The 56,675-nt window shown below is 71.5% G+C and carries 46 protein-coding genes and 3 pseudogenes (2 of these 49 only partly in view); 15 read left to right on the top strand and 34 right to left on the bottom strand.

Going from position 1 to position 56,675, the window contains the following annotated elements; genetic code table 11:
- A protein-coding gene (locus AC0666_RS14625; RefSeq protein WP_468967398.1) for a YcxB family protein crosses the window boundary here: on the bottom strand, window positions 1–7 show its 5' portion. Its footprint begins 392 nt before the window's first position; only the first 7 of its 399 coding nucleotides appear in the window; the start codon lies at window positions 5–7; its stop codon lies beyond the left edge, outside the window.
- 142 nt (window positions 8–149) lie between these two features.
- Window positions 150–950, bottom strand: coding sequence for a site-2 protease family protein (locus AC0666_RS14620; protein WP_468967396.1), 801 nt, complete (start codon window positions 948–950; stop codon window positions 150–152).
- On the opposite strand from AC0666_RS14620, the gene AC0666_RS14615 reads away from it, so the two are divergent.
- Window positions 949–4,569, top strand: a complete 3,621-nt coding sequence (locus AC0666_RS14615; RefSeq protein ID WP_478707680.1) for an AfsR/SARP family transcriptional regulator — start codon at window positions 949–951, stop codon at window positions 4,567–4,569. The genes AC0666_RS14620 and AC0666_RS14615 overlap by 2 nt on opposite strands.
- A 57-nt stretch (window positions 4,570–4,626) precedes the next feature.
- Here AC0666_RS14615 and AC0666_RS14610 read toward each other — a convergent pair whose 3' ends face one another.
- The 3 genes from AC0666_RS14610 to panB form a co-directional block, all read right to left on the bottom strand.
- Window positions 4,627–5,484 (bottom strand): ABC transporter permease, encoded by an 858-nt coding sequence (locus tag AC0666_RS14610; RefSeq protein WP_468967390.1) that lies wholly within the window; start codon window positions 5,482–5,484, stop codon window positions 4,627–4,629.
- The gene (locus tag AC0666_RS14605) at window positions 5,481–6,515 is read right to left on the bottom strand and encodes an ATP-binding cassette domain-containing protein (RefSeq protein WP_468584292.1); all 1,035 of its coding nucleotides are present in this window, start codon (window positions 6,513–6,515) and stop codon (window positions 5,481–5,483) included. Before AC0666_RS14605 ends, AC0666_RS14610 begins: the two co-directional genes overlap by 4 nt.
- Before the next feature lie 223 nt (window positions 6,516–6,738).
- Window positions 6,739–7,599 (bottom strand): 3-methyl-2-oxobutanoate hydroxymethyltransferase, encoded by an 861-nt coding sequence (gene panB, locus AC0666_RS14600; protein ID WP_468967387.1) that lies wholly within the window; start codon window positions 7,597–7,599, stop codon window positions 6,739–6,741.
- 340 nt (window positions 7,600–7,939) lie between these two features.
- Here panB and AC0666_RS14595 point away from each other — a divergent pair, with 340 nt between their 5' ends.
- Window positions 7,940–8,962 carry an endonuclease/exonuclease/phosphatase family protein gene (locus AC0666_RS14595; protein WP_361718568.1) on the top strand — a complete coding sequence of 341 codons (1,023 nt, stop codon included), beginning with the start codon at window positions 7,940–7,942 and terminating at the stop codon, window positions 8,960–8,962.
- 101 nt (window positions 8,963–9,063) lie between these two features.
- On the opposite strand, the gene AC0666_RS14590 is transcribed toward AC0666_RS14595, so the two are convergent.
- Together AC0666_RS14590 and AC0666_RS14585 are read right to left on the bottom strand one after the other, a co-directional pair.
- Window positions 9,064–10,818: an NAD+ synthase gene (locus AC0666_RS14590; protein ID WP_468967384.1), complete on the bottom strand. Its 1,755-nt coding sequence runs from the start codon at window positions 10,816–10,818 to the stop codon at window positions 9,064–9,066.
- An 85-nt stretch (window positions 10,819–10,903) separates the two neighbouring features.
- Entirely contained in the window at window positions 10,904–12,181 is a 1,278-nt protein-coding gene (locus tag AC0666_RS14585) for a DUF4190 domain-containing protein (protein WP_478707679.1), read from the bottom strand.
- A 65-nt stretch (window positions 12,182–12,246) separates the two neighbouring features.
- Here AC0666_RS14585 and AC0666_RS14580 point away from each other — a divergent pair.
- Window positions 12,247–13,215 (top strand): annotated as a pseudogene (locus AC0666_RS14580) (DUF998 domain-containing protein).
- Between the two features lie 30 nt (window positions 13,216–13,245).
- Window positions 13,246–14,160 (top strand): alpha/beta fold hydrolase, encoded by a 915-nt coding sequence (locus tag AC0666_RS14575; protein WP_478707678.1) that lies wholly within the window; start codon window positions 13,246–13,248, stop codon window positions 14,158–14,160.
- On the opposite strand, the gene AC0666_RS14570 is transcribed toward AC0666_RS14575, so the two are convergent.
- The 4 genes from AC0666_RS14570 to AC0666_RS14555 form a co-directional block, all read right to left on the bottom strand.
- On the bottom strand, window positions 14,145–14,564 hold the full coding sequence (locus tag AC0666_RS14570) for a CBS domain-containing protein (RefSeq protein ID WP_468967370.1): 420 nt from the start codon (window positions 14,562–14,564) through the stop codon (window positions 14,145–14,147). The two genes, AC0666_RS14575 and AC0666_RS14570, sit on opposite strands and share 16 nt — an antisense overlap.
- Window positions 14,565–14,689: 125 nt before the next feature.
- Entirely contained in the window at window positions 14,690–15,430 is a 741-nt protein-coding gene (locus AC0666_RS14565) for a DUF305 domain-containing protein (RefSeq protein ID WP_468967367.1), read from the bottom strand.
- Window positions 15,427–16,092 carry a DUF3105 domain-containing protein gene (locus AC0666_RS14560; protein ID WP_468967364.1) on the bottom strand — a complete coding sequence of 222 codons (666 nt, stop codon included), beginning with the start codon at window positions 16,090–16,092 and terminating at the stop codon, window positions 15,427–15,429. The genes AC0666_RS14565 and AC0666_RS14560 overlap by 4 nt, the downstream gene beginning before the upstream one ends.
- A gap of 66 nt (window positions 16,093–16,158) precedes the next feature.
- Complete coding sequence (locus tag AC0666_RS14555; RefSeq protein ID WP_468967361.1) at window positions 16,159–16,557, bottom strand: hypothetical protein; 399 nt, start codon at window positions 16,555–16,557, stop codon at window positions 16,159–16,161.
- Window positions 16,558–16,729: 172 nt separating this feature from the next.
- Here AC0666_RS14555 and glnA point away from each other — a divergent pair, with 172 nt between their 5' ends.
- Window positions 16,730–18,091: a type I glutamate--ammonia ligase gene (glnA, locus tag AC0666_RS14550; RefSeq protein ID WP_478707677.1), complete on the top strand. Its 1,362-nt coding sequence runs from the start codon at window positions 16,730–16,732 to the stop codon at window positions 18,089–18,091.
- A gap of 75 nt (window positions 18,092–18,166) precedes the next feature.
- Here the strand turns inward: glnA and AC0666_RS14545 are convergent, their stop codons facing one another.
- The 15 genes from AC0666_RS14545 to AC0666_RS14475 all read right to left on the bottom strand — a co-directional run bounded on the left by AC0666_RS14545 (window position 18,167) and on the right by AC0666_RS14475 (window position 30,901).
- Window positions 18,167–19,432: a tyrosine-type recombinase/integrase gene (locus AC0666_RS14545; RefSeq protein WP_478707676.1), complete on the bottom strand. Its 1,266-nt coding sequence runs from the start codon at window positions 19,430–19,432 to the stop codon at window positions 18,167–18,169.
- 69 nt (window positions 19,433–19,501) lie between these two features.
- Window positions 19,502–19,738 carry a helix-turn-helix domain-containing protein gene (locus AC0666_RS14540; RefSeq protein WP_478707675.1) on the bottom strand — a complete coding sequence of 79 codons (237 nt, stop codon included), beginning with the start codon at window positions 19,736–19,738 and terminating at the stop codon, window positions 19,502–19,504.
- A gap of 484 nt (window positions 19,739–20,222) precedes the next feature.
- Window positions 20,223–21,764 carry a YfjI family protein gene (locus AC0666_RS14535; RefSeq protein WP_478707674.1) on the bottom strand — a complete coding sequence of 514 codons (1,542 nt, stop codon included), beginning with the start codon at window positions 21,762–21,764 and terminating at the stop codon, window positions 20,223–20,225.
- A gap of 346 nt (window positions 21,765–22,110) precedes the next feature.
- Window positions 22,111–22,998: a bifunctional DNA primase/polymerase gene (locus AC0666_RS14530; protein ID WP_478707673.1), complete on the bottom strand. Its 888-nt coding sequence runs from the start codon at window positions 22,996–22,998 to the stop codon at window positions 22,111–22,113.
- Window positions 22,995–23,726, bottom strand: coding sequence for a DNA methylase (locus AC0666_RS14525; protein WP_478707672.1), 732 nt, complete (start codon window positions 23,724–23,726; stop codon window positions 22,995–22,997). Before AC0666_RS14525 ends, AC0666_RS14530 begins: the two co-directional genes overlap by 4 nt.
- An 82-nt stretch (window positions 23,727–23,808) precedes the next feature.
- On the bottom strand, window positions 23,809–24,087 hold the full coding sequence (locus AC0666_RS14520; protein ID WP_478707671.1) for a hypothetical protein: 279 nt from the start codon (window positions 24,085–24,087) through the stop codon (window positions 23,809–23,811).
- A 21-nt stretch (window positions 24,088–24,108) separates the two neighbouring features.
- Window positions 24,109–24,288 (bottom strand): hypothetical protein, encoded by a 180-nt coding sequence (locus AC0666_RS14515; protein WP_478707670.1) that lies wholly within the window; start codon window positions 24,286–24,288, stop codon window positions 24,109–24,111.
- Between the two features lie 11 nt (window positions 24,289–24,299).
- Window positions 24,300–24,797, bottom strand: a complete 498-nt coding sequence (locus tag AC0666_RS14510) for a hypothetical protein (protein WP_478707669.1) — start codon at window positions 24,795–24,797, stop codon at window positions 24,300–24,302.
- 222 nt (window positions 24,798–25,019) lie between these two features.
- On the bottom strand, window positions 25,020–27,122 hold the full coding sequence (locus tag AC0666_RS14505; RefSeq protein ID WP_478707668.1) for a hypothetical protein: 2,103 nt from the start codon (window positions 27,120–27,122) through the stop codon (window positions 25,020–25,022).
- A gap of 1 nt (window position 27,123) precedes the next feature.
- The gene (locus AC0666_RS14500; protein WP_478707667.1) at window positions 27,124–28,746 is read right to left on the bottom strand and encodes a hypothetical protein; all 1,623 of its coding nucleotides are present in this window, start codon (window positions 28,744–28,746) and stop codon (window positions 27,124–27,126) included.
- 79 nt (window positions 28,747–28,825) lie between these two features.
- Window positions 28,826–29,164: an RRQRL motif-containing zinc-binding protein gene (locus tag AC0666_RS14495; RefSeq protein WP_478707666.1), complete on the bottom strand. Its 339-nt coding sequence runs from the start codon at window positions 29,162–29,164 to the stop codon at window positions 28,826–28,828.
- The gene (locus tag AC0666_RS14490; protein WP_478707705.1) at window positions 29,161–30,165 is read right to left on the bottom strand and encodes a hypothetical protein; all 1,005 of its coding nucleotides are present in this window, start codon (window positions 30,163–30,165) and stop codon (window positions 29,161–29,163) included. The genes AC0666_RS14495 and AC0666_RS14490 overlap by 4 nt, the downstream gene beginning before the upstream one ends.
- Window positions 30,166–30,221: 56 nt before the next feature.
- Window positions 30,222–30,380: a hypothetical protein gene (locus AC0666_RS14485; protein WP_478707665.1), complete on the bottom strand. Its 159-nt coding sequence runs from the start codon at window positions 30,378–30,380 to the stop codon at window positions 30,222–30,224.
- Window positions 30,377–30,646 (bottom strand): DUF6284 family protein, encoded by a 270-nt coding sequence (locus AC0666_RS14480; protein ID WP_478707664.1) that lies wholly within the window; start codon window positions 30,644–30,646, stop codon window positions 30,377–30,379. Before AC0666_RS14480 ends, AC0666_RS14485 begins: the two co-directional genes overlap by 4 nt.
- An 84-nt stretch (window positions 30,647–30,730) precedes the next feature.
- Complete coding sequence (locus AC0666_RS14475) at window positions 30,731–30,901, bottom strand: hypothetical protein (RefSeq protein ID WP_478707663.1); 171 nt, start codon at window positions 30,899–30,901, stop codon at window positions 30,731–30,733.
- A 489-nt stretch (window positions 30,902–31,390) separates the two neighbouring features.
- Between AC0666_RS14475 and AC0666_RS14470 the strand changes: the two genes are divergently transcribed.
- Window positions 31,391–32,521 (top strand): helix-turn-helix domain-containing protein, encoded by a 1,131-nt coding sequence (locus AC0666_RS14470; RefSeq protein WP_478707704.1) that lies wholly within the window; start codon window positions 31,391–31,393, stop codon window positions 32,519–32,521.
- Here the strand turns inward: AC0666_RS14470 and AC0666_RS14465 are convergent.
- Entirely contained in the window at window positions 32,505–33,281 is a 777-nt protein-coding gene (locus tag AC0666_RS14465; RefSeq protein WP_478707703.1) for an NUDIX domain-containing protein, read from the bottom strand. The genes AC0666_RS14470 and AC0666_RS14465 overlap by 17 nt on opposite strands.
- A 300-nt stretch (window positions 33,282–33,581) precedes the next feature.
- A complete protein-coding gene (locus tag AC0666_RS14460; RefSeq protein ID WP_478707662.1) occupies window positions 33,582–35,321 on the bottom strand; it encodes a hypothetical protein in 1,740 nt (579 codons plus the stop codon).
- 576 nt (window positions 35,322–35,897) lie between these two features.
- Between AC0666_RS14460 and AC0666_RS14455 the strand changes: the two genes are divergently transcribed.
- Both AC0666_RS14455 and AC0666_RS14450 read left to right on the top strand, forming a co-directional pair.
- Window positions 35,898–37,199 carry a GNAT family N-acetyltransferase gene (locus tag AC0666_RS14455; protein WP_478707661.1) on the top strand — a complete coding sequence of 434 codons (1,302 nt, stop codon included), beginning with the start codon at window positions 35,898–35,900 and terminating at the stop codon, window positions 37,197–37,199.
- A 208-nt stretch (window positions 37,200–37,407) separates the two neighbouring features.
- Window positions 37,408–37,494, top strand: a pseudogene (locus AC0666_RS14450) (glutamine synthetase); the annotation flags it as partial.
- A 3-nt stretch (window positions 37,495–37,497) separates the two neighbouring features.
- Here the strand turns inward: AC0666_RS14450 and AC0666_RS14445 are convergent.
- The 3 genes from AC0666_RS14445 to AC0666_RS14435 form a co-directional block, all read right to left on the bottom strand.
- Entirely contained in the window at window positions 37,498–38,139 is a 642-nt protein-coding gene (locus AC0666_RS14445; RefSeq protein ID WP_478707660.1) for a response regulator, read from the bottom strand.
- 103 nt (window positions 38,140–38,242) lie between these two features.
- Window positions 38,243–40,324 carry a PIG-L family deacetylase gene (locus AC0666_RS14440; RefSeq protein ID WP_478707659.1) on the bottom strand — a complete coding sequence of 694 codons (2,082 nt, stop codon included), beginning with the start codon at window positions 40,322–40,324 and terminating at the stop codon, window positions 38,243–38,245.
- Between the two features lie 235 nt (window positions 40,325–40,559).
- Complete coding sequence (locus tag AC0666_RS14435; RefSeq protein WP_478707658.1) at window positions 40,560–43,481, bottom strand: PIG-L family deacetylase; 2,922 nt, start codon at window positions 43,479–43,481, stop codon at window positions 40,560–40,562.
- 232 nt (window positions 43,482–43,713) lie between these two features.
- Here AC0666_RS14435 and AC0666_RS14430 point away from each other — a divergent pair, with 232 nt between their 5' ends.
- Together AC0666_RS14430 and AC0666_RS14425 are read left to right on the top strand one after the other, a co-directional pair.
- Entirely contained in the window at window positions 43,714–46,701 is a 2,988-nt protein-coding gene (locus tag AC0666_RS14430) for a bifunctional [glutamine synthetase] adenylyltransferase/[glutamine synthetase]-adenylyl-L-tyrosine phosphorylase (protein WP_468967349.1), read from the top strand.
- 51 nt (window positions 46,702–46,752) lie between these two features.
- Window positions 46,753–47,034: pseudogene (locus tag AC0666_RS14425) on the top strand (GNAT family N-acetyltransferase); the annotation flags it as partial.
- A 3-nt stretch (window positions 47,035–47,037) separates the two neighbouring features.
- Here the strand turns inward: AC0666_RS14425 and AC0666_RS14420 are convergent.
- The 3 genes from AC0666_RS14420 to AC0666_RS14410 all read right to left on the bottom strand — a co-directional run bounded on the left by AC0666_RS14420 (window position 47,038) and on the right by AC0666_RS14410 (window position 50,800).
- Window positions 47,038–47,934 carry a phosphatase PAP2 family protein gene (locus tag AC0666_RS14420; RefSeq protein WP_468967346.1) on the bottom strand — a complete coding sequence of 299 codons (897 nt, stop codon included), beginning with the start codon at window positions 47,932–47,934 and terminating at the stop codon, window positions 47,038–47,040.
- Window positions 47,935–48,123: 189 nt separating this feature from the next.
- Window positions 48,124–49,155: a LacI family DNA-binding transcriptional regulator gene (locus AC0666_RS14415; RefSeq protein WP_478707657.1), complete on the bottom strand. Its 1,032-nt coding sequence runs from the start codon at window positions 49,153–49,155 to the stop codon at window positions 48,124–48,126.
- 25 nt (window positions 49,156–49,180) lie between these two features.
- Entirely contained in the window at window positions 49,181–50,800 is a 1,620-nt protein-coding gene (locus AC0666_RS14410) for a glycoside hydrolase family 13 protein (protein WP_468584270.1), read from the bottom strand.
- A gap of 222 nt (window positions 50,801–51,022) precedes the next feature.
- On the opposite strand from AC0666_RS14410, the gene AC0666_RS14405 reads away from it, so the two are divergent.
- The 5 genes in view from AC0666_RS14405 to AC0666_RS14385 are tightly spaced (at most 60 nt apart) and all read left to right on the top strand, a layout consistent with a single transcriptional unit that may run on beyond the window.
- Window positions 51,023–52,297 (top strand): extracellular solute-binding protein, encoded by a 1,275-nt coding sequence (locus tag AC0666_RS14405; RefSeq protein WP_468967339.1) that lies wholly within the window; start codon window positions 51,023–51,025, stop codon window positions 52,295–52,297.
- Window positions 52,298–52,305: 8 nt separating this feature from the next.
- A complete protein-coding gene (locus AC0666_RS14400) occupies window positions 52,306–53,307 on the top strand; it encodes a carbohydrate ABC transporter permease (protein WP_468584266.1) in 1,002 nt (333 codons plus the stop codon).
- A 2-nt stretch (window positions 53,308–53,309) separates the two neighbouring features.
- Complete coding sequence (locus AC0666_RS14395; protein WP_468584264.1) at window positions 53,310–54,173, top strand: sugar ABC transporter permease; 864 nt, start codon at window positions 53,310–53,312, stop codon at window positions 54,171–54,173.
- A gap of 60 nt (window positions 54,174–54,233) precedes the next feature.
- Window positions 54,234–55,856, top strand: a complete 1,623-nt coding sequence (locus AC0666_RS14390; protein ID WP_478707656.1) for a glycoside hydrolase family 13 protein — start codon at window positions 54,234–54,236, stop codon at window positions 55,854–55,856.
- On the top strand, window positions 55,844–56,675 hold the 5' portion of the coding sequence (locus tag AC0666_RS14385) for a LacI family DNA-binding transcriptional regulator (RefSeq protein WP_468584260.1). Its footprint extends 182 nt past the window's final position; the window shows 832 of its 1,014 coding nt (coding positions 1–832); it begins with the start codon at window positions 55,844–55,846; the stop codon falls past the right edge of the window. Before AC0666_RS14390 ends, AC0666_RS14385 begins: the two co-directional genes overlap by 13 nt.

Genomic DNA, 56,675 nt, shown 5'->3' with positions numbered 1-56,675 from the left:
CCAGCATGAGGAGAAGCCCCCTGCGCCCGGGCCACGTCCCGACTGGAAGCGCCGGACCGCCGCCTCGTAGTCCTGCGGTGTCGGCTCGTAGACGAACGCGACGGCCGTGGCCGTGACCTGGCCGTCCTGCTGTATGTGGTCCCCACCCTTCAGTCCTGCGGGACGGCGCAGAAGCCGTTGGTGTCCTGCCAGAAGCGGTAGAAGTCGCGGCCGCAGAAGGTGTCCAGGTCGGACACGCCCAGCGCCGACAGCAGGTCGCGGACCACGTCGAAGAAGAAGCCGTTCACCTCCGGGATCCACAGCAGCGCGAAGACGGCGATCAGCCCGAACGGTGCCAGGGGCGCCACCTCGCGGCGGACGCGGTACGAGAGCCAGGGCTCGATGATGCCGTAGCCGTCGAGGCCGGGCACCGGCAGGAAGTTCAGGATCGCCGCCGAGACCTGGAGCAGTGCGAGGAAGGCCAGCGCGAAGCGGAACGGCTGGGGGACGCCGTCCAGGGCGTTCAGCCAGAACGGCGCGGTGCACACGACCGCGAAGGCCACATTGGTCAGCGGACCCGCCGCCGAGATGAGGCTGTGCTTCCAGCGGCCCCGGATCCGGTCGCGCTCGATGTAGACCGCGCCGCCCGGCAGGCCCAGCCCGCCCATGATCACGAAGATCACCGGCAGGATGATGCTCAGCAGCGCGTGCGTGTACTTGAGCGGGTTCAGCGTCAGGTAGCCCTTGGCGCCGACCGTGAGGTCGCCCGAGTGCAGGGCGGTGCGGGCGTGGGCGTACTCGTGCAGGCACAGCGAGACGATCCAGGCCGACGTCACGAAGAGGAAGACGGCCAGTCCGGCGCTCGCCGCGTACCCCGTCCACACCGCCCAGCCCGTGACCGCCATGACGGCGACGATGCCGAGGAAAACGGAACTGATCCGCCGTTCACTGCGATTGCCCTGATGACCCATGCGGCGAAACCTACCCCGGGCCGTGGGCCGTCCGGGGTGCGGGGCCGGGGACAATGGGCCGGTGCGCTACGCGATTCTCGGCACCGCCCAGGCCATCCGCGACGACGGGACCACCGTCGCCGTCGGCGGAGCGCGCCTGCGGGCGCTGCTGACCGCGCTCGCGCTGCGGCCCGGGCGGGCCGTTCCGGTGCACCTGCTCGTCGGCGAGGTGTGGGACGCGGACCCGCCGGCGGACGCCCCCGCCGCCCTCCAGGCGCTGGTGGCCCGGCTGCGGCGGGCCCTCGGGTACGCGGCGGTGCGCTCCGCCGAGGGCGGGTACCTGCTGGTCGCCGCCCGCGACGACGTCGACCTCTACCGGTTCGAGCGGCTGGTCCGGGCCGGCGCGCAGGCCGCGGACCCGGCCGAGGCGGCCGCCCTGTACGAGGAGGCCCTCGCGCTGTGGCGCGGCCCGGCGCTGGCGGACCTGCCGGATCCGGCCGCGGAGGCCGCGCGCTGGGAGTCGCTACGGCTGGACGCGCGCCGGGGCCGGCTCGCGGCGGCCCTCGACCTGGGCGAGGCGGAGCGCGCCCTGCCGGAGCTGACCGCCCTGTGCGCGCAGCAGCCGCTGGACGAGCCGCTCCAGGTGCTGCGCGTCCGGGCGCTGCGTGACGCGGGCCGGCCCGCGGAGGCGCTGGCCGCCTACGACGCGGTCCGCCGCGGGCTCGCCGACCGCCTGGGCACCGACCCGGGCCCGGCCCTCCGAGCCCTCCACCGCGAGCTGCTGACCCCGACAGCCGTGTCGGCCCCTGACCCGGCCCCGCTCCCGGACCCGGACCCGGTCCCGCTCCCGGCCCGGGTCCCGATATCCGCGCCCGCCGTCTCGACCGCCCTCGCGGCCCCGGGCGGGGCGGCTCCCGCTGCCCAGGCGGCTCCGGGCCAGGTGGCGTTGGGCTCGGCGGCTCCCGGCGCGGCGGCAACCCCCGGTCAGGCGGCAACCCCCGGTCAGGCGGCGCCCCGCGCGACGGCCGCAGCCGGCCAGGCCGGTCCCGGGCAAGGGGCGTCGGGGGAGGCGGGGTGGCTCGTTCCCCCCGGCCAGGGGAACCTGCGGGCCCGGCTGACCACCTTCGTCGGGCGGGAAGAGGACATCCGGGTCATCGGCGGCGACCTCGCCCGGGGGCGGCTCGTCACCCTGCTCGGCCCCGGCGGGGCCGGCAAGACCCGGCTGTCGCAGGAGGCCGCCGAAGCCCACGCCCGCGCCGGGGCGGCCTGGCCCGACGGGGTGTGGATGGTCGAGCTGGCTCCGGTCGACGACCCCGAGGACGTCGCCGAGGCCGCGCTCGCCGCGCTCGGCGCCCGCGAGACCAAGCTGCGCGGCGCCTCCGCCGAGGAACTGCGGGCGCTGACCGAACGCCCCGGAGACCGCCCGCTCGACCGGCTCACCGAGCACTGCGCCCGGCTGCGGCTGCTGCTGATCCTGGACAACTGCGAGCACGTGGTGGGCGCAGCCGCCGAACTGGCCGAGGAACTCCTCGCGAGCTGCCCCGGCGTACGGATCCTGGCCACCAGCCGGGAACCCCTCGGCGTGCCCGGAGAGTTGCTGCGGCCGGTGGAACCGCTGCCCGACCCCGTCGCGCTGCGGCTGCTCGGCGACCGCGGAGCCGCCGCCCTGCCGGGGTTCCGGGTCGCCGACGACCCCGACGCCGCCGCGGAGATCTGCCGCCGCCTGGACGGGCTGCCGCTCGCCATCGAGCTGGCCGCCGCCCGGCTGCGGCTGCTGACCCCGCGCCAGATCGCCGACCGGCTCGACGACCGGTTCCGGCTGCTGACCAGCGGTGCGCGTACCGTGCTGCCCCGCCAGCAGACCCTGCGCGCGGTCGTCGACTGGTCCTGGGAGCTGCTGGACGCACCCGAACGGGCCGTGCTGCGGCGGCTGTCCGTCTTCGCCGGCGGCTGCGACGCGGCGGCCGCCGAGGCCGTCTGCGCCGACGGCGACGCCCCGGACCCCGTCCACGCCCTCGACGTCCTGGACGTCCTCGGCTCCCTCGTCGACAAGTCCCTCGTCGTCGCCGCCCCCGGCCCCGACGGCGCGGGCATGCGCTACCGGCTCCTGGAGACCGTGGCGGAGTACGCGGGGGAGCGCCTCGGCGAGGTGCCCGGCGACCGCGAGGCCACCGAGCGCCGCCACCTCGTCCACTACCGGGAACTGGCCCGCACCACCGAGCCGTTGCTGCGCGGCCGCCACCAGCGGGCGGCGGGCGAGCGGTTCGCCACCGAGCACGAGAACCTCCGTACCGCCCTGCGCCGCGCGGTCGCCGCCCGCGACACCGACGAGGTGCTGTGCCTGATCCACTCCCTCGGCTGGTACTGGATGATGCACGACCTGCGGGCCGAGTCCCGCCACTGGGCCGATGCGGCCGCCGCGCTCGGCCCCGACCCCTTCCTGGCGCCCGTCGTCCCCGCCGAGCCGGTGTACGCGCGGCTCATCGACACGCCCCCGCCGTACGAGGGGGAGCTGCTGACCGAGGCCTGGCGCGGTATCCGCCTGGTCCAGCTGGCGGCCCGCGACCAGACCAAGGAGAGCTGGACCTCCCCGGACATCCGCCCCCGGGTCGAGGGGATCATCGCCGCCTACGCGCCCGGCCTGCCGCAGACCTGCTGGGCCCCGGGCTCGCTGTGGATTTTCGCCGTGATGATCGCCGGGGAGGTGGACCTGCTGCGACGGGCCATCAACGCCACCGTCGACGCGTGCCGCGAGCTGGAGCAGCGCTGGGAGCTGGCCGCCACCCTCCAGATGCGGGCCAACATCCTGGCGAACCGGGCCGACTGGGCGGGCGACGCCTCGCGCGACGCCGACGAGAGCCTGGCCCTGTTCACCGAGCTCGGCGACGACTGGGGCTGCGCCGAGGCCCTGTCCGCCCGCGCCGAGGCCCGGGAGAAGCGCGGCGAGTACGCGCTCGCCGCCGCGGACTTCCTGTCGGCGATCGAGTACGCCGAGCGGCTCGGCGCCCCCTCCCAGGTCACGGTGCTGCGGGTGCGCATGGCCGGGGTCCTCGCCGAGAGCGGCCGCGTCGCCGAGGCGGAGGCCCTGCTGACCGAGATCCTGCGCGTCCCGCGCTCGTACGGCAACGAGGCGCTGCCCGCGGCCCGCATGTTCCTGGCCGGCTGCTACGGCCGCACCGGGCGCATCCCCGAAGCCCGCGCCCAGCTCCAGCTGCTGCGCGAGGAGTTCGCCTTCGGCGCGTACGCCATCTTCGACGGCTTCCTGCTCGGCACCATGGCCTGGTTGGAGAACCAGGAGGGCAAGCACGCCGAGGCCCTGGAGCTGCTCCGGCAGGCCCTGGTCAGCGCCCAGGACCCGCTCGCCGTCATGGTCGCCCCGCAGCTGCCGGCCGTGTACCTGATGACGGCGGCGCTGTCGCACGTGAGTCTCGGCGGCCGGGAGCAGGCGTACGACGCCGCGCGGCTGCTCGGCGCGTACCGGACGCTGCTGCCGCCCCACCACTTCCCGGTCACCACGGAACGCGAGGACGCCGCCCGGGCCGAGGAGTTGGCCCGAGCGGCGCTCGGTGATGCCGCCTACGAGGCGGCGCATGCCGAAGGCGGCGGCCTCACCCTGGAGGAGGCCACCGCCCTCGTCTGATCCGGCCCCCGTGCGGGGACCGCCCGGGACGCGATCCGCGGCGGTCCGCCGCCCGGATCAGGTCTTCTGGCGGAACTTGCGCACCGCGAGCGGCATGGTGACCACCGTGATGGCGAGCGACCAGGCCAGGGTCACCCACACCGCGTGGGCGACGGGACCGCCGTTGATCAGGCCGCGCGCCGCGTCGGCCAGGTTGGACAGCGGGTTGTAGTCGGTGAAGGTCTGCAGCCAGCCGGGCATCGTCGACGGCGGGGCGAAGATCGAGCTGCCGAACTGCAGCGGCATCAGGACCAGCATCGCCATGCCCTGGACGGCCTGCGCCGTCTTCATCGTCAGGCCGAGCAGGATGAAGATCCACATCAGCGAGGCGCCGAAGACGGCGGACAGGCCGATGGAGAGGAACAGGTCGAGCACCGAGGTCTTGATCGACAGGCCGAGCATGAAGCCCACCGTGAGCAGGATCGCGATGGCGACCATCATCCGGCCGAGCTCGACGACGATCTTGGCGAGGAGCACCGACGACCGGGCGATCGGCATGGACCGGAAGCGGTCCATCACACCCTTCTTGAAGTCGTCGTTGACCCCGGTGCCGACCCCCATCGCGATGTTCATGCCCATCATCGCCATCAGGCCGGGGACCACGTAGTTGACGTACGCCTCCTGCTGGCCCTTGCCCGAGATCGCGCCGCCGAAGACGAACACGAACAGCAGCGTGAAGATGATCGGCATGAACAGGACGTCGAACATCGACTCGGGGTCCTGCTTGATCTGGAGGGTGTTGCGGCGCACCAGGGCGCCGATGTGACGCAGGTTGCCCCGCAGCCCGATCCGGCCGTCGTCGGGCAGGGCGGCCACCGCGGCGGCGGCCGGGGCGGCCGGGGCGGCGGTGGGGTCGGTGGTGGTGACGGTGCTCATGCCGCGACCTCCTCGGTCTTCTCGGTGGGAACGGACTCGGGGGCCTCGGTGGGCTTCTGGCCCGTGATGGCCAGGAACACCTCGTCCAGGCTGGGCAGGTACGTGCCGAGGTCGGCGATCGCATATCCGAGGGCCGCCAACAGGCCGATCACGGCGGTCAGCTGCTCGTCACTCAGGATCGGGACCAGCAGCACGCCCTCGTCCGGGACGGCCTGCGAGCCGGCCACGCCGTCGAGCCCGGCCTCCGCCAGCGCCCGGGCCATGCCCGGCAGGTCGGATGCGGCGACGGGGCGGATCCGCAGCGTCCGGCCGCCGACCCGGGCCTTCAGCTCGTCGACCTTGCCCTTGGCGATGACCTTGCCCTTGTCGATGACCGTGAGCTCGCTCGCGAGCTGCTCGGCCTCCTCCATGTACTGGGTGGTGAGCAGGACGGTGGCGCCCTCGGCGACCATCCGCTGCACCTCGTCCCACACCTCGTTGCGGGTGCGGGGGTCGAGGCCGGTGGTCGGTTCGTCCAGGTAGAGGACGGCCGGGCGGCCGATCATGGAGGCGGCCAGGTCGAGCCGGCGGCGCATCCCGCCGGAGTAGTGCATCGCGGCCTTCTTGGCGGCCTCGGTGAGCGAGAACCGCTCCAGCAACTCGTCGGCGCGGGACCGGGCGTCCTTGCGGGACAGGTCCAGCAGACGGCCGATCATGTAGAGGTTCTCCCAGCCGGAGAGCTTCTCGTCGACCGAGGCGTACTGGCCGGTGAGGCCTATCGTCCGGCGCAGCTGCCGCGGCTGGCGGACCACGTCGTACCCGGCGACCACGGCGGTCCCCGCGTCCGGGACGATCAGGGTGGACAGGCAGCGGACGAGGGTGGTCTTCCCGGCGCCGTTGGGGCCGAGGACTCCGAGGACCGTGCCCTCCCGGACGTCCAGGTCGACACCGTCCAGGGCCTTGGTCTCGCCGTAGTGCTTGACCAGCCCCCGCACCTCCACGGCGTGCGGGCCGCTCAGGGGATTCTTGTCGTTTCGCGTCATGTCCACCATGGGACCAGCCGTCACCGACAAAGCGCCGACAGCCGACCGACACCCGACCGACACCCGACCGACACCCGACCGACAGTCGACCGACGGTCGACCGACACGCGACCGGACCCCCGACCGACAGCCGACGAGCAGGCACACGAGAGCCCGCCGACGCGTCGTCGGCGGGCTCTCGGTCAGGCCCATGGGCCCGGGGGGCCGGGCCTGGTGGCAACCGGTGCCGTGCCTAGTGGAAGGCGTGTTCATCCTGCGGGAACGTTCCGCCGACCACGTCCTGCGCGAACGCCTTCGCGGCATCGCCCATGGTCGCGCGGAGGTTGGCGTACTGCTTGACGAACCGCGGCAGCTTGCCGCCGGTCAGGCCCATCATGTCGGTCCACACCAGCACCTGCGCGTCGCACTCGGCGCCCGCGCCGATGCCGACCGTCGGGATGTGCAGGGACCGGGTGACCTCGGCGGCCAGCTCGGCCGGGACGAGTTCGAGCACCACCGCGAACGCACCCGCGTCCTGCGCCGCCTTCGCGTCGCGCAGCAGCTGGTGCGCGGCCTCGTCGCCGCGGCCCTGCACCCGGTAGCCCATGGCGTTGACCGACTGCGGGGTCAGGCCCAGGTGGGACATGACGGGGATGCCGGCCTGCACGATCAGCTCGGTCTGGTGCAGCGAGCGCTCGCCGCCCTCCAGCTTCACCGCTCCGACCCCGGCCTCCTTGACGAGGCGCGTGGCACTGCGCAGCGCCTGCACGGCGCCCTCCTGGTACGACCCGAACGGCAGGTCGCCGATGACCAGCGCCCGGCGGGTGCCCCGTACGACGGCCGCCGACAGCAGGGTCATCTCGTCCATGGTCACGGGGACGGTGTTCTCGTAGCCGAGGTGGCAGTTGCCCATCGAGTCCCCGACGAGGATCACGGGGATGCCGGCCTCGTCGAAGACGGACGCGGTCATCGCGTCGTAGGCGGTGAGCATGGGCCACTTCTCGCCGCGCTCCTTGGCGAGCCCCAGGTCGCGGACGGTGATGCGACGGGTGCCCGTGCCTCCGTACAGGGTGGGGGAGGCGGCCTCGCGGGCAGGCGAAACGGCATGCGTCATTGCAAACGCTCCTTGATGTCATCTCGAGGCGCCCTCACGGCGTCCCCGGACTCACCCACCATGGTTGCACCTGTGCGGCCCCCCGCGAAAGTGGCGCGAAGACCGGTACGTCACACTCCCGGCCCACACCAGCGCCACTCCTGGCCCACTCAGGATCCCCGCCCGGCCGCCCCGGCGCGCGCCGGAGCCAATGTGCGCGTTTCGTGACAAGCGGAACCCCGGCCGCATGGCCGTTCGTCCTCCCGGACGTACGGCCGGAAGAACGGCACGGAACGCTGCGCCGATCGCCTAGGGTCAAGAGGCGGGGACGCAGCGCAAGCACGGCAGCGAGGGCAGTGGCATGGCACAGGCGTACATGACGGAGACGGGGAACGGCGGCTCGGAGCCCGAGGCCTCCGGATCCCGCTTCCGCCGCCGGCTCGCCGAGCTGCGCCGCGACCCGGGCATCTGGCGGCGCGGCATCGTCACTGCCGCCCTGGCCGCACTGCTCTCACTGATCATGATCTTCCACGCGGAGCTGCCCAACGACATCGGCAACCTGGGCAGCCTCACCGAGACCTTCCTGCCCTGGCTGGGCCTGGCCGTCCCGCTGCTCCTGGCGGCGGCGGTGGTCCGCAAGTCCGCGACGGCCCTGATCGCGATACTGCTGACGGCCGCCGTCTGGGTGAACCTGTTCGGCGGTCTGGTCACCGACAAGTCCGGCTCCGGCGGCAACCTGATGGTCGCCACGCACAACGTCGACGCCGACAACCCCGACCCGCGGGGCACCGCCCAGGCGGTCGCGCGGTCCGGGGCCGACGTGCTGGCCCTGACCGAGCTCAAGGGGAGCGCCGTCCCCGTCTACGAGAAGGCCCTGGAGGGGACGTACAAGTACCACTCGGTCGAGGGCACGGTCGGCGTGTGGAGCAAGTACCCGCTGGCCTCCAGCCGGCCCGTCGACATCAAGATGGGCTGGACCCGGGCGATGCGGGTCACCGTGCACACCCCCTTCGGCGACCTCGCCGCCTTCGTGGCCCACCTGCCGTCCGTCCGGGTCAAGTTGAACGCCGGCTTCACCGCCAACCAGCGGGACAACAGCGCCGACGCGCTGGGCGCCGCCCTCGCCGCCGAACCGCTGAAGAAGGTCATCCTGCTCGGCGACCTCAACGGCACCATGAACGACCGGTCCCTGTCCGAGATCACCTCGCAGGTCCGCTCCACCCAGGGCGCGGCGGGCGACGGCTTCGGCTTCAGCTGGCCCGCCCAGTTCCCGATGGCCCGGATCGACCAGATCCTCGTCCGCGGGGTCCGGCCGGAGGCCTCCTGGACCCTCCCGCGCACCGGCAGCGACCACCTGCCGCTCGCCGCGCGGCTGACGGTGTAGCGGCTGCCGCTGCCCCGTGCCCCGTGCTCCGTGCTCCGTGCTCCGTGCTCCGTGCCCTGTGCCCGGAGCCGGGAGTCCGGAGCCCGGTGCAGCGTTGTCGGCTAGGCGTGCTCGCGCCAGCCGTTCGTGATGGGCAGCCGTCGGTCCTTGCCGAAGCCCTTCGCGGAGATCTTCGTGCCCGGTGGGTACTGGCGCCGCTTGTACTCCGCCGTGTCCACCATCCGCAGCGTCCTGGCCACCAGTTCGCGGTCGAAACCGGCCGCGACGATCTCCTCGATGCCCCGGTCGCGGTCCACGTACATCGCGAGGATCGCGTCCAGCACCGGGTAGTCCGGCAGTGAATCCGTGTCCACCTGGCCGGGGCGCAGCTCGGCGCTCGGCGGCTTCACGATGGAGTTCTCCGGGATCGGCGGGGTCTCGCCCCGTTCGGCCGCGGCCCGGTTGCGGTACTGCGCCAGCCGGAAGACGTCCGACTTGTAGACGTCCTTGATGGGGCCGTACGCGCCCACCGAGTCGCCGTAGAGGGTGGAGTAGCCGACGGCCAGCTCCGACTTGTTGCCCGGGGCCAGCACGATGTGGCCCTCCTGGTTGGACACCGCCATCAGCATGGTGCCGCGCAGCCGCGACTGGAGGTTCTCCTCGGCCAGACCGGTCAGGCCCAGCGAGCCCATGTACGCCTCGAACATCGGCTCGATCGGCACGGTCCGGAAGTTCAGCCCGGTCCGCTCCGCCAGCTCGGCCGCGTCCCCCTTGGAGTGGTCCGAGGAGTACTTGGACGGCATCGAGATGCCGTAGACGTTCTGCGCGCCGATCGCGTCGCAGGCGATGGCGGCCACGAGCGCGGAGTCGATCCCGCCGGAGAGCCCGATCAGGACGGAGCGGAACCCGTTCTTCTTGACGTACGCGCGCAGGCCCACCACCAGCGCGTCGTAGACCTCCTCGTCGTCGTCCAGGCGCTCGGCGTACCCGCCGGGGACCACCGGCTCGTACGGCTCCACCGGCTCCTGCGAGAGGACCACGCGCTCGATCCGCAGACCGTCGTCGACGATCCCCTCGGGGGCGTCGGCGCGCGCGGCCGGCAGGTCGAGGTCGATCAGGACGCAGCCCTCGGAGAACTGCGGGGCACGAGCGATGACCTCGCCGGCGGGGTCGACGACGATGGAGTCGCCGTCGAAGACCAGCTCGTCCTGACCGCCGATCATGGCCACGTACGCCAGGGTGCAGCCGGCCTCCTGGGCCCGCTTGCGGACCAGTTCGAGGCGTACGTCGTCCTTGTTGCGCTCGTACGGGGAGGCGTTGACGGAGATCAGCAGCCCGGCCCCGGCGGAGCGGGTGGCCGGGACCCGGCCGCCCTCCTGCCAAAGGTCCTCGCAGATGGCCAGGGCCACGTCGATCCCGCGGACCCGGATCACCGGCTGCGTGTCGCCCTGCACGAAGTAGCGGAACTCGTCGAACACGCCGTAGTTGGGCAGGTGGTGCTTGGCGAAGCGGAGGACGACCTGCCCGCCGTACAGGACGGCGGCCGCGTTCTCGGGGGCGCCGGCGGGGCGGCCGAGCCGGGGCGCGGCCTTTTCGGAGCGGTCGAGGTAGCCGACGATGACCGGCAGTTCGCCGAACCCCTCGGCCGCCAGCCGCTCCGCGAGCTCGCGCAGCGCCCTGCGGGAGGCTTCGACGAAGGAGCTGCGCAGGGCGAGGTCCTCGACGGGGTACCCGGTCAGCATCATCTCCGGGAAGGCCACCAGGTGGGCGCCCTGCTCGGCGGAGTGCCGGGTCCAGTGCACGACCGAGTCGGCGTTGGCGGCGATGTTGCCGACGTGCGAGTCGATCTGATTCAGAGCGAGACGAAGTTGAGGCACGGCCCCAGTCTAATCGTCTTTCTGACGCGATGTCCTGGGACCGTGCCATTCCGCGCTGCCCGGCTTTCCCGGATGTCCGGCCGGATCAGCCGATCGGGCCGCTGAACTTGGCGTTCGGCAGCCGCGTTCCGGGGGAGATGTCGGCGGTGAGTCTGCCGGTGCCCTCGGGGACCTCGAAGGCCACGACCCCGCTGGCCGATTCGCCGGGCAGGATGTCGCCCTTGATCGTCTTCGGGAGCTCGCCGTCGAAGACGAGCTTGGCGGTCATGCCCTGCTCGTCGCGGACGTTGGGCACGGCGTAGATGACGTTGTGGGACTCCGTGGAGTTGTTGGTGATGGTGATCGTCATCTGCACCGCGTTGCCGACCTCCAGGTAGCGGTTCTTCGTCACGTACTTCTTCGGCACGGACAGCGTCACCTTGATGCCGTTGGGGTACGTGTACGTCTCGCCGAACGGCAGCGGGGCCGTCATCCCGGGGACCTGCGAGGGCGAGGGCTTCGGCGCGGGCGGCGCCGGGGTGGCGTCGCCGAAGTCCTCGTCGTCCTCGCCGGCGTCCCCCCACTCCTCCTCGTGGACGCGGTGCTGTGCGCGCTCGGAGGCCCGGTCGAGGACGACGCCGGTGAGGACGAACCCGCCGATCGAGGCGCCGACGCCGAGGACGCCGAGGGCGGTTCCGGTGATGGCCATCGCCTGGCGGCCGGCGCCGTTGGAGGCGCGGACGATGGCGCCGATGCCGAGGCCGGCGGCGGTCAGGGCGAGGAGACCGCCCATGAAGAAGAAGAACGGGAGCAGACCGCCGATCACGCCGGCGATGCCGGTGACGAGGGCGGCGACGGCGAGCCCGTTGGCGGCCGGGACCGGGACGCCCCACGGGCCCGCGCCGTAGCCGGCCCCCCACACGGGGGCGGGCGGTACGGGGCCGCCGGGCGCGCCCGGAGCGCCGTGCACCCCGTACGGGAAGCCGGCCTGCGGCGCGGTGGCCTGCGGCGCGGGGGCGAACGCGGGCCCGGGGGCGGGAGCCGGTGCGGGCTGCGCGGTGGAGGCTGCGGAGGGCTCCGGGGCCGGCTCCGGAGCGGGCGCGGGCTCGGGCTCCGGGGTGGTGGTGACGGGCGCGGGCTCCGGCTGCGGGGCGGGCGCGGGGGCGGCGGTTGCCGGTTCCGGTGCAGGCGTGGGCTCGGGGGAGGCGGCGGCGGGCGCCGGCCCCGGTGCGGGCTCCGGCTGGGGGGTGGTTTCGGGGTCGGGGGTGGGCAGGGTCGGGGTCTTCTCCAGTGAGAGCGGCCCGGCCGCCTCCGGTATGGGCGTTCCCGCCCCCTCGGTCGGCGGACCGGACGGGCTGCTGGGCGGGGTCGGAGGCGTGCTCATACCTGGCGGGAGTCCTTTTCCGAAGGGGGTGCGCAGTGCGCTGCGCGGTGATCGCCAAGCCTGCCATGACCCCCGACCGGCCCCCAAGGCGGTTTCCCCGCCCCGCGGTCCGCCCACCGCCCCGCCCCCGGTCGGCGCCCGGGTGGCGCGTCCCACCCCCCGTCGGCGTCCGGGTGGCGCGCCCCGCCCCCGGTCGGCGCCCGGGTGGCGCGTCCCACCCCCCGTCGGGACAACGGTCGCCGGCCCCACCACGTCCTTCCCGAGGGGGCCCGCACGCGGGCCGGCCGGGCGGGCGCCCTCGCTCGCCGGACCGCAGCCCGCCGTGTTGCGAGGGGTCGAGGAGGAGCATGCCCGTACACACCCGCAGCGCGCGGCTCGTCGCCGTCCTGGTCGGTCTCGGCGCCGCCGCCTACACCGCATGGGTGCTCGAAGCCGTCCTCTCCACCGGCCTGAACCCCGTCGAGACGTTCGTCAGCGAGCTCGCCGCCCAGGACCAGCCGCTCGGCGGGATCTTCCGGGCCACCGACTTCACCGCCGGACTGCTCGTCTTCACCGCGGACTATTCGCCCTGATCCGGACGGCGCGGTACGCCGACACCCGCCGCCCGTGGGCCGTCGCCGGCTGGACCGGCGTCACCCCTCTTCGGCGCGGCCACCGCCGCCGACGCCCGGCTGCCGTTGAGCTGTGCGCCCACCGCGGATCCGGTGTGCGCCTCCCGCGAGACCGCCGGACTCGTTCCGGCCCCCCATCAGGCCCATGCCGTCAGCAGCAGCCTCGCGATGGCCGGGGCCCTCCTCGGGATGCTCACCCTCGCCGCCCGCCGCTACCGCCGGCTCGCCCCGCTGGCCCGCCGCGGCCCCGGCCTCGTCGCGGCGGAACTGCTCGCCACCGTGTGGACCTTGGCCGCCGTCATGCTGTTCACCGCTGGGCGCGGGACCTGGGCGCTCGGCGCCGGGCAGCGGCTGCAGGTGCTGCTCGTGGCCCTGTGGCTCGGCCTGCTCGCGTACTCCGTCCACACGGAGCGCCGGACGTGACGGCGCGGGGGGCCGGGCGGGTTCGTCCGGGTGGACGGGGTCCCGCTGCACGTGGTCGTCGAGGGGAGCGTGCCGCCCGTGGTGCTCTGCGCCGGGCTGGCCCTGGCCTGGTTCGACTGGGACCCGGTCGCCGCGCTGCTCGCCGCCCGGGGCCGTACCGTGGTCCGCTTCGACCGTCCCGGGCACGGTCTCAGCGCCCCCGCCCGGGTGGCGCCGACCGCCGCCGGGGAGGCCCGCCGGATCGCCGCGCTGCTGGACGCACTCGGGCTGGGCGTGGCCCCCGTCACCGTGGCCGGGCACTCCGTCGCCGGGTTCCACGCCGAGGCCTTCGCCCGTCTGTACGCGGAGCGGAAGGCCGCCCTGGTCCTGGTCGACGCCAGCGTCGAGGAGCGCCCCCGCACCGCCCTTCCCGCGGGGCTGCGTACCGGCGCCGCCCGCCTGCTCGGTGGGGCGGTGACCGCCGCCGGGCTGCCGGCCGCGCTGGGGCCGGCGGTGCGCCGCGCGGCCGTACGGGCCTCCCGCACCGGCGGCGCCGACCCGGCCGCGCGGGACCTCGTACGCCGCTGCTACCGCACCGGCCGGGTCTGGCGCGGGGCCCTGCTGGAGAACGCCCGTTACCCCGACCAGGCCGCCGAGGTGCTCGCCCTGCGGGCCCGGCACCCGCTGGCCGCCCCCGCCACCGTCCTCGCGGCCGACGACGGCTCCGGCGGGCGCGCGGCCCGGCGCTGGCTGGAGCGCCAGGCGGACCTGGCCGGCCGGCTCGGGGCGCGCTTCGAGACCGCCGCGCCGGCCGGGCACCTGGTCATGCTCGACCGCCCGGACCAGGTGGCCCGGGCGGTCGGCGACGCGGGGGAAGGCGGGCGGGAGCCGCGGGGGCCCTCCCCGCGGCCGCGGGGACCGGCGCCGGCAGCTCAGCCAGCGCCCGCGCCTCAGCGCTTCGCGTAGACCTTCTCCACGAACTCCGCTATCTGCCCGTCCGACAGGTGCTGGGCCAGGTCCGCCTCGCTGATCATGCCGACCAGCCTCTTGTTCTCGATCACGGGAAGCCGCTTGATCCGGTGGCTCTCCATCTCCTCCAAAACCTCGGAGACGTCGGCGCTCGCGTCGATCCAGCGTGGGGTGCCCTGTGCCAGGTCACCGCAGGTGATCTTCGACGGGTCCTGCCCCTTGGCGATGCACCCGACCACGATGTCACGGTCCGTGATGATCCCGCAGAGTCGCTCGTCGGCATCGCTGACGGGCAGTGCGCCCACATTGAGCCGGCTCATCAGCTGAGCGGCCCGGTCCAGGGTCTCGGACTCGGCTATCCACTGGGCACCGGGGTGCATGATGTCTGCCGCGGTGGTCATTGCCTCACCTCCTGAGCACGCATGCCGTGACGGCCGGGCGCGGGTGCGCCCGCCCGGGCGCCCCCGGTGGCCGGTGGGGGGAGGGCCGACAAGGGCGCCTTCCCCCACCGTACGGGCGTGTCCCGTCACCCGCGCGGCGCAGCCCCGCGCTGCCGGAGCATGTCCGCCATCAGGGTGAGTTCGGCCTGCTGCGCCTCGACCATCCCCTGGGCCAGCGCCCGCTCGGCGGGAGTGCCGCACTGGGCGGCGCAGCCGCGGGCCATCGCGACCCCGCCCTTGTGGTGCTCGGTCATCAGCTGGAGGAAGAGCACCTCCGCGTCCCGACCCTGGGCGGCGCCGAGCTGCGCTATCTCCTCCTTGGTGGCCATGCCGGGCATCAGGGCCCCGGGCTTGGCGGCGGCGCCGCCCATGTCGTGGCCGCCCATGTCGTGGCCGTCGTAGCTGCCTGTGTCGTGACTGCCGGTGTCGTGCCCGCCCGCGCCGTGGCTGCCGTGCGCGCCCTGGCCTTCCGTGGTTCCCATCCAGGACATCGGCGGCTCGTCGGCCACCACCTTCGGCAGACCCCACAGGTCCAGCCAGCCCAGCAGCATGCCCCGCTGGTTGGCCTGGGTGTTGGCGATGTCGTAGGCGAGGCCGCGTACCGCCTCGTCCTGGGTGCGGTCCCGTACGACGAAGGACATCTCCACCGCCTGCTGGTGGTGGACGGCCATGTCCCGGGCGAAGCCGGCGTCCGCCGAGTAGAGCCCCGGCGTGCGGGCGGCCGTACCGGGCCCGTCGCCGCCGCTCGCCGCGGCGACGGTGGCCGCGACCGCGGTCAGCAGCGCGAGCAGGACGGCGGTGCCCGCGGCCCAGTACGTACGGCTCACTTCTCGGCCAGTCCGTTGGTGCAGGCGGCGCCCGGCTCGGGGGTCTGCGTGCCCTGCACGTACTTGGTGAAGAACTGCGCGACGCGGGCATCGGACGCGCTGTCCACGGTCAGCTGCTTGCCCCAGGCGCTGAGCACGATCGTGCCGCTCTGCTCCTTGACGGGGCTCATCAGCGTGTACGGGGTCTTGGACACCGTCGCGGCGAGCTTGTCGAGGTCGGCCTTGGCCGCCTTGTCGTTGTACGTCACCCAGACCGCGCCGTGCTCCAGCGAGTGGACGGCGTTGACCTCGGGGATCGCGTTCTTGTAGACGTCCCCGTTGCAGTTCATCCAGCGGGGGTGGTGGTCGCCGCCGACCGGCGGGTTCATCGGGTACTTCACCGGGGTCTCGACGTGGTTGCGGCCCAGCGTCTTGGCGTCCCAGCTCTGCTCGCCGGTCACGGGCGCCGTGCGGGCCGCGGCCTCGGCGTCCCTCTTCTCCTGCTTCTTCTCCTGCTGGTCGATCATCACCCAGGCGCCGAAGCCGACGAGTGCGGCGACGACGGCGGCCGAGACGGTGATCGCGATGGCCTTGTTGCGGCGGTCGCGGGACTGCTCGGCCCGCCGCATCTCGGCTATGCGCGCCTGGCGCACGTTGTACTGGGGCGGGATGTTTCCGGCCATGTGTCCGGTTCCTTCTGCTGAGGGGGTCGGGGGTGGATCCGGGGTGCGCGTCGCAGCGCCGGGCCCTCAGGTCCGCAGCACTTGAAGGGCATGCAGGTCGGGGGGCCGCGCGAGCGCCGCGTGCGGCCGGACGGGACGCGGGTCGGCCGCACGCCGTACGGGGGCCGCGGCGGCCCCCGGCACGGTCACGGCAGGCGGCGGCACGGGCAGGACGCCCGGGGTGACGTGCGAGAAGGGGGAACAGCCCGGCAGCCCGTCGGGGGACACGCACACGACACGGGTCGGGTCGGTGGGGTCGGTCCGGGCAATCCGGGCGTCGGTCTGCGCGACGGTCTGGTGCGGTTCACCCGGCCGCAGGCACAGGAACAGCGCACCGAGCAGCACCGACAGGACGACCGCGGTGACGGCGCGCCGAGCGGCCGGACGCCTGTTGCGTCCGCGTCGCGTGTGCTCCCCGCCCCCCATGGGCGCAGATGGTAATGCTCATGACGGGCCCGGGGTCAGTGCGGGGGTGCCACGACCTTTCGAGGGTGCGTAATGTGGCGGAAACCACGGCTGGCGATACTGGGCCTGCCCGACTGTGCCCGCGGCCCCGAGGCGGTGGTGCACAGGCCGTCTGAACTGCGAGGATGAAGGCATGGACAAGCAGCAGGAATTCGTCCTCCGGACGCTTGAGGAGCGCGACATCCGCTTCGTGCGCCTGTGGTTCACCGACGTACTGGGCTTCCTGAAGTCCGTCGCGGTCGCCCCCGCCGAGCTGGAGCAGGCCTTCGACGAGGGCATCGGCTTCGACGGCTCCGCCATCGAGGGCTTCGCCCGCGTCTACGAGTCCGACATGATCGCCAAGCCGGACCCGAGCACCTTCCAGATACTGCCGTGGCGCGCCGAGGCCCCCGGGACCGCCCGGATGTTCTGCGACATCCTGATGCCGGACGGCTCCCCCTCCTTCGCGGACCCGCGGTACGTCCTCAAGCGGATCCTGAACAAGACCTCCGACCTGGGCTTCACCTTCTACACCCACCCGGAGATCGAGTTCTTCCTGCTGAAGGACAAGCCGCTGGACGGCACCCGCCCGGTACCGGCGGACAACTCCGGCTACTTCGACCACACCCCGCAGAACGTGGGCATGGACTTTCGCCGCCAGGCGATCACCATGCTCGAATCGATGGGCATCTCGGTCGAGTTCAGCCACCACGAGGGCGCCCCCGGCCAGCAGGAGATCGACCTCCGCTACGCCGACGCCCTCTCCACGGCGGACAACATCATGACCTTCCGCCTGGTCATGAAGCAGGTCGCCCTCGAACAGGGCGTCCAGGCCACCTTCATGCCGAAGCCCTTCTCCGAGTACCCGGGCTCGGGCATGCACACCCACCTGTCCCTCTTCGAGGGCGACCGCAACGCCTTCTACGAGTCGGGCGCCGAGTACCAGCTCTCGAAGGTCGGCCGCTCCTTCATCGCGGGCCTCCTCAAGCACGCGGCGGAGATCTCGGCGGTCACCAACCAGTGGGTCAACTCGTACAAGCGCATCTGGGGCGGCTCGGCCCGCACGGCGGGCTCCGGCGGCGAGGCCCCCTCGTACATCTGCTGGGGCCACAACAACCGCTCGGCCCTCATCCGCGTCCCGATGTACAAGCCGGGCAAGACGGGCTCCTCGCGGGTCGAGGTCCGCTCGATCGACTCGGGCGCGAACCCCTACCTGACGTACGCCGTGCTCCTCGCGGCCGGCCTCAAGGGCATCGAGGAGGGCTACGAACTCCCGGCGGGCGCCGACGACGACGTCTGGGCCCTCTCCGACGCAGAACGCCGCGCCATGGGCATCGAACCCCTCCCGCAGAACCTCGGCGAGGCGATCTCCCTGATGGAACGCAGCGAACTCGTCGCCGAAACCCTCGGCGAACACGTCTTCGACTTCTTCCTGCGCAACAAGAAGCAGGAGTGGGAGGAGTACCGCTCCGAGGTCACCGCCTTCGAGCTCCGCAAGATGATGCCGGTGCTGTAACCGCAGGTCAGCGTCGGTATCCCAGTCAGACGGCACCCCGGGCCGGCGGCACTCAGCCGCCGGCCCGGAGTCGTCTCACCCCTCCTGGGCCGTCTGTGGGCCGTCCGCCGTCGAATCGGTGGCCTTATAGACCTCGTCCAAGGCCCTCAGCGCGCGCTCATGACTGCTCGGCATCAGGTGCGTGTAGACCCGGAGCGTGAACCCGGGGTCCCCGTGTCCGAGGTAGGTGCTCAGCGCCTTGATGTTCTCCCCGGAGTCCAGGAGCACCGACGCGTAGAAGTGCCGCAGCGCGTGCATCCCGTGCTCGCGCGCGGCCTGATGCCGCTGGCCCGGCCGTGGCTCCGGGATGACTCCGGCCTGCACGAGGGCGAACTTCCACACCCGGGTGTTGAAGTCGGTGCGCCGTACCGCGCCTCCGCCCGGGAGGGAGAACAGCAGCCGCTTGGTGACGAGCGGGCCGTCCGGCTTGAGCCAGGGGAGCGTCACGTCGACCGGCGGGAACTCCTCGCGGTGCTCTCGCAGCACCTGCCCGATGCAGCGGGGGAGCGGCACATCCCGTTCCTTCTCCCGCTTGGGCGGACCGAAGACGAGGTGCCCGTTCGCCACCTTCACCTGATTGGCCACCCGGAGCCATTCACCGCGGAAGTCATCGGGGTCGTCGGGCAGGCCGAAGATCTCCCCCTGTCGGAGCCCCAGCCCTCCGCCGGCGTCGGCCATCGCCCGGTACCGCTTCGGCAGCGCCGCCCGGACGGCGAAGAGCCGTTCGGGCGTCCACGGCCTGACCCGCGGAGCGACCGGAGCCGGTGCCCGGACCGTACGGGCCTTGCACGGGTTCTTTGCCAACAACTCGTCGTCAACCGCTGCGGCGAGTACGGCAGACACGCTGGCGAAGATCACGCGCCGGTATGAGGAGACCGGGAGGACCTGTTCCAGTTCGCTGAGCCAGTCACGGATGTGCTCCGGCCGGAACGAGTCGAGAGGCCGCGGGCCAAGGTAGGGGAATGCGTGCTTGCGGATCTGCACCTCGACAGACGATCGCGTGGTGACGTCCGTCGTCAGCGACTTGAGCCATTTCTCTGCGTACTCCCGGAACGTGATTCGGCCGGCGGCGGGATCGATGTACTGCCCCCGAGACATGTCCGCCTCGATGTGCGCCAGCCACTTCTCGGCGAGCCGCTTCTGCCTGTCGGGGAAGCTCTTCGACTTCTCGGTGCCGTCCGGTCCGATGAACCGTGCGCGGTAGCGCATGCCGCTGCCGTAGCGATCGGTCTTGATCCGACGGGGCTTGCCGTCGGGTCCCTGCTCGGTCTTGAACCACCGGTCTTGGATGTGGCCTGCCACGCGTGGGCCTTTCTGGGCAAGCGCCGAGGGCGGGCCCGGGTGGGCCCGCCCTCGGCGGTTGGTAGTGGGTTAGGCGGCTTGGCTGATGTCCTTGCGCTTCTGTTCGGCGATCCAGTCGTAGAGGTCGGCGGGGTCGTAGCGGGTGTGCTTGCCGACGCGGAATCCGGGCGGGCCGGTCCGCTTCTTGCGCCACTGGTAGAGGGTCTCGACGGGGACGTCGAGGATCTCGGCGACGTCGTCGGGGGTGAGGTAACGGTCGGGGAGTCCGCCGCGCAGGATGGCGCGGGGGTCAGCTTGAGCGGGCATTGCTCCTCCGGCGGGTTGGAAGGGTACGTGTCTGTCCGACGTGCGGAGTTCTACGTCGTCGCGTCAGTTATGCCGCTCAAGGTCCGACCTGAGGTCTCGCTAACGGCAGGCCGCGGTGGCGCCAGCTAGGACGCTGCCTCCTGCTTGCCGGGCGGTGTCGCATCGGGCGGCCCATCGGGTTCCCTTCGGCTCGGTCCGGGGCGCGAAAACCCCGGAAAGTACTGACAGAACTGACAGAACCTCGCCATGTGGCCCCTGACCTGCGACTTTGGTCGGTTTGGGCTGCGTGACAAAACCTCAAAAAACTCTGACAGAACCTCGAAAACCTCGGTTCTGTCAGACCGGGCGGCTCGCCCGCGGCGAGGTTTTTTGAGTTCTGTCAGAGTTTTCGGAGGTTTTGTCAGAGCTCCGAAAGTGCTCGTTTGTGCAGGTCAGAGGCCGGGTCGGGAGGTTCTGTCAGTTCTGTCAGAGGTTTCGGGGGTTTTCAGGCGGCGGGGGTGATGCGGGGATGGGTCTCGTAGCGGGGGGAGGGCGGCCGGCCGCCGCGTGTGGTGCGGGGCGGCGGTGGCTGCTGGCGGACCCAGCCGTGTTCCTCCAGGAGGTCCAGGGCGGGGTCGAGGTCGCCCATCGCGGGGAACTCGCTGCGCGGCATCGCGCGGAACAGGTCGCGTTTGGTGAAGGTGGCGGTGCGGGTCTCGCTCAGGTGGGTCAGTACGGTGTGGGCGGCTTCCTGGGCGGGGTCGGCTTTCATGGCGTTGAAGACGTCGAGGGCGTGGGCGGTGAAGTAGTCCCCGAGTCGGGTGGCGGCCGCCATGGTGGCGGCGGTGATCGGCCGGGTCCAGGCGTCCGCGGGGTGGGTGGCGAGGTGGAGGAGACCTGCGATGCGGGCGACGGCGCCGTCGCGCTTGCTGGCCCAGTTCACGATCGGAGCAAGAGGTCCGTCCTTGCGGAGTCGGGCTTCTGTGACGCGCTGGTAGGCGAGAAGGACGGCATCGGCCTCCGGGGTGAGGGTGAGCGTGGCGGTCTCGGTCCAGGCCGCGAGGGTCAGTGCCAGACCTCCGAGCGTTTTGGCGTAGGTGCCGGCGGTGTCGGGGCTGAGGAGTGCGGGGGTGAGGTTGCGGTAGCCGACGAGGGATTCGGGCTTGGAGTAGAGGAAGCGGGCGAGCAGGCCGCGGCCGTCGGCACCCTTGATCTGGCCGATGGAGTCCAGGACGTCCGGCTGGACGGCCAGGCCCATGGTGATGGCGGGGTTCTCGATGTACTGGGGATCCCGGGCCTGGCGGTTGACGCGGGCCATGTCGCCGGCGTGGCCCTTGAGGAAGATCCCCATGTTCGGGACCCCGGAGTACCGTCCGGCGATGATCTCGAAGATCTCGCCTTCGGGGGACAGGATCGAGATCCGTCCGTCCTGCTGGGCAAGGAGGCTGGTCAGACTCTCGGCCGTGACATCGTCGGCGACCAGCTGAGGCTCGACCGGGACGACGGCCCGCTCAGCGGCCTCGGCCAGCGAGATGGCCTGGGCGGTCAGCCCGGCCAGCTTCTCGGGATCGGCGTTGGCGGCCAGCTTCTCGGCCCTCTCCGCCGCGGCCTTCGCGATCCGGGCGGAGGCCGCGGCCTCCGCCCGCTGGGGCGCCGTGAGGTCGATGAGAGCCTGCTCGGCGGCGAGGAGGGGTTTGGTCATGAGCCCGAACACGGCACTCTTGCGGTTGCCGGGCGGGAGGGCGACGGCGGTGTAGAGGTTGACGGGTTCGCTCCACTGCCCCCGCACGTTCACGGTGACGCGTCCGCCGGCAGCGGTGCCAATGACGGCGAGGGCGAGACACCCGGCGAGATCGACGGGGGTCTGAGTCTCCTCCGCGACTCCGGCCGTCATGGCGGCGAGCCAGTCGGGCAGGGCGTCCACGGGGAAGGCGGGCAGCGGCCCGCGCGGGTTGAGCGGTACAGGCTCGTCCCACAGGGGCCCGGCGACGTCCTGGGCGGTCATCTCGTCGAACTCGGGCCACAGCTCGGGGTCATGCGTGGTCATGCGGCTTCCCTTCGCTGCATGAGACGGGGGCAAGTAGTGCGGTGCTGTTCGTGATCGGTGATGAGCGCGAGGGCGCGGGCGCGGCCTGCGGTGAAGATGTCGCGGCCGCAGGAGCACCAAGAGCGGACGCTGGGGCTGGCGCCGTGCGAGGGCGGGGCGACGATGTGGAGCCAGGCCACCGGCCGGCGTCCGTCGCCGACGTGCAGGTCAGGGCGAACCGATGAAGGGACGCCTTCGGCGACGACCCTCGGCGCGCTACGGCCGTCGCGAGCCGGGGCCGTCTTGGCGGGGCTGGTCCCCGCAGGGGCGGGGGGTAGGCCTTCCAAGGGGAGCGGGAGCTGAGCGCTCATGCCGTCTCCCGGGCGCGGACCGTGCGGGCGGAGCTGTCGAGGGCGCTGCGGATCGTGGCGCGGCACTCGGCCACGGTGAGTCCCCGATCCTCCCCCGCCGCTTGGAAGGCCTCCTCGACCTCTTCGCGGGGGAGGTCGCCCCACGCTACGAAGCGCCCCACCTTGAACGCGCTGCGGTTGAGCGTGTTGTTCGCCTGCTTCGCGGGCGCCTGCCGGACGGCGTCGCACTCGGCGTCCAGTGCTGCGCGTGCCGCACTGCCGGGGCGGACTGATCCCGGCATCCGAAGGCAAAGCGGGCGGGGGGCCGGGGGCTGCAGGAGGACCAGGAGCCAGGCGGGGAGTTCGACGACCGGGGACGGGTCGCTGATCTCGTAGATGCCTGCCCCCGTGGTGCTGCCGGGGGCGACGACGTAGCCGCCGTGTGCGCGGGTGTCGATGAGCGGGGCCAGCTTGCCCGCGGTGTTCCCGAGGCGGATCCCGGCCGGGGCGGTGAAGTACAGGTGTGTCCCTCCGGAGGGAGTCCGGACGGTGAGGGTGGCCGGGACGGGCTGCCCGGCGCGCTCGCAGAGCGCCGACAGGTTCTCCGCGCCGCCAGGCGCGTCCTGACTGCTGTCCTGCTTGGGCACGTCCAGGTCGATCACGATCAGCCCGGCGGGACCGGTGGCCAGGCCGACGTTGTAGGGCCTGTGGCTCCAGCACCGGACGATGACCGCCCGGTCGGTGGTGGCACGTTGCTCCCACTTCACGTGCCCGTCGCTGCAGGCACCGGTGAGGGGGCAGCGCTCCTGGCGATGCAGGGCAGGGGTCTTGGTCCCGGGGCGGAGCGGGAACACCGGCCAGCCTCGGCCGGCGGCGGCCAGGGCCGCTTCCAGGAGCGGGTTCATGCGGCCACCGCCCCCGCCGTCGGTGTGCGGGAGAGGAACGCGCGACCTAGCCATCGGGTGTAGGGGGGCGGGATGGCCTCGGTGAGTTCCTCGCGGATGTCGGTCCAGTCGATGCCCATGGCGGCCTGCATCTCGGGAACAGTGGCCTTGCCTCCGCCGGATCCGTATGCGGCGACGTAGGGGCCGTCGAAGTAGTCGCCGTGGCGCCAGCCGCGGACCCGGCCCCGGTGCGCCTTGTGCACAGGCTGTGGAGCGGCCCAGCCGCCGAGTTCGAAGTTGCGGTGGCGGATCACGCCGAGTCCGAACATCTCCCCGCACAGGGTGATGTCCTTGCGGACGTCGGCCTTGCCGTTGGGCTGCTCGATCACGTACGGCAGGCCGGACGCGTCGAGGAGTTCCCGGGTGGGGGCCACGAGGTCGACGTGTGTTCCGCCCCAGCCGCGGGAGGTGTTCGTGCCCACGGTGAGGGCGCATCCCTTCTGGCAGGGCGGGGAGGCGTGGACGGCCACGTATCGGCGGATCTCGCCGGAGGCGATCAGTTCGGCGAGGACGGTGAGGGCGTCGCCCTGGTGGAAGGCGAAGGGGTAGTTCGGGCGGGGGCGGTTGTCGACGCCGGTCACGTCGAATCCGGCGCGGTGGTAGCCCATGGCGGCGCCGCCGGCGCAGGAGAACAGATCCAGTAAGGCGGGCCGGTGGCTCTCTGGCCGGATGTCGGTCGTGTGGGTCATGCTGGATTCCTCCAGTTCAGTGGAACGTGCTGGATGAGGGCGGCCCCGGACTTTGCCGAGACGGGGGCCGCCCTCGGCGTTGCTAGAACGGGGGTTCGTCGCTGTAGGCGCCGGCCCACGGGTCCGGGCTGGTGGTGTGCCGGTCCCGGCGGTGCGGGAGCGGGAGGAGGACCCAGCGGCGGGTTTCGTTCCAGCAGGGGCAGGGCTCCCATTCGGTGCCCGCGTACTCGCCGGTGGAGTAGTCGCCGTAGTCGTGGTTGTGGCCGCCGATTCCCCGGCAGTCGGGGCAGTCGGGCCGGGGCGTGTCGGTCAGGACCAGGGCCGGCCGCGGCCAGTCGGTGCGGTGGATGCGTAACTGCATGGCTTCTTCTCCTTGTGTGGGTCAGTGACGGGTGTGGTCGGTGGCGAGGCCGGTCAGGCGCTTGGCCTCGTCGGGGGTGACGTGGCGGTAGCGGACGCTGACGCGGCATCCCGGGTGGGGGCAGCGGACGGTGTGCTTGCCGACGAGCAGGGCGACGGCGTCGGAGACGCGGTCGGCCAGAGACTCGGGCTGCTGGTCCATGGCCAGTCCTTTCAGCGCTGGTTGAGGGTGCCGGTGGCGCGGCCGAACATCCCGGAGGCGGTGATGTTCTGGGTGACGTGCTGGACCGGCGCGGTTCCCCGTCCGGCTCCGCGTCCGGTGCGGAGGAGGAGGGGGGCGAGGGTGCCGGCGGCGATGAGGGCGATGGCGGCCCAGAGGGCGTCGGTCATGGCGATCAGTCCCGGGGCGGCGTAGGAGATCCCGAACCCGGCGGCGGCGATCCCGCCGCCGACGGTCGGGGCGAGGAGCGCGGTCGTCTTCGCCCACGCGGGGATCGACTCGGTCCGGACGGGTTCCGGTTCGGCGGCCAGCACGGGGCGGGGGTGGGTGTAGGCGAGGGTGCGGACCCCGTTGGGCAGGGTGACCCAGTCGACGCCGGGCGGTACTTCGGTCGGCAGGAGTACGGTGTGCGGCTGCACTGGCCGGGGGCGGTGGATGGGGTCGCCGTAGCGGGTCGCGGGGGTGAGCGGCTGGTGGGGTTCGGTGTGCACAACGCGGTCCCTTCAACGGGACGGACCACGTACCAAAATCGGTATGTGGTCCGCCGGCCGGCTTGTCGCGTGCTTGTCGTGTGGCTTGTCGTCCCGCTTGTCGCGTGCCTTGTCTTGTCGCTTGTCTTGTCGCTTGTCGCCTGCGAGGTCAAAGCCCCTTTCCGACCCTCCAGAGGGCCGATGAGAGGTCATCTCCGGGCTGAGGTGACAAGCGACAAGGGGTCACGCGTCGGGGGCGTGGGTGCGGTGGACGTAGCGGGTTTTGGTGCCCGTCCCGATGCGGACGGCGAGTCCCTCGTCGGCCCATTCCTGGAGCCATCCGCTGATGGTCTGCCGGTTGGTGCCATGGGCGTTGGCGAGGGCGCGGGCGATCGCGGATGCCCCGGTGCCCTCGGGGCCGGCGGCTTCCAGCGCGGCGAGGGCGGCGTCCCGGGCGGCGTTGTCCTGTTCCCCGCGCAGCGCGGACAGGTTCAGTCCGCCGGGTGCTGCCTTGGGTGCCGGGGTGGGTTCCGGTTCGGGTTCGGGGGTGGTGGCGAACTGGGCGTCGATCTGTGCGCGGAAGGCTTCGGCGAGCCGGTCCTCGTCCGACGCGGTCGCGGTGGTCTGGCGGTGTGCGCTGAGGTTCAGCCCTCCCGCCGGCGCGGATGGTGCCGCAGACTCGTCCATCGATTCCGTGTCCTCGGGTGTGTGGTCGTTGATCCAGGCGGTGCGGCTGGAGTCCCAGCGGCGGGCGTAGTCGGGGCCGGCGGCCTTGGCGGAGATGTCGTCGAGACGGGGGTGGCGGTCTGAGGTGGCCAGGACGATGTCGCGGATCTGTGAGGGCTTGATTCGCCAGGACTTGAAGAGGGAGGCCGGGGATTCGGGGGTGCCGAGGAATCCGGATCCGACGTAGGGGGCCTGTTCGATGTTCAGGCCCCGGCGGCCGGGGAAGAGCTTGGCCAGGTCCATGCCCTCCTTCTCACCGCCGGTCAGTGCGATACGGACCTTCGCTTCCCGGCGGATCATCAGGTTGCCGAGGACGGCCCCGGTGGCGCCGAGGGCGGTGAGGAAGGTGCGCAGGCCCATGGCGCGGGAGATCCGGATGACTTCCAGGATCTTTGCCGCAAGCGCCCGCATGGCCTTGTCGCTGCTGGCGAGGATCTCGGCACCCTCGTCAATGATCAGCAAGATCTGCGGGATCTTCGGGCTGATGGGCAGCAGGTCGGTGTCGGCGTCGGCCATGAGCTGCTGGTAGGCGACCTTGCGACGCTTGGCGATCACGATTGCCGCGTCCAGCATCCGGTGGGCTTCCTCCGGTGTGGACGCAAGCCAGTCGATGCCCGGCCGTACCGCCTTCCCCTCGTTGCTCTGCATAGCGGGGCGGACCCAGGGCAGGCCTGCGGACCCGGCGTTGAGGTCGATGACCCACGGAAGCATGTCCGTCGCCCGTGCCACGGCCGCGATGAAGCTGTGGACGAAGTTGGTCTTGCCCGATCCGGTGGGGCCAACGGCGATGGCGCACTGCTCGCGCAGGAACAGGTTCACCGGCCGGCCGTCGGTCCGCACCCCGGAAGGCAGGCCGGTGTGGATGGACAGCGGGCCGTAGTCGGTGGGGTAGGTGATGTCCTCGGCGAGGACGTTGACGGTCGTGACGTCGATCAGCACGCGGCCCTGGTTGATGCCGGCGGACGCGGCGGCGGTGCAGCCGTTGGGCAGGCGGGCGTCGGCGGAGAGGGCCGCGTTGTACTGGGCGACCTTGTGCCAGGTCGCCCCGCCGGAGGGGAGTTCGGCGTCGATGGTGAAGCCGGTGTTGGTCGGCCATACCTCCACCGCGAGGATCCGCAGGGTGAGCCCGCAGACCCGTTGGACGCGGTCCACCCACTCCGCGGCGATCGCGCGGCGTTCGGCGGACAGTTCGCGGGCGACCTGCCGTTCGGCGGCGGCGATGGCTTCCAGTTCGCGGGCTTCCTCGTAGAAGCCGACGGAGCGGGCGGCGGCGCCCATGCCGACGCCGAGGACGGCCAGGGCGCCGAGCTTGGTCCATTCCAGGGGGCCGGTGGCCAGGGCCCATGTGGTCCAGCCGGAGCCGAGGAGCCAGGACGCGGCGCGGGAGGTGATGGTGCGGCCGGCCAGCTTCTGCCGCAGCCCGGACGCTGTGTGCCCGATGGCGCCGACGGTGCCGATGGCGAGGGCCCAGCCGGGCGGCATGTGGGCGAGGGTGCCGACCGTGGCGACCGCGTAGGCGCCGGTGGTCGCTGAGAGGGCGCCGGTGATGGGGCCGTGGCCGGCGGCCCAGTCCAGGGCGAGGCCCTGATGCTCGACGGTCTTGGTTTTGGTGTTGGCCATGTCAGACGTTCCATCCCTTCTCGGCGTCGGGCCCGTTGCGGGGGTCCTCGTGGCGGGCGATGTCGGCCTCGTGTGCCTGGCGGAACACCGGCCCCAGGTCCTCGGCGACGGCGGCCGCGCTGTTGAGGGCGCCGTAGATGTCGGCGAACCCGTCCGCGACTTCCTTCTCCAGCGGGAACTCGGAGTCGGACCGCTCGGCGAGAATCCGCATGATGTTCGCGATCGAGGCGAGGGCCTCGGGGAGGCCTTCGACCATGGCGAGGATCTCCATGGCGTTCTCGGGCTCGTAGGCCTGCGCGGCCTGCTCCATCTCGGCGGCAAGCTCCTCGAACCTGAACCCGGACGTCGTGCTGTCCATCAGCTGTGCTCCTTCACCAGTGGATGCTGCGGCGGTCGGGGCGTCCGGCCGCTCGGCACGGTCGCCGAGCCGGTCGCCCTGGATGTCCTGCTCGTGCTCGGCGGTCGCCTGCTCCTCGGCGGCCCGCTCGTCGTCCTCAAGCCGGTTCTTGATGTCCGCGTCCCGGTCCTCGCGTTCCGCCTGGGCTTGGCCGAGGAGGTAGCGGTAGAGGCGCCGGCCGGGGTGCTGCAGCCACGCCCAACGCAGCTTCCGGCCCAGCGGCGTGGTCACCATGCCCAGCAGGCCGAGCGCCCCGCCGAGGACGGCGGCGAGGGCCCGGCGGCCGTGGAAGCGGGCCGCGGACCGCAGCAGCGCCTTCCGCGCCGCCTTCTGGGCGGGGGCTTTGAGCTGCGCGACCCGGGCACGGTGTGTGGCCTTGCGGACGCCGGCCCGGCCGTTCGTGACGGCTCGACCAGCAGCCTGGTCCCGCGTACGGCGACCGGTACCGGTGGCCTTGTCCCGGACTGCTGCGGCCTTGGTCATGCCCTTGGCCAGCGTGCGGGCCGCAGGACCGCGGGCGTTGGACCCGGCGGTGGCCGTGCGTTCGGCAGCCTTCGCGGCGCGGCGGGTGTCGGCGACCTGCCGGCGCGCCTGCACCGCCGCCGTACGAGCAGCGGCCCGGGAAGGGGATTGCGCGCGGGCCTGCTGGCGCAGCGCCTGCACCTGACCGGCGCGGCCACCGGCCAGACCACCCGCCGCGTGCGCGGCGCGCTGCCGAACCGACGGCCTACCGGCCTTGCCGTGCTTGTTGGCCGAACCACCGGACCGGCCAGAGCCACCCGGGCCGCTCGCCCGCCCGTTGGTGCTGGCGCCTGCCGTCTTGCGGGAGCCACCGCCGCCAGGCGTCCGGGGTGTGCTGCGGGCCTGTGTGGGGACCCGACCCAAGAGGCCACGCCCTCCGCGACCGGCCGTGCTGCGGGTGGCGGCCGGGGAGGTCTTGGCCGGGGCCTTCTTGCTGTTTTGGTTGCGGTGGTGGGCGGCGGCGGTGCCCAGGAGCGCGGCGCCGGTCATCGCGATGGCTGCGGCGACCGGACCGCCGGCGAGCGCGGCCGTCGCGAACAGACTGGCCGCCGTGTTCGTCCCCGACAGGGACAACGGCACCACCGGGAATCCGCCCGGGGTGTGGTCAACGTCCTTGGCCGGCGCGGGCTTGTCGGCCTCCGGCGGGGTCGGGGTGGGGATGGTTTCTTCGGGGTGAGCCTGCGGTTCGGTGACTGTCTCGGTCATGCTGAACGTGCTCCTTCACGGGAGAAGAGGGCCCGGCCGTCGCTGTAGGAGGCCTGCGGCCGGGCCCTTGCTGAGTGGTTCAGGCGACGCGCTGTTCTTCGGGGTAGGCGCAGGGGACGCACATGCCGAGCGAGGCCGGGATGACGTATCCGGCGTCGTTCTTGCAGGTGGGGCAGGTGCGGCGGGCCGTGTTGGCCTTCGCCAGGGCGGCCTGCTTGGCGGGGGTCATGGGTCGGACGGGCTTGGCCTGGTCGAGCCGGTACAGGAAGGCGACCAGCGGGCCGCGCCGGTAGCGGGGCCGCTCGACCTGAGCGGCGACGTCCTGCCCCCCGGGCCGGAGGCCTTGGGCGCGGAGCTGGCGGCGGGTGGCCAAGCCGTCCGGCGCGAGGCGCCACCGGTAGACGGGCAGGGTGGTCACCGTGGGCTCTCTTCCTGAGCCATGAGGGTGGCCCAGGCGCCGCGGATGCGGGCTTCGCCGCCGGTGAATCCGGACTCGCGGAACGCGGCGGCGCTCTGCCGGTAGGACAGGGGCGGATCATCGGAGTAGCGCAGATAGCGGAGGACGACCACGATCTGCTCGTCGGTCAGCGGCTCCCCGATCAACGGCGTGGGCACCCCGGCGATGACGGCGACCTCGTCAAGCGTCACGGGCGTGACGGAGGGCGTGACGCCCTCCTCTTCCAGCCCGGACAGCGGGTCGCTGACCTGCGTGTCTTCCCCGTCACGCCCACCCGTGACGGGCCCCTGTCCCACACCCGGTTCGGGTACCGGAGAGAGGGCGGGAGTCACGGCCGCCGTGACGGCGTCACGGCCACCCGTGACGGGCTCGGTGCGGGGTGTGACGGTGACGGCGAACATGTCGCCGAGGGCGACGTCCGCGCCGGTGGTGATCCGCTCCCGCTGCACGTCCAGCAGCCGTGCCCCGAGCGTGGTGTCCGCGGTGCCGACCTTGCGCGCGAGGCGCCAGGACGCTCGGTCCGAACGCTTCCGGATCTTCTTGTCGGGGTGGTTGGCGGCGCGGGCGCGGTGGTAGGCCAGGGCCTGGACCACGGCCGCCGCCCGCGCTTCGGACTCGGCGTCCCGGCCGTCGACGTGGACCACGATCCGCCGGGCCAGGAAGGCCATGCCCTCGGCCGAGACGGACATGCCCAGCGGGGTGATTGCGTAGATGACAGTGCGCGGCCCGTCCGGTGCGGCGACGGCGGACATGGCCGACGCTGCGGCCGGCAGGGCCCACAGCCCGGCGCGGACCACGGCCGGGGAAGATTGGCCCAGCATGGTCAGCCCCAGCAGCACAAGTGCCAGCACTGCAGTGGCGCCTTCGCCCGCGGCGACCGCGCCGAGGGCGGTACCGGAGTTGTAGACGCCCTTGATGTTGGAGTACGTGCCGTACCCTCCAGCCGCGCCCGTGGTGAGCATCGGGGCGAAGGCGAGGCCGAGGACGAACTTCTGGGCTCCCGTCAGGGGGCGGCCGGTCACCGCTCTTCCCCGTCCTTCTCGGCGAGGGCCCGGCGTTCCAGCAGCTGGTAGTAGAGCCGCTCGTCCGCCTCAGCGATCGACGGCAGCGGCAGATCCAGCGCCCCTACGATCGCGTTCAGCAGGTCGAAGTGAGCAGCTTCGGTGTGCTCGTTCATGCTGCGTCCCCCGAGACCTGGGGACCGGCGGCGCGGTTGGCCGCGTCCCGGCGGGCCATCAGTACCCGGTTGTGAGCCCGACGGATGCGGCGGGCGTCGAACTCGGAGGCGGGCCGGTCCAGGAGGGCGATCAGCGCGTCGAGCAACTCGACCTCGGCCAGGACCACGGGCATCTCGGTCTCGATCGCGTCCAGCTCCGCGTCCGACGGCTCCAGGTCCGCCGGCAGGACCGTAACGGGCTTCTGACGTGCAACGATGTGTTTCATGAGTCGTGTTCTCCCTAGCAGGTGGACGGCTCGAAGCGGCCCCGGTGTTCGAGCACCGGGGCCGCACTTTGTTGGGGTGGAAGGTCAGGCCGGGCGGGGGTAGTGGCTGACGCTCGGCTGGGTGTGGAACGGCTGGTCCGCGCAGTCCTCGGCCCAGCTCTGGTGGGTCCAGCAGGTCTTGCGGTCGTCGCTGTGCATGCCGGCGTCTTCCAGCTCGTTGTCACGCTGGATCGCCGCGGCGAGCTTCTTGTTCATCTCGAACCCCTTCCGGGGCCGGAACGTCCGGCTCCCCTCGGCCCCGTCCGTACAGCGCAAAGGCGCCGGACGGACGGAGGAGGCAACCGGCCGCAGCACTGAACATCTGCGGAGGGTTGATTACGTGCAAATTCACGTCTCGTTTCGGGAGCGCGCTCCCGTTGGTAGGCAGAGACTCGCCATCCGGCTGACAAGGGTTGCCGGTGCCCTCCCCCCGTCCAACGCGGGGCTCCTGGTCGTGCGTGCACACCGAACCGAGCCCTTGAGGGCGATCTGGTGCGCACCAGAAGCATGGCATCTGGTGCGCACCAGATGCAAGCCCTTGGTTGTTCAGGGCTTGCCGGTGTTGTGCGGTGCGATTTCAGGAAACGGTCGAGAAGGGGGGTCCCGGTAGCCAACAAGGGTTAACCTCAGGGGTGTTAACCCGGTCCCACCTGCGGCGATTCGGTTGAACCTCCGTAGGTGGCACGGCCATCGGAGGCGATGCACGTGGGTAAGGGATTACGCGCTGTTCGTACCGCGCGGGGATGGTCGCAGGAGCGGCTGATCTTCGAAATTGAGCGCTATGCGCGGGAGCACATGCTGAGCGTCGCTTCGAGCGCGAGCCTTAAGACGTATGTGTCGGAGTGGGAAAACGGCCGACGGCCCATCACGGAGCGGTACGCCGCGATCCTCCGGCCGCTGCTCGGAGTGACGGGCGTCGAACTGGACGGAGAGCCCGCACGCTCAGCTCCCCAGCAAGCAGACGGCTACGAGGACCTGTTGAGTCGCATCGATTCGGCGCGGAGCGTCAGCGATTCCATGGTGGGCACCTTCTTGGACCAGACCGAGCTACTGCGGACCATGGACCGGCAGATGGGTGCATCGGGTCTGGTGGATCAGGTGAGCGGCCACCTGGCGAGGATGGAGGACGCGCTTACCTTCGCCGTCCTGCCAGGAACGCGCCGTCCCATCGCGATGGCATTAGCGGGAGCGGCGACGTTGGCAGCCTGGCAGGCGTTGGACTCCGGTTCCGTGGAGCGTGCCTGGCGGCACTATGAGCTGGCGAAACGAGCCGCTCAGGAGGCAGACGCCCCGCAGTACTTGGCTCACGCCATGGGCGAGCAGGCGTACGTCCTGGGTGATGCTGGCCGACCCGAGATGGCGGTGGAGCTGATTCGTGATGCGCAACGCACACACCGGGAACGGCAGTCACCTCGCCTTCGGGCGTGGCTGAGCGCAGCCGAAGCTGAGCTGTGCGCTGCTGCTGGCATGCACGACGATTCTAGGCATGCGCTTGACCGGGCGGCGGCCTCACTGCCGGAGGGTGTGGACGCCCGCGACTCGGACATGCCGAGCATCTTCCTCAACGCGGACCACCTGGCGCGCTGGCGCGGAAACGTACTGGCGCTCTTGGGAGACAGCTCGGCCATGGACGACCTCTACGCGTCGCTTAGGACGACGGACCCCACGTTCGTCCGCGCCAAGGCGGGTCTGCACAGCGACCTGACTCAGGCCCACCTTGCCCGCGGAGAGTTCGATGAGGCCCGCACCAATCTGCAACAGGCCCGTCTGCTGGCGAACCGCACGGGGTCCGTGCGGCATCGCCGGCGTGTGGAGCTGCTTACGGGGCGGTTGTAGTCCGCGACGCGAGGACGTGCAGGAGCGCGACCAGGGTTCCGGACCCCATGAGCTTCCCCTCGGCCATGAGGCCAGGGATGTCCGCCAGGGGCACCCAGGCGACGTGCCCGGCTTCCTCAATGTCTGTGGGCTCACCCACCTTCACCGCGCCCCTAGCCACGAAGATCTCGTGAGGTGAATCGACCATGCCGATCATGGGCTGATACGTCACGACGTGCTCGACCTTCGTCGGGCGCCAACCGGTCTCCTCCTCGGTCTCCCGCGCCGCCGTGGTCGCCGCGTCCTCGCCTTCGTCCACGATCCCGCCGGGGAGTTCCCATCCCCACTGCTGCGGGACGAAGCGGTAGCGCCACATCATCAGGACGCGCTGCTGCTCATCGATCACAGCCGTGATTGCCACGTGGTGCAGGCGCACCACATGGTGCTCGAACCGCTCGACCCCGGGCGGCTCGACGTCGACAAGGTCGAGGTTCACCCACCGGTTCTCGTAGACCGTCCGACTGCCGTGAATCGTCCAAGGCTCCAGCTCTGCCGGCGTGGCCACGGTCTCGCCCCCCACGACCCGGTAGGAGCTGCGGTCGTACGCCTTGATGAGATGCTCGCTCGCCAGCCGCGCGAGCACCTGACGGAGGGCAGTGCGGCCAATCTCCAGCTCGGCGCTCATGGTCCGTTCAGAGGGAAGCTTCGCGCCGGGCCCGTACTTGCCCGACTCGATCCACGACCGGATCGTCTGGTAGACCCTCGTCGACTTCGGTCCCATCCTCAGAGCACGCTCCCCGTTCGTAGGCTGGTACCAGCCAGCGTAGTCGGGGGCTGGCTCGGGGGACTCGGCCATACCTGTCTCACTTCCTGTCCGATGTTGGGGCGACGAGCCAAGGACGCCCCAGGCTGTCCCTACGGCCTTCGTGATATCCGCGCTTGAGTCGGCGTTGAGCCTCTACGAGACGCAGCCCTTCCCACAGCAGCCCGTCCTGTCGGCTGGGTCAGTGGTGAGGACGGTCGATCGGGCCCCTCGTGCAGGTATGAGCCTTGGCAGCTGCTGCAAGCGGAGCGCTCGCATCTATCTGATGAGTTGCGACTCCAACTGAGGAATCAAGCCCCGAGCTTTCGCAACGTTCTCTTCACGAGACACTTGTAGATTGCGCTCAATAATACTATGGACGCGCTCCACAATTTCACCGAACCGATGGGCGTCTCGATCGCTATTAAATTGCGGAGAGCTCAAATTCATTTGTAGGCTAGAAACCCCCTGTATGTCGACTGGATTCCAGACTGTGAGTCTGTCTCTGAGTAGCCGCAAGGCTTTATCTCCCGAGACGAGGGCCGCAACTTCGGGGATATCCCAGTGGAACCCCCTCAGCGCGAAATCGGCTCGCCTCATGTGGGTCAGGTCCCATGCTGCACCCCAGCTATTTTCTAGTACTCTCCGCACCTTTCCTGGCTTCAATAGCAGCTCGGCGTAGCCGCTTGATCCACGCCCGGGAAACAGGAAATCACAGGCGATCTGAAATTCGTAAACACCTACGAAGCCCAAACTTTCGCTTAGTTCCTGCACGTAGTCACTCAGGAGTCGCAGTTTCCGTTCCAGGTTAGCTCCGCGAGACTTGCGATAAAGACTCTGCAGCTTCAAGGTTAGCGCATAAGATAGCGTCTGCAGTTGTGAATCCCTTTCGGGCATGCCGGTCGAGAACCCGTCCATGGCTCGAACTACTTGCGCTGGAGGCTTGTCATGGTTAATCAGGTCCATGAGTGCGTCCGAGTCCAGGCTCAGTGTTGTGTTGACCGCTCGATTAATCTTCCTGGCCCTGTGCTTGTTCACCGGCTCGGAGAATCGCCCCCAGCAATTTTCAGCCAAACCAAGAGCATAGTCTGCGTGCATCGAACCGATCAGCCCTCGAATGGTGAGCAAGCCTTCCAGCTGTCGCTTCATGACCGGAGTGAATGGAGTGCCAGACCCGTAAAACCACCGATCGATACAAACCACTACATCGGAATCCAACATGAACACTGTTGGCTGCGCTCCAGGAGCGATATTCAACACTTTATAGATTGAGTCGTCTGCATCACCGGCCGGGCAAATGAAATCAGGGTTGCCGGATACTGTGGCTCGCACCCTGCCGTGAGCGAGGGCGGAAAACGTGTCCCCCAGTCCTGACGACCCCATCCTGAGCAACCCGACGCCCGCAACTAGCTCCACCTGGCCAGTGCTTGCGACAACTGATTTCCATTGCGCCCCGGCCGACGATAGGTCCAATTCATCAATGATGCCGACCCCCGTACTGGAAATGAAGGCTCGGTTACCGGCAATTGTAATTTTAGAGTTGTCGCAGGCGGGAATTGCGAGATGCCCTAGCGTGGCGTTTCGCGTCAAGCTAAAGCCGTGGGCCTCAGCGTACAATTCGGTGGCCGAAACGACGGACCGATGCCTTTCGGGAACTCCGTGTACGAAAGGAGAGATGTCTAGCAACAGAAGCGGTTCGCCGGAAGGCTTGATGGCGGCCAGGTAGTGGATCTGATGAGCGCTTGCGCCCTGGACGTACGGAACATCAATCGGGTCAAATCTTACTCGTGGGGCTGCGCATAGAGGGTGAGTCAGAAATATGCCGAGACCGTTGTCGCGTTTCATTAGTTGCACTGCAAGAACGACGTCGTGGTAAATTTCGATCTGCGATTCGCAGGCGGCGCAGGTAAGATCGACCCCCTCGAACCTGCGCAAAGACGGCTTGACGGCCTTCAATGCTTCTTTGCTTAACCCGTCGGGGAGCCACCATTTAATCCGTATCGAACCATCCGGGTTCACATCTCCTCCTCGCTGCCACGATCATGGCGCTACTTCACTGCCGGGCGCGACGAGCTTGAGAGTACGTCCAACGGCGGTCCTTAGCCGTGCTTTTCGGCTCAACAGCGGGCGGCGCTCGGCATAGTGGCAACGCCTGACTCACCACAGAGTGCTCCACCCTCTAGTCGCTGGGGCGCAATCTGATGGGTGGGGCCGGCCGCGGCTGTGCCTCAGCCGTGAGGGTGGTCCCTCAAGCAGGCGAGCAGTAGATCCAGCTCCCGAAGCGGGTGGCACCGCGGCCGCGACGGAGCCGCCTCCCCTCCGCGGGTCATGCCACCGATGTCTGCGGTACAGACGGCAGGTTGAGCCGCCCACACGCAGATACAGGTCAGGGCGCTCCGCAGGCTGGCGGCCGTTGTGACGCTCTCAAAAACCGTTCCTGCGACACGGGTGATCCCACCGACTTCCCGCTGCGCCGTGTCGCCCCCGCTCCGACACCAGGCGCAGGAGCTGGTGTTGAGTAAAAACCTTCCCAGGTGCCTCCACGGCCGGAATGATCGGGAGGGCCGAGCCTACTAGAGCTATGGAGTGGAACACGTGAGCGAACGAACGATCTACCTTGACCCTGACTTACGCGACTGGCGCTCCCGCAAGATCCGCCTCCGGCCGGCCCGCTGGTACGCGACAGTCGAGCTCGATCGCGATGGGTACGTCACCGACGCGACCTCGCCGGGACACGCCACCGAGCTCCCCTCCGCCTACACGGATGCTGTCAGCAGGGCGCGTGGCGCCTTCATCGACCGTATCTGGTACGACGGCTACACGAGCGGTTTCTCTTGGGGGGACAGCCCGGGTTGGGTCACCCTGTATGTTCCGTTCCCGCACGTCGAGGCGACCGTCGCAGCGCTGCGTACCGCCGAGCTCGACCACGATTACAGCAACCTCCACGCGCTCGCCGACCGACTGGCGTTGCCCATCGATGACTGGCTTGCTCCCGGTGAGCGGGAGCTGATTCGTGGCGTCGACTTTGACCCACCGCCTCTCAGTTTCCTCCGGTTCCTGCGAGGTAAGGCCAAAGAGCGCGGATTGCGACTCAACGGTCGGGCGACCACGGGGAGTGTGTGGATCCGTCCGACACTGTCGGCCACCCAGAAGCAGATTCGCGAGCGGTTTCCTGACCAGCACCCCGGTTGGGTGGACCGCTGGACTGGGCACGTCGATCCTGATGATGTGCCCATCCGGCCGTGGGTAGGGGGAAGAAACCAGGATCTCAGCTACGGCGCGCAACCTGTCCAGTTCCGCACTGTGAACGTGCCGATCGGCGACGATTGCCCTTGCGGCATGAGCCTGCAGGCGTTTGAGGACGACGGCAAGGTGCACACCTCGCATCATGCGGAGTGGGCGTTCGGTAGCCGGGTACCCAAGAACTTGGAGTGGTCTGGGGACCTGGCGGTCGTGACAACGCAGTCGCCGATCACATGGCGGAAGCTGGCATACCAGGTGGCGCGGATGCCGCAAAAGGAGAACCACTACGACTTCCCCTCGTGGTCCCACCTTGGTGAGCCTGAGATCACCTCGGACAACGTGCGGGCGTACCTATTGAAGTCGAACGGGTGCGTCATCGGTTATTTGAACGCGTACGACACCAAGCAAAACCACCGCTGGGATCTGAACGACGGGTCAGGTTATGGCGATGAGGAGGAAACCCTGCGCCCTTGCATCGGCCTGATCTGGGTCGCGGACGCTTACCGGCGCCAAGGTGTTGGTGCAACGCTCGTTCAGGCCCTTGCCGAGGACTTCGGGTGCCGGATCGCCGACGTGTCGTGGTCAAGCCCAATCAGTGACGCGGGCCAGCGCCTCGCACGCCGACTCTCACCCGAGGGGATCTGGGTCAGCTGAGTCGCAGTAGGTGTTCGTGTCGCCGATGGTGCGTCGGATCTCGGTCGCCGGGCTTGGCTGACGCTGGCCAGGTCCCAGCTTTCCGGGCCGTGCGTGGGCCGTCCGAAGGTGGCCGGCGGTCACCAGGGATAACCGATACCGGCCTCTTAAAGGCTGGTTGTGCAGGGGTTAAGAGCAACCGGCCTTAGTGGGCTGGGTGCCGCATGACTTCCTGCGCAACAAGAAGCAGGAGTGGGAGGAATACCGCTCGGAGGTCACGGCCTTCGAGCTGCGCAAGAACCTGCCCGTGCTGTAGGGGTCAGTCGGTGGTGCGGGGGAAGGAGCCGACTCCGCGGAGGAGTTCGAACAGGGCCGTCGACGTGGTGGCCAGGCCGGTGGCGCCGGCTGCCAGGATTTCGGTCTTCCTGGCAGCCGCCTGCGGGGAGGTGTACACGAACAGGGGTACGTCCTCGCCGCGTGCGCGGAGCTCCCGGGCGAGGGCCAAGCCGTCGTCCTGGGGGCGGTCCAGGTCGGAGAGGACCGCGTCGAACGGCGGTACGGCGGCCGGGACGGCCGCGATCGCCTCGCGGGTCGAGGTGGCTTGCACCACCTCCACGCCCAGGGCCTGCAACTGCGCGGTCTCGTAGGCGTGGTTCGCGGGTTGGTCGTCCACCCAGAGGACTCGGCGCAGGGTCCGGGCGGGGAGTTCCTCCCACTCGGCCGCGCCGGCCTGGGTGGTGGTGCTGATCGAGGCCAGTTTGCTCTGGATCTGGGACGTCGTCCGCACCAGCTGTTCCGAGATCGCCTGCACCGACAGCTCCGCGCCCGCGACCTTGACGGTGAACCCCCGGGTCCGGACGATCTTCTTGATGATCGGGAACAGGCGCCACACCACCACGCCGACGATGAGCGGCCACGCCAGTGCGGTCAGTGCGTTGATCAGATCTGCGGCATCCTTCATGGTGCCCCTGCCGTCGTCGGGTCGGACCACGGCGATGCTGCCACTGGGGCGGGTCTGCCGCGGCCCCGGCGCGCTGGTTGCCGCGGGGCCGCCTCCGTGTGGGTCAGGGGGTGGGGACCGCGCGGTGCCAGGTGGTGCGGTGGGGTTCCGGGGTGGCCGGGGGAGTGGTGGTGACGTGGAGTTCGGCGTCCAGGCCGAGGACCGCCGTCGTCGTGGCGCCCGCCGGTTCCAGGACGCTTGAGGGGGCGCCCACGTAGAGCATCCGGGACTCCGTCCACGCCGGCGGCCCGCCGAGGCCCGTCGCGGCGATGGTGCCGGTGTCCGCGCGGCCCGACAGCAGGCGGCCCGCGACGCTGACCGCGCCGTAGCCCGCCCGGCCGCCGGCCTCCGAGATGCTGGAGAGCTGCGGCTTGCCCGAGCCGGCCGTGACCAGGACGGTGCGTACGACCCCCGAGTCGGGCCGGCGGAAGTAGAGCCGGATGCCCGAGCCCTCCGGGACCGCCGTCAGCGGGACGGTGGTCGCGGGCAGCCCGGTGGGGAAGGGGCCCTGGAGGGGGGCGCCCGGGGCGGGCGCCGTCCAGGCCAGGACCGTCTTGCTGGTGGTGGCGTAGACGTGCCGGCGGCCCGCGGCGTCGACCGCCGTGACCGGGTCGCCTTGCAGGTCGTCGCCGCCCAGACGCTGCCAGGGCGTGAAACCGCCGTCCGGCTGCTGCTCGCGGACGCGCAGGGCGCGGCGGGAGTCCCGGACGTAGACGGCCAGGCGGCCCTGCGGGTCCACGGCCGTCGACGGCGCGCTGATCGAGGAGGTGCCCTCCTCGTCCGCCGCCTCCGGTGTGCCGAGCGACTGCCACGGCCCGAACGGGCCGTTCGGCGCGGCCTGGACGGCGTACACGACCTCGCGCCGGTAGTCGGCCGGCGCGGCGGCGAAGGCCGTACGGGTGGCGAGGACGGCGACGCGCCCGTCGGGGAGGCGGGCGGTGCTCGCGCCCGGGTCGATGCCGGTGCCGGGGAGCAGGGCCGGGCCGGTCCAGCCGCCCGTACGGCCCTGTCGGGTCCAGACGGCCATCTGGCCGTCCAGGGCGGCGAAGGCGTAGAGCCGGCCGGGGGTTCCCTCCACCAGCCAGGAGGTGGTGTCGGCGCGGGCGTAGCGCAGGGACTGGGCCCAGTTGCGGCCGGTGGGGCTGCCCGCGACCTTGCGGTCGCCGCAGCCGGAGGGACTGCCGCAGTAGTCCTGGTGGTCCTGCCAGGCGTAGGTCCTGAGGTAGCCGGTCTTCGTCTCGGCGGTCTGCGGGTCCAGCGCGTGCGGGAGGCTGCCGTTGTGGTAGCCGAGGTAGTTCTGCACCGAGAACCGCGGGCGGTCGGCGACCTGCGCGGCGTACGAGGCGAGGGCGGCCTGCACGAAGCGGGCGCCGTACATGTGGTCCTGGTGGTCGGTGTACTTGCCGGTCTCCGGGTAGCGGCCGGGCGTCGGGTCCTGCATGCGTATCGTCGTCGGCCGGAAGCGGTCCAGGAGCCCGGCTATCGTCCGTATCACCTGGTCCTTGGTGTACGCGTAGTCCTGCCGGACCGGGGTGCCGGAGCTCAGCTGGGCGCCGAGCGCGGGTATCCGGCCGTTCCACAGGCCGCGCAGGCTGTCCGGATTGTCCGCCGTGGGATTACGGGCCTCGCGCAGCTGCACCCAGACCAGGCTGACCTGCGGCCGGGCGATGAGGACGTCCAGCTCGGCCGCCCCGCCGCCCGCGGTGGGTATGACCGTACGCCGCCACGGGCTGGTGCGGTCGTCGGTGGCCATTTGGGCGTAGGCGGACCGGATGCCGTTCTGCCGGGCCTCCGCGTAGTGGGCGCGGTCGGCGGGCTGTTCCGGGTCGCGGGCGTCGGCGCCGTGGGCCTCGTTGCGGCCGTCGGCCTCGCCGGAGGTGAGGTAGACGGTGGTGAGCCGGGTCCCTGCGGTGAGGGAGCGGCTGAGGTCGGGGTTCATGAAGAACAGGTCGTCGTCGGGGTGGGCGACGACCTGGACGACCGATCCCGCGGTGACGCTCGCCGGCAGCGCGGCGGCCGGGTTCTTCTCCTGGGTGGCCTCGGCGGACGTCTGCTCGCCGGTGGCGACGGCGAGCACGCCGGTGGCACCGACGGTGAGCACGGGAAGCAGGGCCGCGAGGACGAAGCGGCGACGGGCAATCGGCATCGGTCACGCCTTGGGGTCGTTCCGGGCGGGAAAAACCGCTGAGCAGTCAGTGAGAGGCCAAATCGGGGGACTTGGTTCACCGATTTCCTCGATGACTCCTGCTTTCCGAAAACGACCGGATGTGATTGTGCCGTGCGTCGGTTTGATACGGGTACGTGCCCGGCATGTGGACGTACGCGGCATCCGGCGAGTCACATGGTGCTCGCATGGGGGGCGTTGGCCTCGTTGCGCCGGGTCAGGGTGCGGTATTGCGCGGCCCCACCGGCTGCCACGGGGCCAGGCGGGCGTTCGCCTCGTCCGCCGAAGAGGTCACGTACAGCCGCGCGTCGAGCCCCAGCACGGCCAGGCTGACCATGGCCTTCCCGGTCATCGTGGAGGACGGCGCCCCGACGAACATGAGCTCCGACCGCGCCCACGGCCGGCTCGGTCCGAGGTCCGAGCCGAGCTGTCCGCCCGCCGTGCGGCCCGCCAGGACGTGCCCGCTCGCCGTCACCGAGCCGAAGCCCTGGAGCCCGCCGAGGTCGGTGAGGTGGTTCACCTTCAGCCCGCCGTCGGCGGTGACCAGCGCGGTACGGACGTTGCCCGAGCCGGGCTTGCGGAACCACAGCCGTACGCCGCCCTCGCGGCCTTCCGCCGTCAGCGGGAGCGTGGTGTCCGGCAGCCCGGTGGCGGTGGCCCGGCCCAGCGGGGCGCCCGGCCGCGGCTGCGCCCAGCCGGTCACCGTCTTGGTCGTGCTCGCGAACACCATCCGCCGCCCGGCGCCGTCCGTGGCGGTGACCGGGGTGCCGTGCAGGTCGGTGCCGCCGTACTGCTCCCACGGGCCCCAGCTGCCGTTCGCTTGCTGCACCCGGCCGCGCAGGGTGGACGCGCCGTCGCGTACGTACACCGCGAGCTGCCCGCCGCCGTCCACGGACACGGCGGGGCCGCTGATGTCGGAGGTCCAGTTCTCGTCGGCGGCCTCGGGCGTGCCCAGGGACTGCCACTCGCCGAACTCCTCGGAGCCCGGGGCCTTCTGGACCGCGTACACGACCTCGCGCCGGTAGTCGGCGGCCCGGGCTCCGAGAGAGGTCCGGGTGCCGAAGGCGGCGATCCGGCCACCGGGCAGGGTGACCGTGGAGATGCCGGGGTCCATGCCGGTGCCGGGGAGCAGGCGCGGTCCGCTCCAGCCCCCGAGGAGGCCGGCCCGGTGCCAGACGGCGACCTGGCCGTCGAGCACTTTGAATGCCCACAGGCCGTACGCCTGGTCGGAGGTCAGCCAGGAGGTGCCGGTGCCGCGGGCGTAGTTGACGGTCGAGGTCCAGTGGTTGCCCTCGGGGTGGTCCGCCACCTTGAGGTCGCCGCAGCCGGCGGTGCTGCCGCAGTGGTTCTGCTTGTCGAGCCAGGCGTAGACGCCCAGGATGTCCAGCTTCTCCTTGGCCTCGGCCGGGTCGAGGGCGCTGGGCAGCGAGCCGTTGAAGTAGCCGAGGTAGTTCTGCACCGCGAAGTGCGGGCGGTCCTTCGCGTCCTTGGCGTAGGCCGCGAGGGCCGCCTGCACGAAGCGGGCGCCGTAGAAGTGGTCCTGGTGGTCGGTGTACCGCTTGGTGTCGGGGAACCGGCCGGGGGTGGGGTCCTGGGAGCGGACGGTGGTCGGCCGGTACTGCTCAAGGAGGCCGACGAGGGTCCGGACGAGCTGCTCCTTGCCGTACGAGAACCGCTGCTTGACCGGGCTGCCGGAGGCGAGCATCGACTCCAGGCGGGGCACCTTGTCGTCCCACAGGCCGTGCAGGCTGTCGGGGGCGTAGTCGTAGACACTGCCGGCCTCGCGCAGCTGCAGCCAGACCAGCTGGACCTGGGACTTGGCGACGAGGACGTCGAGCTCGGCCTGACCGCCGCCCTTGGTCGGGACGACGGTGCGCTTCCAGGCGCTGGTGCGGTCGCCGGTGGCCATCTGGGCGTAGGCGGCGCGGATGCCGTTCTGGCGGGCCTCGGCGTAGGCGGGCTTGTTGGGCGGGGTGGTGGCCTGCTTGGCCTCGACGGCGTTGATGCCGTCGGCTTCGCCGGAGGTGAGGTACACCGTGGTGACGGGGTGGCCGGTGAGCAGGGAATAGCGCAGGTCCGGGTTCATGAAGTACAGGTCGTCGTCGGGGTGGGCGACGATCTGCACGACGCTGCCCGGGTCGGGGGCCTCGACGGGCGCCACGGTGGCCCTCGGGGAGGGGGCGGGCCGGGCGGCGAGCGCGGCCATGGCCTCGTTGCCGCGGAGCAGGAGCATGCCGGCGGCGGTGACGGAGGCGCAGAACCCGACGGCCTTGACGACCCGTCCCCACCGCCGCTGCCGCCCGTCCTCCGACCGGCGCGACCGGGCCGCGGCCTGGCCGCCGCCGCGGGCGGTACGGGCCCGCGCGGGCCCGGCGGCGTCGGTGCGGCCCACCGCCCTGCCCCGGCCGGGCTCGGCCGCGCCCTGGCGCCGGGAGCCGCGTCCGCCGTCGCCGCGCCGGGCGGGCGGCACGGCGGAGCCGGTGGGCGCGGCCGGGCCCACCGGCCCGGGCGGCTGCGCCGTGCCCGGAGCCTCGGCTCCGGGCACGCCGGGGCGGCCCGGGCCGCGTACGTCGTGCTCGGGCCGGCGCGGGGCCGGCACGGTGCGGTGGCCGTCGGCCCCGCCGGGACCGGCAGCACCGGTGTGCGGGGCGGGGGCCTGCGGGCCGCCCGGGGCGTGCTGCCAGGGCGCCTCCGCCGAGCCCGGGGCGGACGCGGCGGCAGACGCCAAGCCCGGAGCGCCGCCGGGCAGGTGTGCGGGGTGTGCGGGGTGCGAGGGCACGGCCGCGCCGTTCCACGGGCCGGCCTGCTGCGGGACGGGGCCGGGTGCCCAGGCGTGTTCGGGCGGCGGCGTGGGGCCGCCCCCGTGCGGGCCGTGCGGTGGGGCGAAGTGCCCGGCGGTCTGCTGAGGGATCCAGCCGTGCGCAGGCGGTACCGCCGGGTCGCCCCAGACGGCGCCGTGCGGCGGGACCGGGCCGTTCGCCGGGTCGCCCCAGGCGGCGCCGTGTTGCAGGGCCGGGTGGCCGGGCGGGGCGGGGTGCCAGGAGGGATCGACCGGCGGCGCGGGCGGCTGCGGCGCGGGGGCCGGGTTCGACGGGTCCCAGGTGGGGCCGGACAGCCAGGGCTGGGATCCGTCGGGCATCTGGTTCCTCGGGGCCGGTCGAGCGGGGGGCGGCCCCGCCGGAGGCCGCGAAAGCCTTCCGTGGTGAACAGGGGAGCGAGCGAACGAGCAGTCAGAGTAAGTGGTCGGATAAGCAGATAATCCGCCTCATGATACGCAGCCCCATGCCCCGGTGAGTCGAACGCCTGCTCCGGCTAGGCTCAGTTCAGGCAGGCCAGGCCAGTGGCGGCGACGTACGCGGGAGGGCGGCGGGATGACAGTCCCGGGACGCAGGAGCAGCACCTTCATCCGGCTGCTGCGCAGCGGCTTCACCGACCCCTCGGCCGCCGCCCGGCTGCTGGACTCCGCCGCGCTCGCCTCCGTACGCACCGATCCCGTGCTGCTCGACGCCCTCGCGGCCACCGCCGACCCCGACCTGGCCCTGCTCGGCCTCGTCCGGCTCGCCGAGGCGCAGAGCGAGGAGGAGCGGCCCGTCCTCCTCGACACCCTCGTCAGCGCCAAACCGCTCCGCGACCGCCTCCTCGGCGTCCTCGGCGCCTCCGAGGCCCTCGCCGACCACCTCGCCCGCCACCCCCGCGACTGGCACGCGCTCGTCACCTACGAGGCCGCCGACCTGCACCCCGGCCTCGCCGAGTTCGAGCTCGGGCTGGCCCAGGCCCACGACCCCATCGCCCTGCGCGTGGCCTACCGCCGCTGCCTGCTCTCGATCGCCGCCCGCGACGTCTGCGGCACCATCGACCTCGCCGAGACCGCTGCCGAGCTCGCCGACCTCGCCACCGCCACGCTCCGGGCGGCCCTGCGCATCGCCCGCGCCGCCGCCCCCCAGGACGCCGCACAGTGCCGGCTCGCCGTCATCGCGATGGGCAAGTGCGGCGGCAACGAGCTGAACTACGTCTCCGACGTGGACGTGATCTTCGTCGGTGAAGCCGTCAACGGCGCCGACGAGGCCAAGGCGATCCAGGCCGCCACCCGCCTCGCCTCCCACCTCATGCGGATCTGCTCCGAGACCACCGTCGAGGGGACCATCTGGCCCGTCGACGCGAACCTGCGCCCCGAGGGCCGCAACGGCCCCCTGGTCCGCACCCTCTCCTCCCACCTCGCCTACTACCAGCGCTGGGCGAAGACCTGGGAGTTCCAGGCCCTGCTCAAGGCCCGCGCCGTGGCGGGCGACCCCGACCTCGGTGCCCAGTACATCGACGCCATAACGCCGCTCGTCTGGCAGGCCGCCGAGCGCGAGAACTTCGTCACCGACGTCCAGAAGATGCGCCGCCGCGTCGTCGACAACATCCCCGCCTCCCAGGTCGACCGCGAACTGAAACTCGGTCCCGGCGGTCTGCGCGACGTCGAGTTCGCCGTCCAGCTGCTCCAGCTCGTCCACGGCCGCAGCGACGCCGGCCTGCACTCCGGCACCACCCTCGACGCCCTCCAGGCCCTCGCCGCCGGCGGCTACGTGGGCCGCGCGGACGCCGCCCAGCTCGGCGACGCCTACCGCTTCCTGCGCGCCATGGAGCACCGCATCCAGCTCTACCGGCTGCGCCGCACCCACCTCGTCCCCGAGGACGAGGCCGACCTGCGCCGCCTCGGCCGCTCCCTCGGCCTGCGCACCGAACCCGTCGCCGAGCTCACCAAGGCCTGGCGCCGGCACGCCTCCGTGGTCCGCCGCCTCCACGAGAAGCTCTTCTACCGGCCGCTGCTCGACGCCGTCGCCCAGCTCGCCCCCGGCGAGGCCCGGCTCTCGCCGCGCGCCGCCGGACAGCGCCTCGAAGCCCTCGGCTACGCGGACCCGGCCTCGGCCCTGCGCCACCTGGAGGCCCTCGCCTCCGGAGTCACCCGCAAGGCCGCCATCCAGCGCACCCTGCTCCCGGTCCTCCTCGGCTGGTTCGCCGACTCCGCCGACCCCGACGCCGGCCTGCTGAACTTCCGCAAGGTCTCCGACGCCCTCGGCAAGACCCCCTGGTACCTGCGGCTGCTGCGCGACGAGGGCGCCGCCGCCGAGAACCTGGCCCGCGTCCTGTCCGCCGGCCGCCTCGCCCCGGACCTGCTGATGCGCGCCCCCGAGGCCGTCGCCCTGCTCGGCGACCCCGAAGGGCTCCAGCCCCGCACCCTGGAGGCCCTGGAGCAGGAGGTGCTCGCCGCCGTCGGCCGCGCCGACAGCGCCGAAGCGGGCGTCGCAGCCGCCCGCGGAGTACGCCGCCGCGAGCTGTTCCGTACCGCCGCGGCCGACATCATCGGCTCCTACGGTACGGAGGACAGCCCGGCCGAGGAGGATCCCGGCGCCCTCGTCGACCGGGTCGGCAGCGCCGTCTCCGACCTCACCGCGGCCACCATCGCCGGAGCCCTGCGCGCCGCCGTACGCGACCACTGGGGCGAGACCCTGCCCACCCGCTTCGCCATCATCGGCGTCGGCCGCTTCGGCGGGCACGAACTCGGCTACGGCTCCGACGCCGACGTCCTGTTCGTCCACGAACCCCGCGAGGGCGTCGACGAGCAGGAAGCCGCCAAGGCCGCCCAGACCGTCATCGCCGAGATGCGCCGCCTGCTCCAACTCCCCACCGCGGACCCGCCGCTGCTCATCGACGCCGACCTGCGCCCCGAAGGCCGCTCCGGCCCCCTCGTGCGCACCCTGTCCTCGTACGCCGCGTACTACCGGCGCTGGGCCCTGACCTGGGAGAGCCAGGCCCTGCTGCGCGCCGAGCCGGTCGCCGGCGACATCGACCTCGGCCGCCGCTTCATCGACCTGATCGACCCGCTGCGCTACCCGGAGGAAGGCCTCGGCGACGACGCGGTCCGCGAAATCCGCCGGCTCAAGGCCCGCATGGAATCGGAACGCCTGCCCCGCGGCGCCGACCCCACCCTGCACACCAAACTCGGCCGCGGCGGCCTCAGCGACGTCGAGTGGACCGTCCAGCTGATCCAGATGCGGCACGCCTGGTCGCAGCCCTCCCTGCGCACCACCCGTACCCGCGAGGCCCTCGCCGCCGCCCAGGCCGCCGGACTGATCCCGACGGAGGAGGCACAGATCCTGGACGAGGCCTGGGTGCTGGCCACCCGCGTCCGCAACGCCGTCATGCTGGTGCGCGGCCGCGCCGGCGACACCTTCCCCTCGGAAGCCCGCGAGCTGTCCGCCGTCGGCCGCTACCTCGGCTACGCGGAGGGCACGGGCGGTGAAATGCTGGACGACTACCGCCGCACCACCCGCCGCGCCCGCGCCGTGGTCGACGACCTCTTCTACGGAGCCTAGGCCCGGCCGACCCGGCCGAGAGCGGCAGCCGAGGCGGCACACCGCCTGCCGCACTTCGGCGCGTACGACGCCGTCTCCGGCGCCCAGCTCGGCTACGCGCGCGTCGTCACCGACCGGGCCACCTTCGCCTGGCTCTGCGGCGTGTACGTCGATCCCGGCTCGCGGGGCAAGGGGCTCGGCGGCGCCCTCGTCGACGCGGTCTGCGCCCACCTGGCCCCGTACGGGCTGCGCCGGGTGCTGCTGGCCACCGCCGACGCGCACGCCGTCTACGCCCGGGAGGGGTTCGAGCCGCCGGCGACGCCGGGGAAGTGGATGGCCCTGGGGGAGCAGTAGTCGCTAGCCGCGCGTGCGGAAGCGGTTCAGCAGGGCCGCCGTCGCCGGGTGGTGGTCCGTGCTGAGGGGGTGGCGGGGCAGGCGGTGGGGGAGGTGGCCGTACCAGGCCCGCGAGACCCCGTAGCCGAAGGCCAGGCACAGCATGCCGCCCGCAGCGTCCAGCCAGAAGTGGTTCGCCGTGGCCACGATGACGACCAGCGTGGCCGTCGGGTACAGCAGGCCCAGGATCCGGGCCCAGGGCGCCGACGCCACGGCGAAGACGGTCACGCCGCACCAGAGCGACCACCCTATGTGCATGGACGGCATGGCGGCGTACTGGTTCGACATGTGCTTGAGGTTGCCGGAGGCCATCGAGCCCCAGGTGTGGTGGACCAGCACGGTGTCCACGAAGCGGCCGCCGTTCATCAGCCGGGGCGGCGCCAGCGGGAAGAAGTAGTAGCCGAGCAGCGCCACGCCCGTGGTGGCGAACAGGACGAGGCGGGCGGCGGCGTACCGCCCCGGATGGAACCGGTAGATCCAGGCGAGCACGCCGAGCGTCACCACGAAGTGGAGCGTGGCGTAGTAGTAGTTCATGCCGACGATCAGCCAGGTCACAGAGTTGACGGCGTGGTTGACCGACTGTTCCACGGCGATGCCGAGGGTGCGCTCGACGCTCCAGATCCAGTCGGCGTTCCCGAGGGCGGCCGCCTTCTGTTCCGGCACCGCGTTGCGGATCAGCGAGTACGTCCAGTAGCTGACCGCGATGAGCAGGATCTCGAACCAGATCCGGGGCCTGCGCGGGGCCCGCAGGCGGGACACGAGGGTGCGCTCGGCGCCCGGCTCGGGGGTCTCTGTCCCGATCACGGCGGGTGACGAGACATCCGTCCGGGTTTCCAGTGCCTTCACGCTCGCTTCACCCATGGGGAGAGAGTCTGCCAGATGGCTTCCTGCCTCCGATCATCCCTCGGGACGGTCTTGAGCGCAGCCGCTCACCCCTGGGGACGAGACGTTCCCCTACGTCCCCCTACGCTCCCCCACGCCCCTTGTGGTCCGGGGTGCTACGCCGCCCGGCGCGCTATGCCGCCCGCCGCGCCGTCCCCCACGCCCCCGCTACGCGCCCCGGCGCTGTCGCGGCCCGGAAGCGGTGGACCCGCGGACCACCAGCTCCGGCAGGAAGACGAACTCGCTGTGCGGGGCGGGCGTACCGCCGATCTCCTCCAGGAGCGTGCGCACCGCCGCCTGTCCCATGGCCTGCACCGGCTGCCGGATGGTCGTCAGCGGCGGATCGGTGAACGCTATGAGAGGGGAGTCGTCGAAGCCGACGACCGAGACGTCCTGCGGCACCCGCAGCCCCTGCTGCCGGGCTGCCCGGATCGCCCCGAGCGCCATCATGTCGCTCGCGCACACGATGGCGGTGCAGCCCCGGGAGATGAGCGCGGCCGCGGCGGCCTGCCCGCCCTCCAGGGAGTAGAGGGAGTGCTGGATGAGCTCCTCCACCTCGCCCTCGTCGACTCCGAGCCGCTCCTTCATCCCGAGCCGGAAGCCCTCGATCTTGCGCAGCACGGGCACGAACCGCTTCGGCCCGACGGCGAGGCCGATCCGGCTGTGCCCGAGCGCCGTCAGATGGGTCACCGCGAGCTGCATCGCGGCCCGGTCGTCGGGGGAGACGAAGGGCGCCTGCACCTTGTCGGAGAACCCGTTGATGAGGACGTACGGGACGCCCTGCGCGCGCAGTTGCTCGTAGCGGCCCATGTCGGCCGTCGTGTCGGCGTGCAGGCCGGAGACGAAGATGATGCCGGAGACGCCGCGGTCGACGAGCATCTCGGTCAGCTCGTCCTCGGTGGACCCGCCGGGCGTCTGCGTGGCCAGCACCGGCGTGTACCCCTGCCGGGTCAGGGCCTGCCCGATGACCTGGGCGAGTGCCGGGAAGATCGGATTGTCCAGCTCGGGCGTTATCAGGCCGACGAGGCCCGCGCTGCGCTGGCGGAGTTTCACGGGCCGCTCGTAGCCGAGCACGTCGAGCGCGGCCAGCACGGATTCGCGGGTGCCCGCGGCCACACCGGGCTTGCCGTTGAGCACGCGGCTGACTGTGGCTTCGCTGACCCCCGCCTGGGCTGCGATGTCGGCTAGCCGTGCGGTCACGGGATTGGACTGTACCGGTCGCACGCTACAAAGCCCACCAGGTGCACGAATCGGGGGGAAGAAGGACGGTGCGCCCGTCGGTCTCCACGGGTGCGCTGGAGAGTACGGGCCGCCCCGGCGAGGCCATTTCGACCGGTTCGGGCCGGCTGTTGAAGCTGCACGCGAAGCCGGGCCGGGTGAACAGCAGCAGCCCCTCCGGCGCGGGCAGCCAGGCCAGCGGACCCGCGTCGGGCGAGCCGAGGCCCGGCAGCGCCCGGCGCAGCTCCAGGGCGGCCCGGTACAGCTCCAGGGTGGAGTGCGGGTCTCCGGTCTGCGCGGCGACGCTCAGCGGGGCCCAGTTCCGGGGCTGCGGGAGCCAGGTGCCGGCCGGGCCGAAGCCGTACGGGGGCTCCTCGCCGGACCAGGGCAGCGGGATGCGGCAGCCGTCCCGCAGCCCCTCCTGCCCGGCGGTGCGGCGGAAGGCGGGATCCTGACGGACGGCGTCGGGGAGGTCCGCCACCTCGGGCAGGCCGAGCTCCTCGCCCTGGTAGAGGTACGCCGACCCGGGCAGGGCGAGCATCAGCAGCGCCGCGGCCCGGGCCCGGGCCAGGCCCTGCGGGCCGCCGCCGTAGCGGGTGACGTGCCGGACCACGTCGTGGTTGGACAGCACCCAGGTGGTGGTGGCGCCGACGGAGGCGGTCGCGGCCAGTGACTCGTCGATCACGGTGCGCATCGCGGCCGTGTCCCAGGGACAGTTCAGGAAGCGGAAGTTGAAGGCCTGGTGCATCTCGTCGGAGCGCACGTACAGGGCGAGTCGCTCGGAGCTGGGCGCCCAGGCCTCCGCGACGCCGATGCGCGGCCCCTCGTAGGAGTCGAGCAGCCGCCGCCAGGCGCGGTGGATCTCGTGGACCCCGTCCTGGTCGAAGAAGGGGAGCGGTTCGGTGCCGATCAGGGTGGCCTGGGCGCCGTGCCCGATGTCGGGCAGGCCGGGGGCCTTGACCATGCCGTGGGCCACGTCGATGCGGAAACCGTCGACACCGAGGTCGAGCCAGAAGCGCAGGACGGACGCGAACTCCTCGGCGACCTCGGGGTGCTCCCAGTTGAGGTCCGGCTGCTGGGGGGCGAAGAGGTGCAGGTACCAGGCGCCGTCGGGGGCCCGGGTCCAGGCCGGCCCGCCGAAGACGGACTCCCAGTCGTTGGGCGGCAGGGTCCCGCCGGGGCCGCGGCCGGGCCGGAAGTGGTAGCGCGCCCGGGCGGCCGGGTCGGCGAGGGCCTGCCGGAACCAGGGGTGCTGGTCGGAGGTGTGGTTGGGGACCACGTCCACGATGACCCGCAGGCCGAGCGCGTGCGCGGCACGGACCAGCTCGTCCGCGTCGGAGAGGTCCCCGAAGAGCGGGTCCACGGCCCGGTAGTCGGCCACGTCGTAGCCGCCGTCCGCCTGGGGGGAGACGTAGAAGGGGGTGAGCCACACGGCGTCGACCCCGAGCCGGGCCAGGTGCGGCAGGCGCGAACGCACCCCGCGCAGGTCGCCGACGCCGTCGCCGTCGCTGTCCGCGAAGGACCGCACGTACACCTGGTAGATGACGGCATCGCGCCACCAGCCGGCGCTTGCGGCGGTCTTGCTGGAAGCGCTTGCAAGCCGGGGCGCGGTCAGCTCATGGGTCATATCGGGGTCAACGCCGCCACACACCCCGTGGTTGCGGGCCTGGTCACCCGAAGGTGGTTCGAACTAACAGCAAGCTGCGGCAACCGTACGGACACACCGATGTAACGATCAGCTCCGCTTGCAGAAAATTGCCGCAAGCTCTTTCGGACGGCTTTCAGCCTTGTTAGGTTCTCGGCAACTCGGGACCGCGAGGGAGCGGCCGGGATCATCGAAGGAGTTCATATGCGGCGTGGCATAGCGGCCACCGCGCTGGTCGCGACCCTGGCGCTCGCGGCGACGGCTTGCGGCGGTGACACCAAGGACAACGGTGGCGAGACCAAGGCCGGCGGGGAGCTCTCCGGCACGGTCACCTGGTGGGACACCTCGAACGACGCCGAGAAGGCCAGCTTCCAGAAGATCGCCGAGGCGTTCACCGCGAAGCACCCGAAGGTGACGGTCAAGTACGTCAGCGTCCCGTACGGCGACGCGCAGAACAAGGTCAAGAACGCCTTCAGCAGCGGCTCCGAGGCCCCCGACGTGATCCGCGCCGACGTCGGCTGGGTCGCCGACTTCGCCTCGCTCGGCTACCTCGACCAGGTCCCCGCCGAGACCGTGAAGAAGATCGACGCCGAGTTCCTGCCGCAGGCCGCGGCCAGCGGCAAGTTCGAGGGCAAGACCTACGCCGTACCGCAGGTCATCGACACCCTCGGCCTCTTCTACAACAAGAAGATGCTCGCCGACGCCGGCGTCCAGCCCCCCAAGAACCTGGAGGAGGTCAAGACCGCGGCCGCCGCGATCAAGGCCAAGTCCGGCAAGACCGGCCTCTACCTGCGCGGAGACGACTCCTACTGGTCCCTGCCGTACCTGTACGGCGAGGGCGGCGACCTCGTCGACGCCAAGACCAAGACGGTCACCGTCGACAACGAGGCGGGCGTCAAGGCCTTCAAGGCGGCCCGTGACCTGATCACCTCCGGCGCCGCGATCACCAGCGCCACCGACGGCTACGTCAACCAGCAGACCGCCTTCAAGAGCGGCCAGGTCGCGATGATGATCAACGGCCCGTGGGCGGTGAAGGACACCTACGCCGGCGAGCAGTTCGCGGACAAGGCGAACCTGGGCATCGCGCCGGTGCCGGCCGGCTCCGCCCGCCAGGGCGCCCCGCAGGGCGGACACGACCTCGCGGTCTACGCCGGTTCCAAGAACCGCTCCGCCGCGCACGCCTTCGTCGAGTACATGACCTCCCAGGAGGTCCAGGTGCAGGCGACCAAGGAACTGAGCCTGCTGCCCACCCGGACCGCCGCCTACGAGCAGCCGGACGTCAAGGGCAACGAGATGGTCCAGTTCTTCAAGCCCGCCGTGGACAAGGCCGTCGAGCGCGCCTGGATCCCGGAGAACGGCAGCCTCTTCGAGCCGCTGAAGATCCAGTGGACCAAGGCCATGACCGGCACCTCGACCCCGGAGGAGGCCGCCAAGGCCGCCGGCGTCGAGTTCCGCAAGATCCTCAAGGGCTGGAAGTAACGACACCCATGGCTGCTGCTGACACCAGCCGGCCGCAGGTGAAGGCCGCGGGCGACGGGACCACCGTCGCCCGCGGCCGGAGCCGCACCGGCATCAGGCGCGCTCTCGCCACCCACTGGTACGCCTGGGCCATGGTCGCCCCGGTGGTCCTCGTCCTCGGCGTGATCGTCGGGTGGCCGCTGGTCCGCGGGATCTACCTGTCGCTGACCGACGCCAACGAGCGCAACGTCGCCCGCACGATCGGCGCCAACACCATCGAGGCGTCGTACGAGTTCGTCGGCCTGGACAACTACACGGCCGTGCTCGGCGACCCGGTGTTCTGGCAGCGGCTGGTGTGGACGGTGGTGTGGACCGTCGCGTGCGTGTCCATCACCTTCGCCCTCGGCCTGGTCCTCGCCAACATGCTCAACCGGCAGTTCCGGGGCCGTGCCTTCTACCGGATGGCGCTCATCCTGCCCTGGGCCGTGCCCGGCTTCGTCTCCGTCTTCGCCTGGCGGTTCCTCTTCAACCACGACAACGGCATCCTCAACAAGCTCCTGGAGGGTGGCGGCATCGTCGGCGTGCCGTGGCTCGACGACCCGACCTGGGCCAAGTTCTCGGTCGTCGCCGTCAACGTCTGGCTCGGCGTCCCGTTCATGATGGTCGCCCTGCTCGGCGGACTCCAGTCCATCCCCGGCGAGCTCTACGAGGCCGCCGAGATGGACGGCGCCACCTCCTGGCAGCGCTTCCGGCACATCACCCTGCCCGGGCTGCGCTCGGTCAGCATGACGGTGATCCTGCTCTCCACCATCTGGACCTTCAACATGTTCCCGGTGATCTTCCTGCTGACGCGGGGCGGACCCGGCGACTCCACCGAGATCCTCGTGACCCAGGCCTTCCGGGAGGCCTTCGTGGCCAGCCCGCGCGACTTCGCCGGCTCGGCCACCTGGGGCGTGCTGATCCTCGCCCTGCTCATGATCTTCGCGCTGGTCTACCGGCGCTCGCTGCGCAAGCAGGGAGAGGTGTGGTGACCATGTCCACTGCGAACGCCGACACCAAAGCCGCGAGGCCGCGGGGCAGCCGCTCCCCGATCGCCTCCGCCGGCCTGCACCTCACCCTGCTCGTCGCGTCCGTCATCGCCGTCTTCCCGGTGCTGTGGATCCTGCTGACCTCGCTCAAGCCCGCCGACTACGCGATCACCACCGACTTCGTCAAGGAACCGACCCTCGGCAACTACCGGTACCTGCTGGAGTCGAGCCACTTCCTCAGCTGGTTCGGGAACTCCGTCCTGGTCGCCGGCGTCACCACCGTCCTCGGTGTGTTCATCGCCGCCACCACCGGATACGCGGTCAGCCGGTTCAAGTTCCCCGGGATGAAGCCGCTGATGTGGACCCTGCTCATCACGCAGATGTTCCCCATGGCGATCCTCATCGTCCCGCTCTACAACCTGATGGGCGACCTCGGCCTGCTCAACCAGCCGATCGGCCTGATCATCACCTACCTCACCATCGCCGTGCCGTTCTGCGCCTGGATGATGAAGGGCTTCTTCGACACCATCCCGGTGGAGATCGACGAATCCGGCCGCGTCGACGGGCTCAACCCCTTCGGCACCTTCTGGCGACTCATCCTGCCGCTCGCCAAGCCCGGCCTGGCCGTCACCGGTTTCTACGCCTTCATCACCGCCTGGGGCGAAGTCGCCTACGCCTCCGCCTTCATGGTCGGCGAGGAGAACCTCACCCTGGCCGGCGGACTGCAGACCTTCGTCACGCAGTACACCTCCAACTGGGGTGCGATGAGCGCCGCCTCGGTCCTCATCGCCATCCCCGCGGCGATCTTCTTCGTTTTCGCCCAGCGTCACCTCGTCGCCGGGATGACGGCAGGCGCGACCAAGGGCTGACCACCCCGGCCAGCCCTCGCCTGCCCCCACACACCCCCGGCCCGATCTCACAAGGACGACATGACCCAGCACCTCGCCGACGCACTGACTTCGGACAGTGGCCTCCCCACCACGACCGGCACGCGGCCCGGTTGGTGGAGAGAAGCGGTGATCTACCAGGTCTATCCGCGCAGCTTCGCCGACTCCAACGGAGACGGCATGGGGGACCTCGAAGGCATCCGCAGCCGCCTGCCCTACCTCAAGGAGCTCGGCGTCGACGCCGTCTGGCTCAGCCCCTTCTACGCCTCCCCGCAGGCCGACGCGGGCTACGACGTCGCCGACTACCGCGCCATCGACCCCATGTTCGGCACCCTGCACGACGCCGACGCCGTCATCCGCGAGGCGCATGAGCTCGGCCTGCGGATCATCGTGGACCTCGTCCCCAACCACTGCTCCGACCAGCACGAATGGTTCAAGCAGGCGCTGCGCGAAGGCCCCGGCAGCCCGCTGCGCGAACGCTTCCACTTCCGGACCGGGCGCGGCGAGAACGGCGAACTGCCCCCGAACGACTGGGAGTCCATATTCGGCGGCCCCGCCTGGACCCGCGTCGCCGACGGCGAGTGGTACCTGCACCTGTTCGCCCCCGAACAGCCCGACTTCAACTGGGACCACCCCGCCGTCCAGGACGAGTTCCGCTCCATCCTGCGCTTCTGGCTCGACCTCGGCGCCGACGGCTTCCGCATCGACGTCGCCCACGGCCTGGTCAAGGCCCCCGGCCTGCCCGACCTCGGCCACGACGAGCAGCTGAAGCTCCTCGGCAACCAGGTGCTGCCCTTCTTCGACCAGGACGGCGTCCACGAGATCTACCGCTCCTGGCGCACCGTCCTCGACGAGTACGCCGGCGACCGCATCGGCGTCGCCGAAGCCTGGACCCCGACGGCCGAGCGCACCGCCCTCTACCTGCGCCCCGACGAGCTGCACCAGGCCTTCAACTTCCACTACCTCAACACCGGCTGGGACGCGGACGCGCTGCGCTCCGCGATAGACGACTCGCTCGACGCGATGCGCCCGGTCGGGGCTCCGACGACGTGGGTGCTGTCCAACCACGACGTGGTACGGCACGTCACCCGGTACGGCGGCGGCGCGCAGGGCCTCGCCCGGGCGCGGGCCGCAGCCCTGCTGATGCTGGCGCTGCCCGGCTCGGCGTACGTCTACCAGGGCGAGGAGCTCGGCCTGCCCGAGGTCGTCGACCTGCCCGACGAGGTGCGCCAGGACCCGTCGTTCTTCAAGGAGAACGGCCAGGACGGGCTGCGCGACGGCTGCCGCGTGCCGATCCCGTGGTCCGGCGACGAGGCCCCGTACGGATTCGGGACCGGCGGCAGCTGGCTCCCGCAGCCCGCCGAGTGGGCGGCGTTGAGCGTCGAGGCGCAGACCGGGGACCCCGCGTCGACCCTGGAGCTCTACCGGGCCGCGCTGCGGTTCCGCCGGGAGCGGGCCGAGCTCGGCGCCGGGGACGCCGTGGAGTGGCTGGAGGCGCCGGAGGGCGTCCTGGCCTTCCGCCGGGGGGACTTCGTCTGCACCGTGAACACGACCGCGGAGCCGGTGCCGATGCCTGCGCCCGGCACCTCCGTCCTGCTCGCCAGCGCGGAGCTGACCGACCCGGGCACGCTGCCCGCCGACACGGCGGTGTGGTGGCTGGGGTGACCTCCCCCCTGCGGCTGACGGACATCGCCGCGCAGGCCCAGGTCAGCGAGGCGACCGTCAGCCGTGTGCTCAACGGCAAGGCGGGCGTGGCGGCCGGCACCCGGCACAAGGTGCTGGCCGCCATGGACCTGCTGGGCTACGAGCGGCCGGTGCGGTTGCGCCGCCGCAGCAACGGCCTGGTCGGACTGCTGATCCCGGAACTGACCAATCCGATCTTTCCCGCGTTCGCGCAGGTCATAGAGCAGGCGCTGGCAGGACACGGATACACGCCGGTGCTGTGCACGCAGACGCCCGGAGGAGCCACCGAGGACGAACTGGTGGAGCAGCTGGAGGAGCGCGGCGTCACCGGCATCGTCTTCCTGTCCGGGCTGCACGCGGACGCGGCGGCCGACCCCGCGCGCTACCAGCGCCTCGCCGCGCGCGGGGTGCCGTTCGTGATGATCAACGGCTTCAACGAGCACGTGAACGCCCCGTTCATCTCCCCGGACGACCGGGCCGCGGCGGACATGGCCGTACGCCACCTGGAGGACCTGGGCCACCGCCGGATCGGCCTGGCGATCGGGCCGACGCGCTACGTGCCCTCGGCCCGCAAGGAGGCCGGCTTCCTCGCCGCGGTCCCGCAGGCGGAGGCCGAAGGGCTCATCCAGCGCACCCTGTTCACGGTGGAGGGCGGCCACGCGGCGGGCGGCGCCCTGCTGGACCGCGGCTGCACGGGCATCGTGTGCGGGAGCGACCCGATGGCACTCGGCGTGATCCGCGCGGCCCGCGAACGGGGGCTGCGCGTACCGCAGGACGTGTCGGTGGTCGGCTTCGACGACT

Source organism: Streptomyces sp. NPDC043680, from assembly GCF_056436685.1.
The sequence above is the reverse complement of the archived record's forward strand: the minus strand, read 5'-3'. Positions and strand labels throughout refer to the sequence as shown.

Coding starts and splice junctions, on each gene's coding strand:
- AC0666_RS14500 (WP_478707667.1), bottom strand. CDS start 28,746: ATGACCGAGACAGTCACCGAACCGCAGGCTCACCCCGAAGAAACCATC.
- AC0666_RS14410 (WP_468584270.1), bottom strand. CDS start 50,800: ATGACCCATGAGCTGACCGCGCCCCGGCTTGCAAGCGCTTCCAGCAAG.
- AC0666_RS14515 (WP_478707670.1), bottom strand. CDS start 24,288: ATGGACCAGCAGCCCGAGTCTCTGGCCGACCGCGTCTCCGACGCCGTC.
- AC0666_RS14440 (WP_478707659.1), bottom strand. CDS start 40,324: ATGCCGATTGCCCGTCGCCGCTTCGTCCTCGCGGCCCTGCTTCCCGTG.
- AC0666_RS14395 (WP_468584264.1), top strand. CDS start 53,310: ATGTCCACTGCGAACGCCGACACCAAAGCCGCGAGGCCGCGGGGCAGC.
- glnA (WP_478707677.1), top strand. CDS start 16,730: ATGGACAAGCAGCAGGAATTCGTCCTCCGGACGCTTGAGGAGCGCGAC.
- AC0666_RS14435 (WP_478707658.1), bottom strand. CDS start 43,481: ATGCCCGACGGATCCCAGCCCTGGCTGTCCGGCCCCACCTGGGACCCG.
- AC0666_RS14505 (WP_478707668.1), bottom strand. CDS start 27,122: ATGGCCAACACCAAAACCAAGACCGTCGAGCATCAGGGCCTCGCCCTG.
- AC0666_RS14420 (WP_468967346.1), bottom strand. CDS start 47,934: ATGGGTGAAGCGAGCGTGAAGGCACTGGAAACCCGGACGGATGTCTCG.
- AC0666_RS14570 (WP_468967370.1), bottom strand. CDS start 14,564: ATGACCACCGCGGCAGACATCATGCACCCCGGTGCCCAGTGGATAGCC.
- AC0666_RS14605 (WP_468584292.1), bottom strand. CDS start 6,515: ATGGTGGACATGACGCGAAACGACAAGAATCCCCTGAGCGGCCCGCAC.
- AC0666_RS14525 (WP_478707672.1), bottom strand. CDS start 23,726: ATGACCCACACGACCGACATCCGGCCAGAGAGCCACCGGCCCGCCTTA.
- AC0666_RS14475 (WP_478707663.1), bottom strand. CDS start 30,901: ATGAACAAGAAGCTCGCCGCGGCGATCCAGCGTGACAACGAGCTGGAA.
- AC0666_RS14615 (WP_478707680.1), top strand. CDS start 949: ATGCGGCGAAACCTACCCCGGGCCGTGGGCCGTCCGGGGTGCGGGGCC.
- AC0666_RS14520 (WP_478707671.1), bottom strand. CDS start 24,087: ATGCAGTTACGCATCCACCGCACCGACTGGCCGCGGCCGGCCCTGGTC.
- AC0666_RS14490 (WP_478707705.1), bottom strand. CDS start 30,165: ATGCTCACCACGGGCGCGGCTGGAGGGTACGGCACGTACTCCAACATC.
- panB (WP_468967387.1), bottom strand. CDS start 7,599: ATGACGCATGCCGTTTCGCCTGCCCGCGAGGCCGCCTCCCCCACCCTG.
- AC0666_RS14390 (WP_478707656.1), top strand. CDS start 54,234: ATGACCCAGCACCTCGCCGACGCACTGACTTCGGACAGTGGCCTCCCC.
- AC0666_RS14485 (WP_478707665.1), bottom strand. CDS start 30,380: ATGAACGAGCACACCGAAGCTGCTCACTTCGACCTGCTGAACGCGATC.
- AC0666_RS14405 (WP_468967339.1), top strand. CDS start 51,023: ATGCGGCGTGGCATAGCGGCCACCGCGCTGGTCGCGACCCTGGCGCTC.
- AC0666_RS14535 (WP_478707674.1), bottom strand. CDS start 21,764: ATGACCACGCATGACCCCGAGCTGTGGCCCGAGTTCGACGAGATGACC.
- AC0666_RS14530 (WP_478707673.1), bottom strand. CDS start 22,998: ATGAACCCGCTCCTGGAAGCGGCCCTGGCCGCCGCCGGCCGAGGCTGG.
- AC0666_RS14595 (WP_361718568.1), top strand. CDS start 7,940: ATGGCACAGGCGTACATGACGGAGACGGGGAACGGCGGCTCGGAGCCC.
- AC0666_RS14540 (WP_478707675.1), bottom strand. CDS start 19,738: ATGCCCGCTCAAGCTGACCCCCGCGCCATCCTGCGCGGCGGACTCCCC.
- AC0666_RS14585 (WP_478707679.1), bottom strand. CDS start 12,181: ATGAGCACGCCTCCGACCCCGCCCAGCAGCCCGTCCGGTCCGCCGACC.
- AC0666_RS14400 (WP_468584266.1), top strand. CDS start 52,306: ATGGCTGCTGCTGACACCAGCCGGCCGCAGGTGAAGGCCGCGGGCGAC.
- AC0666_RS14560 (WP_468967364.1), bottom strand. CDS start 16,092: ATGGCCGGAAACATCCCGCCCCAGTACAACGTGCGCCAGGCGCGCATA.
- AC0666_RS14430 (WP_468967349.1), top strand. CDS start 43,714: ATGACAGTCCCGGGACGCAGGAGCAGCACCTTCATCCGGCTGCTGCGC.
- AC0666_RS14620 (WP_468967396.1), bottom strand. CDS start 950: ATGGGTCATCAGGGCAATCGCAGTGAACGGCGGATCAGTTCCGTTTTC.
- AC0666_RS14465 (WP_478707703.1), bottom strand. CDS start 33,281: ATGGGACCGAAGTCGACGAGGGTCTACCAGACGATCCGGTCGTGGATC.
- AC0666_RS14480 (WP_478707664.1), bottom strand. CDS start 30,646: ATGAAACACATCGTTGCACGTCAGAAGCCCGTTACGGTCCTGCCGGCG.
- AC0666_RS14445 (WP_478707660.1), bottom strand. CDS start 38,139: ATGAAGGATGCCGCAGATCTGATCAACGCACTGACCGCACTGGCGTGG.
- AC0666_RS14555 (WP_468967361.1), bottom strand. CDS start 16,557: ATGGGGGGCGGGGAGCACACGCGACGCGGACGCAACAGGCGTCCGGCC.
- AC0666_RS14610 (WP_468967390.1), bottom strand. CDS start 5,484: ATGAGCACCGTCACCACCACCGACCCCACCGCCGCCCCGGCCGCCCCG.